Annotated in this window: 48 protein-coding genes (2 of these 48 cut by a window edge); 24 read left to right on the forward strand and 24 right to left on the reverse strand. The window is 35.4% G+C overall.

Going from position 1 to position 57,671, the window contains the following annotated elements; translation table 11 throughout:
- The 4 genes from HJ01_RS03435 to HJ01_RS03455 form a co-directional block, all read left to right on the forward strand.
- Positions 1–473, forward strand: partial view of an MFS transporter gene (locus tag HJ01_RS03435; RefSeq protein ID WP_007136899.1) — the end only. It extends 739 nt beyond the left edge of the window; only the last 473 of its 1,212 coding nucleotides appear in the window; its start codon lies off the left edge, out of view; the stop codon is at positions 471–473.
- Between the two features lie 875 nt (positions 474–1,348).
- Positions 1,349–4,186, forward strand: coding sequence for a carboxypeptidase-like regulatory domain-containing protein (locus HJ01_RS03445; RefSeq protein ID WP_007136903.1), 2,838 nt, complete (start codon positions 1,349–1,351; stop codon positions 4,184–4,186).
- Between the two features lie 13 nt (positions 4,187–4,199).
- Entirely contained in the window at positions 4,200–5,552 is a 1,353-nt protein-coding gene (locus HJ01_RS03450; RefSeq protein ID WP_007136904.1) for a DUF5689 domain-containing protein, read from the forward strand.
- An 83-nt stretch (positions 5,553–5,635) separates the two neighbouring features.
- Positions 5,636–6,106, forward strand: coding sequence for an FKBP-type peptidyl-prolyl cis-trans isomerase (locus tag HJ01_RS03455; RefSeq protein ID WP_007136905.1), 471 nt, complete (start codon positions 5,636–5,638; stop codon positions 6,104–6,106).
- 79 nt (positions 6,107–6,185) lie between these two features.
- Here the strand turns inward: HJ01_RS03455 and HJ01_RS03460 are convergent, their stop codons facing one another.
- The 3 genes from HJ01_RS03460 to HJ01_RS03470 all read right to left on the reverse strand — a co-directional run bounded on the left by HJ01_RS03460 (position 6,186) and on the right by HJ01_RS03470 (position 12,182).
- Positions 6,186–7,961, reverse strand: coding sequence for a glycoside hydrolase family 13 protein (locus tag HJ01_RS03460; protein ID WP_007136906.1), 1,776 nt, complete (start codon positions 7,959–7,961; stop codon positions 6,186–6,188).
- 77 nt (positions 7,962–8,038) lie between these two features.
- Positions 8,039–10,222 (reverse strand): glycoside hydrolase family 97 protein, encoded by a 2,184-nt coding sequence (locus tag HJ01_RS03465; RefSeq protein WP_040473651.1) that lies wholly within the window; start codon positions 10,220–10,222, stop codon positions 8,039–8,041.
- Positions 10,223–10,532: 310 nt separating this feature from the next.
- Positions 10,533–12,182, reverse strand: coding sequence for a DUF6377 domain-containing protein (locus HJ01_RS03470; protein ID WP_007136908.1), 1,650 nt, complete (start codon positions 12,180–12,182; stop codon positions 10,533–10,535).
- 388 nt (positions 12,183–12,570) lie between these two features.
- Between HJ01_RS03470 and hflX the strand changes: the two genes are divergently transcribed.
- Complete coding sequence (gene hflX, locus HJ01_RS03475; RefSeq protein WP_007136910.1) at positions 12,571–13,830, forward strand: GTPase HflX; 1,260 nt, start codon at positions 12,571–12,573, stop codon at positions 13,828–13,830.
- Positions 13,831–14,023: 193 nt separating this feature from the next.
- On the opposite strand, the gene HJ01_RS03480 is transcribed toward hflX, so the two are convergent.
- Positions 14,024–14,350 (reverse strand): winged helix-turn-helix transcriptional regulator, encoded by a 327-nt coding sequence (locus HJ01_RS03480; protein ID WP_007136911.1) that lies wholly within the window; start codon positions 14,348–14,350, stop codon positions 14,024–14,026.
- Between the two features lie 139 nt (positions 14,351–14,489).
- On the opposite strand from HJ01_RS03480, the gene HJ01_RS03485 reads away from it, so the two are divergent.
- Entirely contained in the window at positions 14,490–15,488 is a 999-nt protein-coding gene (locus tag HJ01_RS03485) for a YhdH/YhfP family quinone oxidoreductase (protein WP_007136912.1), read from the forward strand.
- A gap of 144 nt (positions 15,489–15,632) precedes the next feature.
- Here HJ01_RS03485 and HJ01_RS03490 read toward each other — a convergent pair whose 3' ends face one another.
- The 6 genes from HJ01_RS03490 to HJ01_RS03515 form a co-directional block, all read right to left on the reverse strand.
- The gene (locus HJ01_RS03490; protein WP_007136913.1) at positions 15,633–16,481 is read right to left on the reverse strand and encodes a DUF3078 domain-containing protein; all 849 of its coding nucleotides are present in this window, start codon (positions 16,479–16,481) and stop codon (positions 15,633–15,635) included.
- Positions 16,482–16,502: 21 nt separating this feature from the next.
- Positions 16,503–17,009, reverse strand: coding sequence for a DUF2480 family protein (locus HJ01_RS03495; RefSeq protein ID WP_007136914.1), 507 nt, complete (start codon positions 17,007–17,009; stop codon positions 16,503–16,505).
- A gap of 157 nt (positions 17,010–17,166) precedes the next feature.
- Positions 17,167–17,490: an SUF system Fe-S cluster assembly protein gene (locus HJ01_RS03500; RefSeq protein ID WP_007136915.1), complete on the reverse strand. Its 324-nt coding sequence runs from the start codon at positions 17,488–17,490 to the stop codon at positions 17,167–17,169.
- A 79-nt stretch (positions 17,491–17,569) separates the two neighbouring features.
- On the reverse strand, positions 17,570–17,989 hold the full coding sequence (locus tag HJ01_RS03505; protein ID WP_007136916.1) for a SufE family protein: 420 nt from the start codon (positions 17,987–17,989) through the stop codon (positions 17,570–17,572).
- Positions 17,979–18,422, reverse strand: a complete 444-nt coding sequence (locus tag HJ01_RS03510) for a hypothetical protein (RefSeq protein ID WP_007136917.1) — start codon at positions 18,420–18,422, stop codon at positions 17,979–17,981. The genes HJ01_RS03505 and HJ01_RS03510 overlap by 11 nt, the downstream gene beginning before the upstream one ends.
- 10 nt (positions 18,423–18,432) lie before the next feature.
- Entirely contained in the window at positions 18,433–19,647 is a 1,215-nt protein-coding gene (locus tag HJ01_RS03515) for an aminotransferase class V-fold PLP-dependent enzyme (RefSeq protein ID WP_007136918.1), read from the reverse strand.
- A 339-nt stretch (positions 19,648–19,986) separates the two neighbouring features.
- Between HJ01_RS03515 and HJ01_RS03520 the strand changes: the two genes are divergently transcribed.
- On the forward strand, positions 19,987–21,333 hold the full coding sequence (locus tag HJ01_RS03520; protein WP_007136919.1) for a serine hydrolase domain-containing protein: 1,347 nt from the start codon (positions 19,987–19,989) through the stop codon (positions 21,331–21,333).
- Between the two features lie 241 nt (positions 21,334–21,574).
- Here the strand turns inward: HJ01_RS03520 and sufD are convergent, their stop codons facing one another.
- From sufD to HJ01_RS17450, 4 genes are all read right to left on the reverse strand, one after another.
- Complete coding sequence (sufD, locus tag HJ01_RS03525) at positions 21,575–22,891, reverse strand: Fe-S cluster assembly protein SufD (RefSeq protein WP_007136920.1); 1,317 nt, start codon at positions 22,889–22,891, stop codon at positions 21,575–21,577.
- Positions 22,892–22,975: 84 nt separating this feature from the next.
- On the reverse strand, positions 22,976–23,728 hold the full coding sequence (gene sufC, locus HJ01_RS03530; RefSeq protein WP_007136921.1) for a Fe-S cluster assembly ATPase SufC: 753 nt from the start codon (positions 23,726–23,728) through the stop codon (positions 22,976–22,978).
- A 32-nt stretch (positions 23,729–23,760) separates the two neighbouring features.
- A complete protein-coding gene (gene sufB, locus HJ01_RS03535) occupies positions 23,761–25,209 on the reverse strand; it encodes a Fe-S cluster assembly protein SufB (protein ID WP_007136922.1) in 1,449 nt (482 codons plus the stop codon).
- 57 nt (positions 25,210–25,266) lie between these two features.
- Positions 25,267–25,596: a HesB/IscA family protein gene (locus HJ01_RS17450; RefSeq protein ID WP_007136923.1), complete on the reverse strand. Its 330-nt coding sequence runs from the start codon at positions 25,594–25,596 to the stop codon at positions 25,267–25,269.
- Positions 25,597–25,854: 258 nt separating this feature from the next.
- Between HJ01_RS17450 and HJ01_RS03545 the strand changes: the two genes are divergently transcribed.
- The 4 genes from HJ01_RS03545 to HJ01_RS03560 all read left to right on the forward strand — a co-directional run bounded on the left by HJ01_RS03545 (position 25,855) and on the right by HJ01_RS03560 (position 32,132).
- Positions 25,855–26,715, forward strand: a complete 861-nt coding sequence (locus HJ01_RS03545; protein WP_007136924.1) for an MBL fold metallo-hydrolase — start codon at positions 25,855–25,857, stop codon at positions 26,713–26,715.
- Between the two features lie 72 nt (positions 26,716–26,787).
- Positions 26,788–28,410: a S8 family peptidase gene (locus HJ01_RS03550; protein WP_007136925.1), complete on the forward strand. Its 1,623-nt coding sequence runs from the start codon at positions 26,788–26,790 to the stop codon at positions 28,408–28,410.
- A gap of 179 nt (positions 28,411–28,589) precedes the next feature.
- The gene (locus HJ01_RS03555; RefSeq protein WP_007136926.1) at positions 28,590–30,203 is read left to right on the forward strand and encodes a S8 family peptidase; all 1,614 of its coding nucleotides are present in this window, start codon (positions 28,590–28,592) and stop codon (positions 30,201–30,203) included.
- A gap of 54 nt (positions 30,204–30,257) precedes the next feature.
- Positions 30,258–32,132 carry a M1 family metallopeptidase gene (locus tag HJ01_RS03560; protein WP_007136927.1) on the forward strand — a complete coding sequence of 625 codons (1,875 nt, stop codon included), beginning with the start codon at positions 30,258–30,260 and terminating at the stop codon, positions 32,130–32,132.
- Positions 32,133–32,191: 59 nt separating this feature from the next.
- Here the strand turns inward: HJ01_RS03560 and HJ01_RS03565 are convergent, their stop codons facing one another.
- Positions 32,192–33,139, reverse strand: coding sequence for an L-threonine 3-dehydrogenase (locus tag HJ01_RS03565; protein ID WP_007136928.1), 948 nt, complete (start codon positions 33,137–33,139; stop codon positions 32,192–32,194).
- Positions 33,140–33,364: 225 nt separating this feature from the next.
- Here HJ01_RS03565 and HJ01_RS03570 point away from each other — a divergent pair, with 225 nt between their 5' ends.
- Together HJ01_RS03570 and mfd are read left to right on the forward strand one after the other, a co-directional pair.
- Positions 33,365–33,976 (forward strand): hypothetical protein, encoded by a 612-nt coding sequence (locus tag HJ01_RS03570; protein WP_007136929.1) that lies wholly within the window; start codon positions 33,365–33,367, stop codon positions 33,974–33,976.
- On the forward strand, positions 33,969–37,343 hold the full coding sequence (mfd, locus tag HJ01_RS03575) for a transcription-repair coupling factor (RefSeq protein ID WP_040473652.1): 3,375 nt from the start codon (positions 33,969–33,971) through the stop codon (positions 37,341–37,343). Before HJ01_RS03570 ends, mfd begins: the two co-directional genes overlap by 8 nt.
- 75 nt (positions 37,344–37,418) lie before the next feature.
- Here mfd and HJ01_RS03580 read toward each other — a convergent pair whose 3' ends face one another.
- From HJ01_RS03580 to HJ01_RS03590, 3 genes are all read right to left on the reverse strand, one after another.
- On the reverse strand, positions 37,419–38,075 hold the full coding sequence (locus tag HJ01_RS03580; RefSeq protein ID WP_007136931.1) for a hypothetical protein: 657 nt from the start codon (positions 38,073–38,075) through the stop codon (positions 37,419–37,421).
- A 117-nt stretch (positions 38,076–38,192) separates the two neighbouring features.
- Positions 38,193–38,552 carry a YraN family protein gene (locus HJ01_RS03585; protein WP_007136932.1) on the reverse strand — a complete coding sequence of 120 codons (360 nt, stop codon included), beginning with the start codon at positions 38,550–38,552 and terminating at the stop codon, positions 38,193–38,195.
- 88 nt (positions 38,553–38,640) lie between these two features.
- The gene (locus tag HJ01_RS03590) at positions 38,641–39,537 is read right to left on the reverse strand and encodes an LD-carboxypeptidase (RefSeq protein ID WP_040473653.1); all 897 of its coding nucleotides are present in this window, start codon (positions 39,535–39,537) and stop codon (positions 38,641–38,643) included.
- A 278-nt stretch (positions 39,538–39,815) separates the two neighbouring features.
- On the opposite strand from HJ01_RS03590, the gene HJ01_RS03595 reads away from it, so the two are divergent.
- Together HJ01_RS03595 and HJ01_RS03600 are read left to right on the forward strand one after the other, a co-directional pair.
- Positions 39,816–40,925: a hypothetical protein gene (locus HJ01_RS03595; protein ID WP_007136934.1), complete on the forward strand. Its 1,110-nt coding sequence runs from the start codon at positions 39,816–39,818 to the stop codon at positions 40,923–40,925.
- 124 nt (positions 40,926–41,049) lie between these two features.
- Positions 41,050–41,589, forward strand: a complete 540-nt coding sequence (locus tag HJ01_RS03600; protein ID WP_007136935.1) for a 3-hydroxyanthranilate 3,4-dioxygenase — start codon at positions 41,050–41,052, stop codon at positions 41,587–41,589.
- Positions 41,590–41,918: 329 nt separating this feature from the next.
- Here HJ01_RS03600 and HJ01_RS03605 read toward each other — a convergent pair whose 3' ends face one another.
- A complete protein-coding gene (locus tag HJ01_RS03605; protein WP_040473654.1) occupies positions 41,919–42,878 on the reverse strand; it encodes an MBL fold metallo-hydrolase in 960 nt (319 codons plus the stop codon).
- Between the two features lie 205 nt (positions 42,879–43,083).
- Here HJ01_RS03605 and HJ01_RS03610 point away from each other — a divergent pair, with 205 nt between their 5' ends.
- The 3 genes from HJ01_RS03610 (at position 43,084) to HJ01_RS03620 (ending at position 46,455) form a co-directional block, all read left to right on the forward strand.
- Positions 43,084–44,637, forward strand: a complete 1,554-nt coding sequence (locus HJ01_RS03610; protein ID WP_007136937.1) for an aldehyde dehydrogenase family protein — start codon at positions 43,084–43,086, stop codon at positions 44,635–44,637.
- Between the two features lie 85 nt (positions 44,638–44,722).
- Positions 44,723–45,805 carry a hypothetical protein gene (locus HJ01_RS03615; RefSeq protein ID WP_040473655.1) on the forward strand — a complete coding sequence of 361 codons (1,083 nt, stop codon included), beginning with the start codon at positions 44,723–44,725 and terminating at the stop codon, positions 45,803–45,805.
- Entirely contained in the window at positions 45,802–46,455 is a 654-nt protein-coding gene (locus tag HJ01_RS03620; protein ID WP_007136939.1) for an HIRAN domain-containing protein, read from the forward strand. The genes HJ01_RS03615 and HJ01_RS03620 overlap by 4 nt, the downstream gene beginning before the upstream one ends.
- A gap of 181 nt (positions 46,456–46,636) precedes the next feature.
- On the opposite strand, the gene HJ01_RS03625 is transcribed toward HJ01_RS03620, so the two are convergent.
- The 3 genes from HJ01_RS03625 to HJ01_RS03635 form a co-directional block, all read right to left on the reverse strand.
- The gene (locus HJ01_RS03625) at positions 46,637–47,140 is read right to left on the reverse strand and encodes a DUF6646 family protein (protein WP_007136940.1); all 504 of its coding nucleotides are present in this window, start codon (positions 47,138–47,140) and stop codon (positions 46,637–46,639) included.
- Positions 47,141–47,185: 45 nt separating this feature from the next.
- Positions 47,186–47,911: a metallophosphoesterase gene (locus HJ01_RS03630; protein ID WP_007136941.1), complete on the reverse strand. Its 726-nt coding sequence runs from the start codon at positions 47,909–47,911 to the stop codon at positions 47,186–47,188.
- A 597-nt stretch (positions 47,912–48,508) separates the two neighbouring features.
- Positions 48,509–49,648, reverse strand: coding sequence for an ATP-binding protein (locus HJ01_RS03635; protein WP_007136942.1), 1,140 nt, complete (start codon positions 49,646–49,648; stop codon positions 48,509–48,511).
- Positions 49,649–49,772: 124 nt separating this feature from the next.
- Between HJ01_RS03635 and HJ01_RS03640 the strand changes: the two genes are divergently transcribed.
- Positions 49,773–50,588, forward strand: a complete 816-nt coding sequence (locus HJ01_RS03640) for a DUF4382 domain-containing protein (protein ID WP_007136943.1) — start codon at positions 49,773–49,775, stop codon at positions 50,586–50,588.
- A gap of 126 nt (positions 50,589–50,714) precedes the next feature.
- Here HJ01_RS03640 and HJ01_RS03645 read toward each other — a convergent pair whose 3' ends face one another.
- Both HJ01_RS03645 and HJ01_RS03650 read right to left on the reverse strand, forming a co-directional pair.
- Positions 50,715–51,467, reverse strand: coding sequence for an SDR family NAD(P)-dependent oxidoreductase (locus HJ01_RS03645; RefSeq protein WP_007136944.1), 753 nt, complete (start codon positions 51,465–51,467; stop codon positions 50,715–50,717).
- 116 nt (positions 51,468–51,583) lie between these two features.
- Positions 51,584–52,456, reverse strand: coding sequence for an aldo/keto reductase family oxidoreductase (locus HJ01_RS03650; RefSeq protein ID WP_007136945.1), 873 nt, complete (start codon positions 52,454–52,456; stop codon positions 51,584–51,586).
- A gap of 212 nt (positions 52,457–52,668) precedes the next feature.
- Here HJ01_RS03650 and HJ01_RS03655 point away from each other — a divergent pair, with 212 nt between their 5' ends.
- The 5 genes from HJ01_RS03655 to HJ01_RS03675 all read left to right on the forward strand — a co-directional run.
- The gene (locus HJ01_RS03655; protein WP_007136947.1) at positions 52,669–53,673 is read left to right on the forward strand and encodes an AAA family ATPase; all 1,005 of its coding nucleotides are present in this window, start codon (positions 52,669–52,671) and stop codon (positions 53,671–53,673) included.
- A gap of 82 nt (positions 53,674–53,755) precedes the next feature.
- Positions 53,756–54,619, forward strand: coding sequence for a DUF58 domain-containing protein (locus tag HJ01_RS03660; protein WP_007136948.1), 864 nt, complete (start codon positions 53,756–53,758; stop codon positions 54,617–54,619).
- A 130-nt stretch (positions 54,620–54,749) separates the two neighbouring features.
- A complete protein-coding gene (locus HJ01_RS03665) occupies positions 54,750–56,384 on the forward strand; it encodes a hypothetical protein (protein ID WP_040473656.1) in 1,635 nt (544 codons plus the stop codon).
- Positions 56,384–57,385 carry a vWA domain-containing protein gene (locus HJ01_RS03670; RefSeq protein ID WP_007136950.1) on the forward strand — a complete coding sequence of 334 codons (1,002 nt, stop codon included), beginning with the start codon at positions 56,384–56,386 and terminating at the stop codon, positions 57,383–57,385. Before HJ01_RS03665 ends, HJ01_RS03670 begins: the two co-directional genes overlap by 1 nt.
- Before the next feature lie 106 nt (positions 57,386–57,491).
- Positions 57,492–57,671 carry the 5' end (the start) of a VWA domain-containing protein gene (locus HJ01_RS03675; protein WP_007136951.1) on the forward strand. The gene runs 855 nt beyond the window's last position, so the window shows 180 of its 1,035 coding nt (coding positions 1–180); the start codon lies at positions 57,492–57,494; its stop codon lies beyond the right edge, outside the window.

The following is a 57,671-nucleotide window of genomic DNA, read 5'->3' on the forward strand; positions in this document are numbered from 1 at the left end:
GGAGCGGTGTTTATTTTAAGGATGTCATTCAAGCGCCGGGACCTTTAGTGATTTTGGGATATACTTCCTTTATGATTATGATGGCTGGAGGCCGATTCTTTGGTGACGGCCTGATTCTAAAGTTTGGACGAAAATCAGTAATGCAAATCAGCGGACTTCTCATTTCTGCAGGACTTTTTACCTCAGTATTTTTTCCATATATCATTCCTTCCACAATCGCCTTTATGTTCGTCGGTTTAGGAGTTTCTACAATTGTTCCTACACTTTATAGTATCGCTGGAAAAAATCCAAATGTTCCACCAGGCGAAGCCTTAACGATTGTTTCGAGCGTTAGTTTTCTTGGTTTTCTGATGGGTCCGCCAGTTATTGGATACATCGCTGAAATGTCGAGTCTGCGATTTTCTTTCGCTTTTATAGGGCTTTTCGGTATTTTGATTGCCATTATGGTTTCCAGAATCAAAGCGATTCAGTAATTTCTTTTTTAGGAGCACAATATGCTGTTTTCATAATAAAATCAGCCCCAGCTGTACGCAGTATCTTTTTTCCCGCCCCAAAAAAATGGGTCTGGCAATAAAGGATACTTGCTGCCATCGGGGCTATGCATCACTTTTTGTGGATTTCATTTCTTTCGATATGAAGGCGTCCTTAGCTTCCGCAGTCGAGCGTCAAATGTTTGAAGAAGTTGTAAAAACAAAAACTGTTTGAGCGGAGCGAGTTTTTTTGTTTTAGACCCGAGCCGTAGGCGAATAGAGCGAAGCTACTTCGAAAACTAATTTGACCGACGAGGGAGTGTAGACTTGAAATCGAAGATTCATGAATACTAAAAAACAATAACAACCCATGAATAATTTTTTGTTTCTTTTTTGATCAAGCAAAAAAGAAAATTAGTAAAACACAATTTTCACCCTCAACCAAACGTGATTGAGGGTGACTTTCGTTATAAATTTGTTTCTATAACTAGGCAATTTGCAATAACAAAGTTTACTGATATAATTCATTCGATACAAAAAAACCAACCTAAATATATCATCCCAAGAAAGATAATTCCCAACCAGAAATCCCGAAATAAAAAACAGTATTTTATTTTTACTGTAAATCAACAACTTATAGGAATTTTAATTACATTTATTTAATAATTTCAGATAATATAATTGATCGGCATTCTCAATACCACTGTTTTATAGTATTCTTTAAATTTCCCAAAAACAACTTTCCGTTATTTTCCATTATTGCTCCCTTGGGGATGTTTTTATATGGTCTAAAATGAAAATCAGCAAATTTATTTAGAATAAAAATTCTCAAGTCTTAAAGGGGGGAATTGCTTAGCCTATAAAACACAAATACACCTATGAAAAACGTTTTCCCGACTCTTTTCCTACTATTCCAGCTGGGATTGGCTTTTGCACAAAATGAAACGGGGGTTAGGGGAACGGTTCTGGATTCCAAAAGCCAGAAACCACTAGCCTTTGTTGTCGTTTCAATCCAGAATACCACATTAATGCAACTTAGCACAACAGCTGGAGAATTTTTTCTGGAAGACGTTTCCGTAGGCGATCATTTAATCCTTTTTCACAGTCAGGGTTTCAAGGATGCCTTGATTCCCATTACAATAATTGCAGGTCAACAGCTCGACTTGGGAACTATCATTCTAGAAGATGATGTGGTTTCAGAAGTGCAAACAGGTATGATCCGACTTTTCGACACCGATTTAAGCGATGATAATAGTGGTTCCGAAAGTACCTCAGGACTTTTGCAATCCTCTAAAGATGCTTTTCAACTAGCTGCCGCTTTCAATTGGGGGCAGGCACGGTTCAGGATTCGGGGATTGGATAGTGAAAATGCTACAACCATGATTAATGGTATCACCATGAATAAATTATATGACGGTAGGCCGCAATGGGGAAACTGGGGCGGACTAAACGATGCCACCCGCAATCAGGAATTTTCAATAGGAACAGCCCCTTCTGATTATACTTTTGGCGGAATTCTTGGAACACAAGAAATCAATACTCGTGCTTCCATTTACAGAACAGGCACGCGAATCACGGTTTCGGGTACTAATACCAATTATAGTTGGCGTACTATGGGAACTTATGCTTCTGGAATGGGAAGTAACGGTTGGGCTATAGTCGTTTCGGCAGCAAAACGCTTGGCGCAAGAAGGTCATTTTGAAGGCACAACTTATGATGCCAATTCTTTCTTTATGAGTGTCGAAAAGAAATTAAACGAAAGCCACTCCATTAATTTCACTGGATTTTACACGCCAAATACGAGAGGAAAAAACTCTCCAAATACGGATGAGGTTATCCAACTAACGTCTGAAAAGTACAATTCCTATTGGGGTTTTCAAGATGGCAAGAAGAGGAATGCCAGAACGAAGACTATCGAAGAACCGATCTTAATACTGAATCATTTTTTCAAAATAAACGACCATACTAATCTGAATTCGGGATTGATGTATCAATTTGGCAAAATTGGGAATAGTAACATCGACTATCAAAGTGCAAATAGTCCGGATCCTACTTATTTCCGGAAACTGCCATCTTATTTTACCTCACTTTATGCACGGGATAACGGAGAATATTCAGGAAGTTTTACTCCTGATTATGAAAATGCCGAAAAAAGCAAAGTTCAATTTCTAGCCAATCCACAAATCGATTGGCAGGCCATTTATCAGGCCAATCAAATTCCAATTATTGGCGGTAATGGAAATATATCTGGATATGAACCCGCTAAAAGTCATTACGTTTTATATGAAGACCGTACTGATGACAAAACAATGGTGGCGACTTCTATTTTCAACACACAACTTAATGAAAATTTGATTCTGAATGCGGGAGCTTCATTTAGCAATCTAAAATCACACAATTACCAGAAACTGTTGGACTTGTTGGGAGGTGCTTATTTTGAAGATATCGATGGTTTTTATTCTGGAAATCAGGCACAATCAGATTTGAATAATCCAGATAGGCAAGTGGTGGAGGGAGAAGTTTATGGTTACAATTACAATTATGTTGCTACTACTTTGGACGCCTTTAGCCAATTTAAATTTTCATACGATAAAGTCGATTTCTATTTGGCACAATCTTTTACTAGCACCAATTATCAAAGAGAAGGATTGTACAAAAACGGAATTTATGAAACGATTTCTTTCGGCAAAAGCGAGAAGCTGCAATTTGAAAACTTTGGGTTCAAAGGAGGACTGACCTATAAATTATCAGGAAAACAGCTGTTGACTTTTAACGGAGCTCATTTGACCAAAGCGCCAACGGTTAGGAACAGCTTTCCGAATTCACGTTTGAACAACTCCATAGTTGATGGAATGCAAAGTGAAAATATAAATAGTCTTGATGCGACTTATATATTTCGTTCTCCAAAACTCAAATCACGACTAACGGCTTACTATAGTACAATAAAAGAGGCAACTAAAACTTCCTTTTTTTATGCCGAAGGGATTTTTGACAATGGCGCGGGTTATACTAATACCAATGCTTTTGTAAGTCAGACATTAACTCAGTTAGATAAAAAGAATATTGGCGCCGAAATGAGTTTTGAATACCAGTGGAGCCCCACAATCAAAAGCAGTCTTTCTGCAGCTTATGGAAAATACACCTATGACAGCAATCCTAATTTAAGTGTCAACAATGATGCAGTTGCCACTGTAGAAAATACCAATCCGTCATTTGATTTCGGAAAGACTTTGCTGAAGAATTACAAACAAGCCGGAATGCCTCAACAAGCCTATGCATTTGGGATAGAATACCGTGATCCAAAATACTGGTGGATTAGCTCTAACATTAATTATCTGGCAGAAACCTATATTGATGTTTCTCCTATTTCCAGAACAAGTCACTTTTATACAAATCCCGCCAGCGGATTCCCATTCCCCGAAGCAACAGAAGCAAGAGCAGTGGAATTGCTAAAACAAGAAAAATTCGATCCAGTCATGTTGCTCAACTTTACGGGAGGAAAATCATGGCGGATACGAGAAAAGTATTTGGGGCTTTTTGTGAGTGTCAATAATGCCTTAGACAAAAAATATAAAACAGGAGGATATGAGCAAGCGAGAAATGCAAATTTCAGACAACTCAATCAAGATGTTTCCAGTGGTACTCCTTCTTTTGGCAATAAATATTTTTATGGTTACGGCAGAACCTATTTTGTGAATCTGAGTTTCAATTTATAAATAATTAACTATTATGAAAGCTACTTCCTATACCGTTTTTTCATTGTTACTATTGGTTATCGTATTTACATCTTGTGTGAATGATGAGGTTGAAATTCCTAAGCTTAGCTGTAACCAGCCTGATTTGTCAGTAAACAAATCGGTTGCTGATGTTCATACTAATGCAGCGGCAATAGTTTCAAAATATGAATACAATGATATCATTGAAGCCTATGTTGTTTCAACGGATGAATTTGGTAATTTTTTTAAGACGATTTCTTTTCAAACTTTGGCAACAGCTACAAAACCAGCTATAGGTTTTAGCGTTCCGGTGGACGTAAGTAATATTTATGTCGATTATAGGTTTGGAAATAAAGTCTACCTAAAACTGAAAGACCAGTACACTGATATTAATTACGGAAGTTTACGAATAGGAGGGATTTACGTTAATTCCTACAATGAAGGCGGCGTGGGCAGACTTTCCCAAAACGACTACAAATATGTATTACATGCTTCCTGTACGACTCTAACGGACGAGCAATTAGTGCGGAAAACATCAATTTCAGATTTGCTGAACGATTCCAATTTGAATACGCTGGTTGAGTTGTCAGAGGTGCAGTTTACAGAAGCAGCCATTGGTCGTCATTATTTTGAAGAAACGAACAATGTTGGCGGAGCGACAAATTGGAATTTAATTGACGAAAAAGGAAACCAAGTCATTTTTAGAACTAGCAGTTATGCTGATTTTGCTAGTAAATTAGTGCCAACAGGAAACGGAAAAGTAAGGGGAGTATTGACCAAATTTGGTCCCGATTATCAGTTAGTCGCCCGTTCTGAAAGTGATGTTACGATTTCAGGAACAAGAGCCGTTCCCTTTTTTTTGGAAGATTTTAATAGAGTTGTTGACAAGTCGAATTTAAGCCTTCCGGGTTGGGCAAATATCGTTCAGAGCGGCACGCTTTTTTGGAAAGGCACAGTCTATTCTGGAAATGGATATGCCGAGTTTAATATAAGTGGAACAAAAGTCGTGTCTAATATCGCCTGGTTGATTTCTCCAAAAATTGATATGGATACCCATACTAATGAGGTTTTAACTTTTAGAAGTGCCCAGCATCATCTGGATGTCGACTCGCCGCTAAATACAATTGAGGTTTATGTTTCTACTAATTTTGATGGTTTGAATGTGACTAAAGCGACTTGGATTCTAGTTCCAGTTGTTTTGCCAAAGCAAGCTACACCATGGTATCAGTTTGTAGGTAGTGGTGGAGTAGATCTGTCCTCCTATAAAGGAAAAATTAATATTGCATTCAAATATATCGGCTCTGGGAAAAACCTAACCTTGGATGGGGCTTTCCAGGTAGATGATGTTCAGGTTTTTGGAGATTGATATTAGTTATATATAGTAGTAAAAAATATAATTTATATAGGCTGTATTTTATATATTTGCCAGCTTACCAATTAAATTATATTATGAAATCTATTTTATTAGCATTTGTCTCTCTATTATTCGTTTCTTGTTTATCAGATACAAATACAGACGTAGAAACTCAACCGGTTGATTATAAAGTTCAAAATGAAAAAGAAATTGTGGATTATATTGCTGCAAACAAATTGACTGCCACAAGAACCGATTCAGGTTTGTATTATGTAATTAATGAAGCAGGAACAGGTGTTAAACCAACAGCTTCTTCTAATGTGACTGTAGAATACAAAGGGTATTTTACTAATGGATCTGTATTTGACGGAGGTACGCCTGGAGGTCTTACTTTTGGTTTGAATCAAGTTATAAAAGGATGGACAGAAGGGATTCCTTATTTTAAAGAAGGCGGTAACGGTATTCTTTTAATTCCTTCTCATTTAGGTTATGGAAGTAATGGAAGCGGACGAATTCCTGGAGGATCTGTCCTAGTTTTTGATGTTAAACTGATTAAAGTAAATTAGTTTTAAACTCCTATAATATAAAAAAGGCTGTCCGAGAAGACAGCCTTTTTGTTTTTTAGTATTTATAGAAATCATCTATTTAATCTTCTATCTGATATATAACTGCTTCATAAGGTCTTAATTCTCCATTAGTGGATGGTTTACCGTAATTGTCAATTAATACTTTCCCTTTTTTACTATATAATCCTGTGTTTGCCGTAGCATTTTTAGAAGAAAAATTCAATAAAACCAACACCATTTTTCCGTCTAATTCTCTAGTGTAAGCATAAACATCTGGATTGTCTTTGTCTAATAAAGTATATTTTCCATAAACTAAAATAGGATTTGTTTTACGCAAATGAGTCATTTTTCTAAAGTAATTCAAAACAGAATTAGGGTCATTTTCTTGTGCCTCAGCATTTATAGTAACATGATTATCATTTACTTTTAACCAAGGAGTTCCAGATGTAAATCCGCCATTTTCTGAACTGTTCCACTGGAAAGGAGTTCTGCCGTTATCTCTGGCTCCGCCTGTTTTTTGGTCTTCTATGAATTGTTTTAAATCTCCTCCAGCTAATTTTAATCGTTCGTACTCAGCCAACGTTTCGATATCACGATACTCATCGATAGAATCAAATTTAGCATTTACCATCCCAATTTCATCTCCATTATAGTAATAAGGAGTTCCTCTCATCGATAGCAAGAAGGTGGTTAGTAATTTAGATGAAACAGCACGGAATTCAGGTGCGTCATTTCCCCAACGAGAAGTCATTCTTGGTTGGTCATGATTTCCTAAATAGATCGTTCCCCATCCCTTATTTTCATACACTTTGTCCCAATCAGAATAGATTTTTTTGAAATCAACTAAAGAATAAGGCCCCATTTTTTTGAAATAGCCAGGGATATAACCCAAGTTTGTTCCTTCAAAATGATACCCCATATTGAGTTCCTTGCGGTCTTCATCTACAAAATTTAAAGCCGTTGAGGTTAACATTCCTGCTCCCTCCGCCAAGGACATGATATCGTATTTGCTCAACACTTCGCGATTCATTTCCTGAAGATATTCATGCAAATGAGGTCCACTAGCAAAGTATACATCCCAACGACCAAGGTAGTTTTTGTTTAATTCTTCTTGTGTGATTACTGGAAAACTAGTGTCTTTAGAGATAAACGGAATTACATCCATTCTAAACCCATCAATCCCTTTTTTGAACCACCAATTCATCATGCTGTAAATTTCTTCACGTAATTTTGGGTTCTCCCAATTCAAATCGGGTTGCTTGAAGTTAAAATAATGCAAGTAATAGGAATCTGTTTGTTTGTCATAGCGCCATCCACTTCCATCGGCCTCAAATGAGCCTGGGCGGAAAGCAGGCTTTCCTTTTTCGGCAGGCCACCAGTGGTAATAATCTCTGTAGGGATTGTCTCTAGATTTGCGGCTTTCTTGGAACCACTTATGTTCGTCACTGCTATGATTGACTACTAAATCCATTACTAATTTTAATCCTCTTTCATGCATTCCTTTTAATAAAGTATCAAAATCTTCCATCGTACCAAATTCTTTCATGATGGCTTGGTAGTCTGAAATATCGTAGCCATTATCGGCATTTGGCGATCCGTAAATCGGATTCAACCAAACGACATCAACACCCAAACTTTTGATATAATCTAATTTTTGAATAATTCCTTTTAAATCGCCTACACCGTCTCCATTACTGTCTTTGAAACTGCGAGGATAGATCTGGTAAACGACTGCTTCTTTCCACCATTTACGATCAGTGGTAGATTTATTGTCTTGTGCCATAGCTGTATTGGTTAATAACAATCCAAAGTAAAGAATAGTAACGATTAAGTATTTTGAATATTTTAATCTCATTTTTTGGTTATTTAGTTCTTGGTTTTAAATTAGAAAAGGCTGAACAATTAGGCAGCCTTTTCTATTTCTATATTCAATTATTTTTTGATTTCGATTATGCTAACGGCGTAACCTCCACCTGGAGCAGATAACTGCGATAATTTAGATTTGCTTGTTACTGTCATTTTACGAATAGTATACGCTTGTGGATTTGTTTTGTAATGAGCATCTTTTGCATCAGCATAAATAGTGGCCTCATATTTTTTTCCTTTTTCTAAGAAATCAAATGTAATGTTTGAAGTACGCGGCGTTTCTCCGTTTACATTCCCCACAAACCAGTTGTTTGTTGCTTTTGCTTTTCTAGCAACAGTAATGTATTGTCCCGGTTCTGCTTCTATGTATTTACTCACCGTCCAGTCAATAGCTACGTCTTTGATAAACTGAAATGCATCTAAAAAGCGATTGTAGTTTTCTGGTAAGTCAGCTGCCATTTGCAACGGACTATACATAGTTACGTATAAAGCCAATTGATTAGCAATAGTACTGTTTACATGCGAATGATTATCAGGATTCAATTTTGACAAATCCATTTCAAAAATCCCAGGAGTGTAATCCATTGGTCCACCTATCAAACGAGTAAAAGGCAATACTGTTACGTGATTTGGTTTTGAACCTCCAAAAGATTGATATTCCGTTCCTCTAGCTGATTCGTTTCCAATTAAATTGGGATATGTTCTAGAAATTCCTGTTGGGCGAACTGCCTCGTGTGCATTGACCATAACTTTATAATCAGCTGCTTTTTCAATAGCATATTGATAGTGATTGACAGTCCATTGGCTATAATGATTCTCCCCTTTAGGTAAAATATCACCTACATAGCCACTTTTTACGGCATCATATCCATTGTCTTTCATAAACTGATAGGCGTTGTCCATATGACGCTCGTAGTTACGAACAGAACCTGAAGTCTCGTGATGCATAATCATTTTTACCCCTTTTGATTTGGCATACTCATGAATTGCTTTAACATCAAAATCCGGATAAGGTGTTACAAAGTCAAAAACGTAATCTTTGGCATGGCCAAACCAGTCTTCCCAACCTTCATTCCAACCTTCAACCAGAACACCACCAAAACCATTTGCCGCAGCAAAATCAATATATTTTTTTACATTAGCATTGTTTGCCCCATGAGTTCCGTTTGGTTTTGCTTTTGAATAATCTGTAATCCCTAATTGTACTGATGGAAATTCATTGGTATATGACCATGAACTTTTACCAGTAATCATTTCCCACCAAACACCAACATATTTAACGGGTTTGATCCATGAAGTATCTTCAATTTTGCAAGGTTCATTTAAATTTAATGTCATTTTAGAAGCAAGAATGTCCGTGGCATTATCACTTACAATAATTGTACGCCACGGGGAATGGTCTGGAGCTTGCATATTTCCTTTATCGCCATTTGCGCTGGGTGTCAACCAAGATTCAAAAACCATGTTCTTGTCGTCTAGGTTCAGGTGCATGCAGGAATAATTAATTAGTGCCGCCTCATGAAGATTGATATACAAACCATCATTGGTTTTCATCATCAAAGAAGTTTGAACCCCTGTTGGAGAAAAAGAAGTCTGTGAAACGTTGTCCGTTTTGGCTTTTTCTGTTAACCCTCTAATTTCTGATAATTTTGATGTAGTATAATCGTATTCTTGTGTGTCATAATCACCAGGGATCCAAAATGCAGTATGATCGCCTGTCATAGCAAACTGCGTTCTTTCTTCTTTGATTATAAAATAAGTTAGGTTTTTTTGAGTAGGGAATTCGTAGCGAAAACCAAGTCCATCATCAAACAGACGGAAACGAATAACGATTTGTCTGTTTGTTTCGTTTTGGTTCAGAGTAATAGCCAATTCGTTATAATGATTGCGAATTTGATCTTCTTCACCCCAAACAGGTTTCCAAGTTTCATCGAAAGTGCTTGTTTGGGTGTCTTTTATCGTAAAATTATTTAACAATGAATTTTTGTCAAATAGTAATTCTTTTTCAGATGCATTTGTACTAAAGGTCAAATCATACAACATTGTTTTTTTGTCGCTTTTTAGTTCAAGACCTAGTTTACTTGGTTTTATAACTGCTTTACCTTTGTAGTTCAAAGTGTAACTTGGAGTTCCATCAGCTAACAATGAAAATTCCATGGTGAATTTTTGATTGGGTGATTTTAATTGTTGTGCAGAAACGTTACTCAAGAACGTTAAAGTGAATAGTAGTGAAAAAAGATAATGCTTCATGTTTATTGAATATAAATTACTAGTTGATTTTTGGTTTTATGTCGCGATTTTAGTTTTACGAAATCGATTTATTTAAATAGCAGCAAAATCGTATTTGCATTTACAATTTCTGGAAAGTAAAAGTAGGCTCTTTACAGTCGTAATATTTTTTCAGTTTTAAAAAAGTAGATTTAAATCCAATTTTTTTATTGTAAATATAACAAAATCAATGTTTTGAAAAAAAATAAAGACCGAAAAAAGTGGTGGTTTAATAATGTAAAAAAGGAGTTTAGGTAAAAAAAATACTTAAAGTGCTTCTAAAAAAGGACTATCATGATTTTACGTTAGTTCCTATTTGCATGACCTTGGCTTCAAATTCGTCGCGAGGCCCCACTGCTTTATTTTTTAGTTGGGATCTGTAATTATAAATAGTCGAAACAGAATATCGAAGAAAAACGGATATTTTAGCGCTATCCTTAATGCCCAAACGGATTAGTGCAAAGATTCTTAATTCGGTATTTAGTAATTCACCTTCTTTTAATTGAATGGTATCTTCATCGACTAATAAGGCAGCAAATTCTTCGATAAAGTTGGGAAATAGTTGTAAAAAAGTTTGGTCAAAGTTAGTGTAGAATTCTTTTAGTTCGTTTTCAATAAACTGTTTTGACTTAACCGCAGTTACCAAATCGTTCATTTTTCCCGTAGTCACCATAACGTTTAGTTTGCGGCGGTATCCCTCAAGTTTGCCTATGTAATCCGAACATTGATCCATATAACGCCCTATGTATATTTCTTTTAATAGGTTGGCTTCAGTCAGCGTAAAATTGGTTTCATTTAACTTCTCGTTAAAAACAGAAAGTTCTTTGTTCAATTCAGAAAGTTTAATATTTGCTAAATCGATATCCTGTTTCGCTTTATTCAATTTCTTCATTTGTTTGAAAAGCATAAATAATATCACCAATAAAATAAGAGAGAGCAGACTGGCGCTTACAAGAAAAAGCACTAATTGAAAACGGTTTGTTTCGTTTTGTTTCTGATAGGCTTCATTGATGATGGGCATCATCTTCGAGATTTCGTAGGTTCTTAAACGGGCGTTGCAAAAAAGGGCATCTTCAAGAGAGCGTTTCATATACTTATACGCTCGGTCTATATCGCCATCTTCGTACATTATAAAGGCTAGTGATCGCAGCGAAATATATTCTTTTTTGGTCAACTGCAAATCGGATATTGCAGAGATAGTCAACCATTTTTTTTCCTGTTGATGGTCTTTTTTGCCATTATAGGATTGCGAAATCAGATAGGCTACAACCGCTTGCTCTGGATTATCTTTGGCTATATTAGGGTAATAATCCAATAATAAATGAAGTGTTTTGTCATACTTTTGGTTTTCAAGGAGTTCACTTGCTTGGTCAATAAATTTTAAGTTGGATTGGGATGGATACGATTGCATTGTAGAATCCCGATACTGCTTAGTCAATAAATCATATTTCTTTTGCTCCTGTAGTGATGCTGCATAATCAGACATGGAATCATAAGTAGTTGTATTGACGCGGTAAAAATAGTTGTATAGATTAGTTGAAGACTTGATGTCAATTTTATGGAGAACATCAGTGGCTTCTTTATACATTCCTAATGTTCCCATTATGGAAGCCAGATTTAATTTAGCCGAATTAATTTTTGTGATATCTTTTAAAACAGTGGCTATTCGAAGATTCTTTCTAGCATACGCTAAAGCGGAATCAGACTGGTAGAGTTTGTACTCTTCATATAATTTTTGACCAATTTCATATTGCTCAAGATTGCTAGAAGTTAGTTTTAGCAGTTCTTTCAGCTCGTTTATTTTATCCTCTTTTTTATTGGAATACAGTTGGTGATTGTCCACTGTTTTGTCTAGTTCATCTAATAAGGAGCCAAAATCATTTTGCCCAAAAAGAAGAACGGGAAATAGTGTTACAAGAATTAATATCAAAAATCGATTCATTCAAATGGGATTAAATTGTGGTAAAAATAATTAAAATAAACCATTGCATTGGGAGTATTTATTTTTTTACCACATAGACACATAGATAGTGTTGTTTTTGAGAAGGCAGTTCACTTTTTTAAAGAAAATATAGCTTTTGAAAATTAAAAATGATGGCAATTCCTATTTATGAAAACCTTTCAAAAAAAAGATCTCTTTACAACTTTGCTATTTTAAAAGTAAAACTTCTATCTAATTCTTTTTACAGACAATTAATTCTATGTCTCTCTATGTGGTAAAGGATAATCAGTAGTCTAAAAGTGTCAACTTTCACGGCTATTGTTTTTTATGGAGGGATAAATTCCATAAGTCGCTGACAAATGATTAAATTTGTAACTTATTCAAAGTTATGTTAGAAAAAGAAACAATAAATTTCGAAAAAACAGCCATTGTCGGCATAGTAACTCAAAACCAAAGCGAAGAGAAATTAAAAGAATATCTTGACGAATTGGAGTTTTTGACTTACACAGCAGGTGGAGAAGTGGTGAAGCGTTTTTCACAAAAAATGGAACGTCCTAATCCCAAAACTTTCGTTGGAACAGGGAAAATTGAAGAGATTCATCATTTCGTAAAAGAAAATGATATTTCTACCTTGGTTTTTGATGATGAGTTATCGCCTTCCCAACAAAAAAATATCTCTAAAATAATAACAGAATGTAAAATTCTGGATAGAACGCACCTTATCCTTGATATTTTTGCGCAACGTGCCGAAACTTCTTATGCAAGAACGCAGGTAGAACTGGCACAGTGTCAATATTTATTACCTAGACTTTCTGGAATGTGGACACACCTTGAGCGTCAAAAAGGGGGAATTGGAATGCGTGGACCTGGGGAAACCGAGATTGAAACGGACAGACGTATTGTTCGCGATAGAATCGCCTTATTAAAAGAAAAAATTAAAGCCATTGACAAGCAAATGGGAACGCAACGCGGTAATCGTGGCGCTATGGTTCGCGTAGCTTTGGTTGGTTATACTAATGTTGGGAAGTCAACATTGATGAATGCTGTAGGGAAAAGTGACGTGTTTGTCGAAAACAAACTTTTTGCAACTTTGGATACCACCGTTCGAAAAGTAGTGATCAAAAACCTGCCTTTCTTACTTTCTGACACCGTAGGTTTTATCAGGAAACTGCCAACACAATTGGTTGATTCTTTCAAAAGTACGCTTGATGAGGTTCGTGAAGCCGATCTGTTATTGCACGTGGTTGATATTTCGCATCCTGAATTTGAAGATCATATCGCATCCGTAAACCAGACTTTATTGGACATCAAGGCCAATGACAAACCGGTGATTATGGTTTTCAATAAAATTGACGCTTATAAGCCGTTGACTATTGACGACGATGATTTAATGACGGAAAAAACACCACGACATTTTACGCTTGAAGAGTGGAAATCCACTTGGATGAGTAGAGTAGGAGAACAAAACGCTTTGTTTATTTCGGCAACAAACAAAGAGAATTTCGAGGAATTCAGAGAGCGTGTATATGAAGCGGTAAGACACATTCACATTACCCGTTTTCCTTACAATAAGTTTTTATATCCTGACTATAAGGACGCTGTGGAGAAAGAAGACAAAGAAGACAAAGAAGAGGAAGAAACCGAATAGTTTTCCCAAATATAGAATTATATTAATCCCTGTTGAGTTTTCAGCAGGGATTTTTTTTGAGTATGCCCCAGCCTCCAATGCGTTCCGGTTGCATAGCCGTTTTTTAATCGGATTTGCATTTGGTTAACAATACGTCTATCGAGGGGAAAGCGTTTGTGTCATATAAGGGAATATAGTAAAAGGCTATTTGTAATTAATTTTCTAGAAGTTCAATACTATTTTCAAAAATTAATCCTGCTTTGTACATTCCTTTTAAAACGGGATGTATTTCTTGGCCCATTTTTGTTAAGCTATATTCTACTCTAAGCGGAACTTCAGGAAATACAGTCCTATTAATTAAACTATCTTGTTCTAGTTCTTTAAGTTGTTTTGTCATCATACGCTCACTAATATCAGGTATTAGTCTTACCAGTTCGCTATATCTTTTATTCCCTTGAAAAAGATGCAAAATAATGGTGCCTTTTCTTTTTCCTTTTATAGAGTTTATAAATGTATCAATAGGACAATAACTTTTTTTCATCTTTTTTGGTTTGAAAACGCAGTAAACATACAAAACAGTACAAAATGTTCGTAGCAGAATATTTTGTAAGCTATTGTTTATCAGTATATTTTAGTCGAATTTTGATGTAAAAGTAATCAAATCATATAAAAAAGCAACGATGAATAGTCTATCAACATACAAAGCCTTTAGAGTAGAAGAAAAAGACGGGGAATTTATTTCGACAATAAGAGAAATATTATTTGATTCTTTGGCCACAGGCGAATTGTTGATTAAAGTGCAGTATAGTTCATTAAACTACAAAGATGCTTTATCAGCTAGCGGAAATAAAGGGGTAACGAGAAACTATCCGCATACACCAGGTATTGATGCAGTAGGAACTATTGTTTCATCTAAATCAAGTAAATTCAAAGTAGAGGAGGCCGTTATTGTAACCAGTTACGATTTAGGAATGAATACAAATGGAGGTTTTGGTCAATTTATCAAAGTACCCGAAGACTGGGCTGTTAAATTACCGGAAAACCTATCTATGAAAGAGGCCATGATCATTGGAACAGCCGGATTGACAGCTGGTATGTCAGTATTGAGACTGACTGAAACGGTTAAGCCTGAAGATGGAGTAATTGTTGTTTCAGGTGCTACAGGTGGCGTGGGATCTTTAAGTGTCGCTATTTTAAATAAACTTGGATATGAAGTGTCTGCAATAACAGGGAAAGAAACCGAAATTGAGTTTTTAAAGAAACTTGGAGCGGACAACATTATTCTGCGTAAAGACTTTGAAGAAATAGATAAAAAGCCACTTTTAAAGCCAACTTTTGCTGGTGCTATAGACACTGTAGGAGGAGTGATTTTGGATAACATTATTAAATCCATAAGTCCAATGGGAGTTGTTACTTGCTGTGGTAATGTAGCTTCACCAAAACTTGATTTAACGGTATTTCCTTTCATATTAAGAGGAATTAGCCTAATAGGTATAGACTCTCAAAATTACCCAATGAAATACAGAGAGGTAGTCTGGAGTAAATTAGCAAATGAATGGAAAACGGACAGCTTAGCTGAAACATGTACTGAAATAAGCTTAAGTGAATTAGACGAAAAAATAGATTTAATGCTTAAGGGAAAATTGAAAGGAAGAACTGTGGTGAAAATGGAGATTTAAAAACAGAAGGTAGTGGTTTAGAAAAAAGCACTTGCTGCGAGCGTTCTTTTGGAAGTATGATATATTGACTGAATAAAAACGAAAATAAAAGCCCTTTTGATAAATTTCAAAAGGGCTTTTTAGGATGCTTGTTTTTGTTGGTCTCTAGAAACCGTAATTAACGCCAATTCCAAAAACTTCACTTACCTGAACGGCTTGTATAGAGTTGTCATCGTATATTGTTCGTAAAGCCACATTTGCCGAAAGGTATTTGTTGATTTTCATTACCAAATTCATTTGGTAATCGATATCTACATTTTGTGGATTGTCTAAATAATTGGAATATAAATTCAAACGATTTTCAACAGTTACATTAGCCATCACGCTAAACTTATAATTAGCCGAAATACTGGCTCCAAATTCAAAACGAGAATTATCACCTTGCAAAACACCAAATGACGGTCCAAACTCAGTAAAATGTTCGTGAACAAGAATTAGTTTTGCGGTAGCGGGAGAAAAGTTGACACTTAGATTATCGCTTTTTTTCCATAACATACCAGGTCCAAATTGAGTATAGGCTGGTGAGAAAAAATGCGAGATTTTCAGGTCATCTTTATCATAACCCGTATCCATTTGGGTTTTAAAATTAAAAAATAACGAGTAGTACCAATCGCCTTTGGCTTTTTTACCCCAAAGCGAATTTAATTCTAGTCGGTCATCCGTTTTGGCTATTTGATTGTCCCCTTTTATTTTGGTCAATCCGTAAGCTGCGATAAGTTTGTTATCCCAAACAACAGCACCTTTTTTATAATTGAAATCATAATTAAGGTTGAAATTTCCGGCAATGTTTGAGGTTCCCCCACCAAGCCATTGCTTGTTATAAGCAGATTGGTTAAAAAGTAAGGATATGTTTCCTTTCTTAGTCCAAAGTTTTGTGGTGTCTTTTGAAATTTCCTGTGCATTTACGGTTACTAAAGCCAAAAGAAATACGAAAGAAAGTAGTGTTTTTTTCATGTTCTTGTATTTTTAAGGAATCTATTTTTTCGCCTTGTACAAGGGAACTGCAGAGCAAGCTTCGCCATACATAATACTTCTGGCAAAGGGTTGCAAATTACTTGCTGCTAAAACATAAGCACGCATAGGAACTGGTTTTCTAGAACAACCTTTTATAATAATCGCTTTATTGGCATAGACAGAATAGTCAATTTTGGCTAATAGCTCTTCGTAGAGAGAGGCATCTAGATCTTCGATGTTTCCGTCAACCACTTTCTTCGCAAATGGAGCTACTTGAATGGTTACCAAAATGCTTGCCCAGGCTGGAACTATCGCATCTGTACTGCAATTGATTGCCACAAATTGATCTTGGTATTGCGTCCAGTTATGATTTTTAAGGTGTTCTCTAAAATCCTTTTCTTTCAATAAAAATCCTTCTAATAGCCATTGCGAAATATCTATCTGCGTGCGCACACCCTTTGGATAGTAATCTTCAAGATCAAATACCTCCAGAGCGCTACTAGCTACTTTATTTATAATTTCTTCCATGATAAAGTCTTAAAGTCTTAAAGTCTAATGTCGAAAGTTCTCGTTTTAGTCTTCAAGATTCAGTTATGATTTACTCAAAATTTAATTAACCACTACTAATTGTTCAAAAGTCATAAAGTAATGCATTCAACTTTATGACTTTTGACATTATGACTTATTAAAGCATTCCCAATTCTAGCTTCGCTTCCTCGCTCATTAGGTCTTTGCTCCATGGTGGATCAAAAGTGATTTCTACTTCTGCATCTTTTACATGTTCAATTGATTTTACTTTTTCTTCAACTTCTCTAGGTAAACTTTCGGCTACCGGACAGTTAGGAGAGGTTAAAGTCATCAGTATTTTTACCTCGTAATCTGTGTTGACCATGACGTCATATATCAATCCTAATTCGTAAATATCAACAGGAATTTCAGGATCGTAAATCGTTTTTAATTTTTTTACAATTGCTTCCCCTAAATCATTAGTGTCTATTTCTTGTGTCATTTTTATTTTTGTTTAATTCTGTTATTGTATTTTTCAACATAGGAGTCATTTAAGTTTTGAATTGACTTATATGTTGAAATTAATTCTTCGCATTGAATGCCAAAGCATACATTTTAATATTTTTTATCATCGATACCAAACCGTTTGCACGTGTTGGTGATAAATGTTCTTTGAGTCCTATTTCGTCAATAAAATTCATGTCAGCTTCAAGAATATCAGTAGCACTTTGATTAGAAAAAGTCCGGATTAAAATGGCGATAATACCTTTGGTTAATATCGCATCGCTATCCGCGGTAAAGACTATTTTGTCTTCGTTTTGTTCGCCCTGCAACCAGACTTTTGATTGACAACCTTTGATCAGATTGTCTTCTGTTTTGTATTCTTCTTCTATCAAAGGTAGTTTCTTTCCTAATTCGATGATGTATTCATAACGTTCCATCCAGTCATCAAACATGGAGAATTCGTCTACGATTTCTTCTTGTATATCTTTAATTTTCATTGTTTTGTTTTGCAAATGAAGTTATTATGTTTACGAATTTCTTAATTTCTTTTGGTGGAAAACCATTGTCAAAACTGCTGCTTTCGTAGTTTTTGTCTTTATATGTGATTTTCAAATTGGCAATTGCGGCACCGTCATAAAATCGTTTTTCTGTAGGCGCTTTTAATTTTGCTAAACTATCCAATTCTACGGACTGGAAACAATTTACCAATTCTTTCCAGTCGGCATCTGAAATTTTTGTGGGAATCGTTTTCTCTTTTCCACTGCGGTCTGAAGAAATCGCAACCATTTGTTTCTCTATGGTGATCTTTTGGTAAAACCCCCTTGTGTTTGCCACATATTCAATTACAGCCGTGTCGATTTCCTGTTTTTGGTGATCGGAACAACCTTTTCCCAGAAAAAGGGTCAGTAACAATAAGGATAGTATTTTCATATGTTGAGTATTAGGATAACATTGTTTTTGCTCTCTTAATGGCTTCTACCATAACGTCAATTTCCTCTTTGGTATTGTAAAAGGAGAATGAGGCTCTGATGGTTCCCGGAATTTTAAAATAATTCATTATCGGTTGTGCACAGTGGTGCCCGGTTCGCACCGCTATTCCTAATTTGTCAATAATAGTGCCAATATCGTAAGGGTGAATTCCTTCAATATTAAACGAAATTACAGAAGTTTTTGTTGCGGCCGTACCATATATTTTCAAACCTTCAATTTCTAGTAGTCGTTTTGTTCCGTATTCCAACAATTCTAATTCTTGTTCTTGAATATTTTCAAAACCAACAGAATTCATATAGTCAACGGCTGTTCCTAGAACGATGCCGCCTGCAATATTAGGAGTTCCGGCTTCAAATTTATGGGGCAATTCAGCATAAGTAGTTTTTTCAAAAGTCACATCTTTGATCATTTCACCACCGCCTTGATAAGGAGGTAATTTATTTAACCAAGCTTCTTTTCCGTATAAAATGCCAACTCCTGTTGGGCCGCAGATTTTGTGTCCTGAGAAAACGTAAAAATCACAATCCAAAGCCTGAACATCTGGTATAAGGTGTGGAACAGCTTGCGCACCATCAATCAAAACTGCAGCGCCAAACTCATGGGCTTTGTCAATCATGTATTTAATAGGGTTGACTGTTCCAAGTGCATTTGATATATGGTTTACGGTTACGACCTTAGTTTTATCCGACAATAATTTGTCATATTCTGCCATAATCAACTCACCATTGTCATTCATAGGAATCACTTTTAGCGTAGCTCCTGTTTTTTCACACAACATTTGCCAAGGCACGATATTGCTGTGGTGCTCCATTGCAGAAACTAAAACTTCATCGCCGGGTTTTAAAATAGAAGCAAAGCCATTTGCGACTAAATTAATTCCGAAAGTGGTTCCTGAAGTAAAAAGTACTTCATGGGCAAACTCAGCGTTAATATGCTGCTGAATTTTTCCGCGAGACGATTCGTAGGCATCGGTAGCTAATTGACTCAAAGTGTGTACGCCACGATGGATATTAGCATTAATTTCTTGGTAATATTTTGAAATCGCATCAATCACCACTTGTGGCTTTTGGGAAGTGGCTCCGTTATCGAAATAAACCAATGGTTTTCCGTTTACTTTCTGAGAAAGAATCGGAAAATCGGCTCTAATTTTATTTATGTCTAACATTTTATCTGTTTGTTTTTATGGTTTTTTTATTGGTCAGATACAATGCCAGTAATTAACATTTTTTAGATAAACCAATATGATATTTTTGCTTTATTATTTAGAATTTTTCTAAATACAAAAGTAAGAAAAACTAAATTGTTTTAGGCATTATTTCCCCAATTAACTTATGTTAAATTCGGATTTTTTATGAAATAATAGCAATGTAATTATAAGATAAAATTAATTATATTGCATTGTTTTACAAATAACTACTATGAAATAAGCATAGTGAAAACTCAACATTGAAACCGAGGAATAGATGCGAATTCATATTCCGATAAAAACAAATTTTAACTACGTATGAAAAAAACATTTAAACTTCTGGGATTAGTTGTATTTATCTTTATTTTTTATTTAGGATACACCAGCTATCCAAAACTTGATCTGATTTCTGGATTTTCTGCTAAAAGTGTCGCTTCTGGACATTTTATTGATAATCGTCCACAAGAAATGATTGAGAACGGAGATAATGATATTGATATGATAGATTTAGCGACAAATCATATTGTAGAAAGTGAAAAATATGCAACGGCTTCAGTATATGGGTTGCAGGAAAGAAAAGCCATTTATCGGGAGGGTTTAGGAGTAACCTTAGTTGATAGCGATTTTGACGAGACAAAACCATATGAGGTGCCTAACAGGACTTTTATAAAAAATAAGTCGCCTTTTCCATATGGGAATAATGAACCCAAAGACACGGTATTTAGTGACGTTGATTATGATAAGTTAAATTTGGCTGTAGCCAATGCTTTTGATGTCGAGGATAAAAAGGATAAAAGAACACGCTCATTATTAGTGATCTATAAAGATAAAATCATTGCCGAAAAATACGATACGGGTTTCAATAAAGAGAGTAAAATTTTAGGTTGGTCAATGACCAAAAGTATTACAAGTGCTATTTTTGGCGTTTTGCAAAAACAGAGGAAATATGATATTTACCAAGCAGCACCAGTTCAGGAGTGGCAAAATGACAGCCGAAAGTTAATTACAACAAATGATTTGCTTCATATGAACTCCGGTCTGGAATGGGAAGAAAACTACAGCACAATTTGTGATGCGACGAAAATGCTTTTTATGTCTCAAGACATGTCACGTGCGCAATTAGAAAAACCAGCGGCATTCAAGCCTAATTCGAATTGGAATTATTCGTCAGGAACGACCAATTTATTGTCTGGGATTTTGCGCCAACAGTTCAAAACGCATCAGGAGTATTTAGATTTTTGGTATTCTGCCCTGATTGATAAAATAGGGATGAATTCTATGGTTATAGAAACGGATATGGTAGGTAATTATGTTGGTTCTTCTTATGGATGGGCAACAACCAGGGATTGGGCAAAATTTGGCTTGTTGTATTTGCACAAAGGTAATTGGAATGGAGATCAGATTCTAGAGGAAAGCTGGGTAAAATACACTGCAAAACCTACCAATACATCTGATGGGAAATATGGGGCGCAGTTTTGGTTGAATGCTGGAGGAAAATTTCCTGATGTCCCAAGAGAAATGTATTACTGTAGCGGTTTTCAAGGACAGATGGTGGCTATTATCCCGTCACATGACTTGGTGATTGTTCGGATGGGGCTGAAGGAAGATCCTGAATTTGATTTTAATGGAATGTTGAAAGGAATAATTGGAAGTTTTAAGAAATAAGTTTTAACCGCAAAAGCACTTAGAAAAGAAGTTATAATAATGCAAAGCTTTGTTTCTTTTAGCCCCGATAGCAATAAAAATCCTTTTCTTGTTTTTCTTTAAAACAATAAAAGATTGAAATGGGAAGCGGGAATAGCTTCTAGAAAAACATAAAAATAAAAAGGGCGCAAAGTTTAGTAAAACTCTGCGCCCCTTGTGTATTCCTTGGCGTCCCGATAGCTATCGGGATTGCCTTTTATAATTACAAATCAAAACCAATTTTCACGCCTAATTTGTTAGCGATGATTTTAGTAATTCTTTGTTTTAATTCAGGTATTTTGATATTTTCTATAACTGCATTCGAGAATGCATACATCAATAACGCTTTTGCTTCTTTTTTAGGGATTCCACGTGCTTGCATATAGAACATTGCCGTTTCGTCTAATTGTCCGATGGTACAACCATGAGAACATTTTACGTCATCAGCAAAAATTTCCAATTGCGGTTTAGCATTTATTGTAGCTTTGTCGCTCAATAAAATGTTGTTACTTTTTTGAAATGCATTCGTTTTTTGCGCTTCTCTTTCTACATATACTTTTCCGTTGAAAACGCCTGTTGAGCGATCAGAATAGATTCCTTTATAATCTTGGAAGCTTTCGCAGTTTGGAGTAGAATGTTTCACTAATGTATAATGATCTACATGTTGCTTTTCACCAATAATAGTGATTCCGTTTAATGTACTTGTCAATCTTTCGCCAAAGTGATAGAAATTCAAATTATTTCTAGTTATGTTTCCTCCAAAAGAGAAGGTATGAACCGAAACATGACTTTCCTGTTTTTGGGAAACATAGGTGTTATCTATAAGATTAGCAGTCAGATTGTCATTTTGAATTTTGTAGAAATCTACAATCGCACGTTTTTGTGCAAAAATCTCTGTAACCGAATTGGTTAAAACAGGATTGTCATTCAAGCTCTGGTGACGCTCAATAATTTGGACATGAGAATTCTCACCTACAATCACCAAGTTTCTTGGCTGTGTCATCAAGGCAGCTTCGCTTCCAGTAGAGAAATACATGATTTCAATAGGTTTGTCAGCCACTTTACTTTTTGGGATGTTGATATAAGCTCCTTCAATGGCGAAAGCCGTATTCAACGAAGTTAAACTATCGTCTTTATTGGCAATCTGGTTGAAGTAAGTGTCAATAACCATTTTGTACTTTGGTTTCGTCAATGCCGATGCCATTAAGCAAACATCAATTCCTTCATGAGTTGTTGATGATAAATGAGAACTGAATACACCGTCAATAAACACTACTTTGTAGGTGTCTACTTCGTGTAAAAAGTATTTCTGTACATCAGAATATTGAATGTTGCTTTCTGTTTTTGGAAAAACGGTAAAGTCATTTTTTAAGATGGCGTTTAGCGATGTGTATTTCCAAGCTTCGTCTTTTTTGGTTGGGAAACCTTTATTTTCAAAGTTTTTTATGGCTGAAGTTCTCACATCATGAAGTTCAGAATGAACATCGATGCGCTCTTCAAAAGCCATAAAAGACGATACTAATTTTTCTTTTAAATCCATTTTTATAGTTTTTGTTTAAAGTTTAAGGTTTAAAAGTTTAAAGTTATTTTGAGGTAACTTTAAACTTTAGACTTTAAACAAATTTTATGCTTCTTGTTCTTGTTTGATCCAGTCGTATCCTCTTTCTTCAAGCTCTAAAGCTAAAGAAGCGTCTCCAGATTTTACTATTTTGCCGTTAAGTAAAACATGAACGAAATCAGGAACGATATAATCTAATAAACGTTGGTAGTGCGTAATTACTACAATTGCGTTTTTGTCGCTTTTTAATTTATTAACTCCGTTAGCTACGATACGTAATGCATCAATATCTAATCCAGAATCAGTTTCATCAAGAATAGCCAATTTTGGTTCCAACATCGCCATTTGGAAAATTTCATTACGTTTTTTCTCTCCACCAGAAAAACCTTCGTTTAATGAACGAGAAAGAAACTTTCTGTCGATTTCCAATAATTCTGATTTCTCACGAATCACTTTTAGCATTTCGTTAGCAGGCATTTCTTCCTTACCGTTTGCTTTACGAGTTTCGTTAATAGCTGTTCTAATAAAATTAGTTACAGAAACTCCTGGAATCTCCACTGGATATTGAAACGACAAGAAAACACCTTTATGAGCTCTCTCTTCTGGAGCCAAATCAGAAAGGTCTTCTCCTTCTAAAGAGATTTCTCCTTCAGTCACTTCGTAAGTTTCGTTTCCTGCAATGATCGAAGCAAGTGTGCTTTTTCCGGCACCGTTAGGTCCCATTATGGCGTGAATTTCTCCTGCTTTTACTTCAAGGTTGATTCCTTTTAATATTTCTTTATCCCCAATTGAGGCATGTAAATTTTTTATTGATAACATAAATATCTTGTTTTTATAATGTCTTAAAAAGTTTATCCTACCGAACCTTCTAAGGAAATTTCTAATAATTTTTGTGCTTCTACTGCGAATTCCATTGGCAACTTGTTTAAAACTTCTTTACTGAAACCGTTAACGATTAAAGCAATGGCTTTTTCAGTTGGAATTCCACGTTGGTTACAATAGAAAACTTGGTCTTCACCAATTTTGCTTGTAGTAGCCTCATGTTCCACTTTAGCTGTTGGATTTTTACTTTCGATATATGGGAAAGTATGCGCGCCACAATTGTTTCCCATTAATAAGGAATCGCATTGCGAAAAATTGCGGGCATTTTCAGCAGTTGGTCCAATTTTAACCAAACCACGGTAGCTGTTTTGTGATTTTCCAGCAGAAATACCTTTAGAAATAATGGTCGACTTGGAGTTTTTACCAATGTGGATCATTTTCGTTCCTGTATCTGCTTGTTGGAAATTATTAGTTACAGCAATAGAATAAAATTCCCCTACTGAATTATCTCCTTTTAAAATAACAGATGGATATTTCCAAGTTACTGCGGAACCAGTTTCTACTTGTGTCCAAGAAATTTTAGCATTTTTCTCGCAGATTCCTCTTTTGGTTACAAAATTGAAAACTCCACCTTTACCTTCTTTATTTCCAGGGTACCAGTTTTGAACAGTTGAGTATTTGATTTCAGCATCGTCTAGTGCGATTAGTTCAACTACAGCTGCGTGCAATTGGTTTTCGTCACGACTTGGCGCCGTACAGCCTTCTAGATAGGATACGTAACTACCTTCGTCTGCAATTAGTAATGTTCTTTCGAACTGTCCTGTTCCTGCTTGATTTATTCTAAAGTAAGTTGAAAGCTCCATTGGGCAACGAACGCCTTTTGGAATATAGCAAAATGATCCGTCAGAGAAAACAGCTGAATTTAATGCAGCGTAAAAATTGTCTTTTTGTGGAACTACTGTTCCTAAATGTTTACGAACTAATTCTGGATGCTCTTTAATAGCTTCAGAAATACTCATAAAGATAATTCCTTTTTCTCCTAATGTTTTCTTGAATGTTGTCGCTACTGAAACGGAGTCAACTACAATATCCATAGCCACATTATTCATCATCTTTTGCTCATCAACAGAGATGCCTAACTTTTTGTACATTTCTAAAAGTTCAGGATCTACGTCATCTAATGTCTTATTAGGGTCTACTGCTTTTGGAGCTGAGTAATAAGAAATAGCCTGAAAGTCTGGTTTTTCATAATGCACATTAGCCCATTCTGGCTCGGTCATTTCTTGCCAAGCACGAAATGCCTCAATACGCCAGTCGGTCATCCATTGTGGCTCTTCTTTTCTATGGGAAATGGCACGAACAATATCTTCGTTTAGTCCAATAGGAAAGGTGTCCGATTCTAACTCGGTATAAAATCCGTACTCGTATTCTTTAGTTTCGAGTTCGATTTTTAAATCGTCTTCTGTATATTTACTCATGTTTTTTGTCTTAAAGGTTTAAAGTCATTGTAAGTCTTTCGACTTTATGATTTTTGACTACAAAGAGAAACTCTCTCCACAACCACAGGTTCTACTTGCATTTGGATTGTTAAAAACAAATCCTTTGCCATTGATCCCTCCTGAAAATTCTAGGATGGTTCCGGCTAAATAGAGAAAAGATTTTTTCTCTACTGCAATTGTTATATCGTTGTCTATGAAAATTTTATCGTCTTCACCCTTAGTTTTATCGAACTTTAAATCATAAGACAAGCCCGAACATCCACCGCTTTTTACGCCAACTCTAACATAGTCGACTGCAGCATCAAAGCCATCTTCTTTCATCAAGTCGATGATTTTCTTTTTGGCAGTATCAGAAACTTTTATCATTGTTATATTGATTTTGTCTAAATTAACCACAAAGGTACTATATAAAAATCTCTTTCCATAACTGATAACATTTTTATAACAAATGATAAAATAGAAAAAGTCTATATGATTTGTTTTAAAGCAAATCAATTTTCATAAATTGCAATCTATTATGGAGGAAGTAAAAGCTTCAAAGCGTTTCCTTTTCCCTATATAAGGTTAAGATGATCTAAATCGAATCCTTTATTCCTTAATTTTTTAATCTTTCAAATCAAAAAAATGAAACTATATCCTATTGAAACTGGTAATTTTAAACTTGATGGTGGCGCAATGTTTGGCGTGGTGCCAAAAACAATTTGGAACAGAACCAATCCGGCAGATGATAATAATTTAATTGATATTGCGGCAAGATGCTTGCTAATAGAAGATGGCGACCGATTGATTTTGGTAGATACTGGAATGGGGAACAAGCAATCGGAAAAGTTTTTTGGTTATTATTCACTTTGGGGAACCCATTCTATGGATAAGTCTTTGGCTAAATACGGTTTTCATCGTGATGATGTTACTGATGTTTTTATGACGCATTTGCATTTCGACCATTGCGGTGGAAGTGTACAATGGAATGCAGACAAAACGGGATATGAACCTGCTTTTAAAAATGCTAAATTTTGGAGTAATGAAAATCATTGGGAATGGGCTACAAAACCTAACCCAAGAGAGAAAGCGTCGTTCCTGTCAGAAAATATTTTGCCTATGCAGGAAAGCGGGCAATTGAACTTTGTAAAAAGACCAGAAGGGGATTTCTTGGAAACTTCAGAACTTGGTTTTGGCATCTTTTTTGCAGATGGGCATACCGAAAAGCAGATGATTCCACATATTAAGTATAAAGATAAGACAATCGTTTTTTGTGCGGATTTATTGGCTACTGCCGGACATATACCAATTCCTTATGTAATGGGATATGATACACGACCATTATTGACCATGCCTGAAAAAACAAAATTCCTTACTTCAGCAGCGGATAATGATTACTATTTATTCTTGGAACATGATGCCCACAATGAGATTGTTACAGTGCAGCACACCGAGAAAGGTGTTCGATTGAAAGATGTTTTTACTGCTGAAGAAATCTTAACGTAGTGTTAAGGCTGCTTTTTTTTGTAACAAAATAAATTATTTTCGACAAATATTTAAAACATAAATTAAATTTCCATGAATATCATTAAACCCATTTGCCTTTCTACTTTTGCTGTTTTGGTTTTAGCAGGATGTGGTGCTCAAAAGCAAGTTTCAACTACTGCTTCACTAGCTCAAATTAGCGCTCCTTTAAACATAAAAAAAGTTGCCCCTTTAAAAGAAAATGAATTAAAACGTTGGAGTCATTTAGACATCGTAAATGACACAATTCCCGGAATGAGTGTTGACAGGGCTTACGCTGAATTATTAAAAAATAAGATTGGAGTAAGAGTTATTGTCGGAATTGTAGATTCTGGTGTTGATATTGAACATGAGGATTTAAAGGATGTTGTTTGGACTAATGCTAAAGAAATTCCTGGAAACGGAATTGATGATGATAAAAATGGTTATGTAGATGATATTCACGGTTGGAATTTTCTTGGAGACATCACTAAAGAGAATTTGGAGTATGAAAGAATCATCAAAAATAAAGACCTAGTTGATGAAGTTACGTATCAAGCTGCAAAAGCAGTAAATGATAAAAAAATTGCTGATGCTACAACTGGAAAGGCTCGCACAGAGCAAATGATTGCGGATTTAAACGAAAGTGATGCCGCTTTAGCAAAATATTTTGGGAAACCGGTTTACACAATTGACGAAGTAAAAGCCATCGTTTCAGAGGAACCAGCAATGCAAAAAAGTAAAGCTTCAATGCAAAGAATGCTTTCTTTTAACTTGCCAATTGCAGATTTGAAACTGGCTATTCAAAAGCAATTAGATGGTATGGATGCGATTTTAAAAGGAGACAATCTAACAACTGATTATAGAAAGGTTGTGGGAGATAATCCAAATGATATCACTGATACAAAGTACGGGAATAACAATGTGATGGGGCCAGACAAGAATGAAATTCTTCATGGAACTCACGTTGCCGGTATCGTTGCTCAAGTGAGAAATAACAATATAGGAGGTGACGGAGTTGCTAACAATGTTCAAATATTGACAGTTCGTGCAGTGCCAGACGGTGATGAGTACGATAAAGATATTGCGCTAGGAATTCGTTATGCAGTTGACAATGGTGCAAAAGTGATCAACGGAAGTTTTGGAAAAAGCTTTTCTCCTCACAAACAATGGGTTTATGACGCTATTAAATATGCTGAAAAGAAAGATGTATTAATTGTTCATGCTGCAGGAAATAGCGCTGAAGATATTGATAGTTATGATAATTTCCCGAATGATTCTGATGACAAAAAAACTGAATTCGCAGACAATATGATTACTATTGGAGCTTTGAATTTTGAATATGGCGATAAAGTAGTGGCTCGTTTCTCAAATATTGGGAAAGTGAATGTTGATGTTTTTGCTCCTGGAGTAAAGATTTATGCTACAACACCAAATGATACTTACAAGTATTTACAAGGAACTTCAATGGCTTCACCAAATGTTGCAGGTGTTGCTGCTTTAATCCGTTCTTATTATCCAAAATTATCTGCATCTCAGGTAAAGCACATCTTGATGGATTCAGGAGTAGCGATTTCTACTGATGTAGTTGTTGGAGGAAATCCAAAAGACATTCGTTCTTTTACTACGCTATCTCAATCAGGAAAAATAGTGAATGCTTACAATGCTTTACTGATGGCTGAAAAAATTTCAAAATAATATTTATCAAATATTTAAAAATGGAAGGGCAATATGTCCTTCCATTTTTTATTTTAAGCAATTTGAAAACCTTCATTTATTTTTTTACTTTCGTCAAACCTTAACAGAGAGTTAATTTATTAATAGTCTGTTGTAAAAAGACATAATTTAGGCCCGCATTTAATTTTAAAAACATATAAATGAACACGATTAAACCTATCTATTATTCTGCCTTCGCTTTATTTACATTAGTAGGGTGTAGCGCTCAAAAACAAGTAACTAAGACTAGTGCGCCTATAACGGTAAGTTCGCCTTTGATTATTAAAAAAGTAGCGCCCATTACTGATGCCGATTTAAAACGTTGGAGTCATTTAGATTTAGTTAACGATACAATCCCTGGAATGAGTGTTGATAAAGCCTATTCGGAATTGTTGAAAAACAGAAAAGGAGTAAAAGTTATCGTAGGAGTTGTAGATTCAGGAGTTGATATTGAGCACGAAGATTTAAAATCTGTGATTTGGACGAATGCAAAAGAAATTGCAGGTAACGGAATTGATGATGATAAGAATGGGTTTATTGATGATATTCACGGTTGGAATTTTCTTGGTAATTCAGGATTCGAAAACTTGGAGATGACCCGTATTCTGAAAAAATCAGATGATGGATCAGTGACCTATAAAAATGCTAAAGCAGACTATGAAAAAAAGTACAATGAGGCATTGGAAGGAAAACAACAAGTAGATTTTCTTTTAAATACTAATAAAACGATTCAAACGTATTTAAAGAAAGACGATTATACGCTCGAGGAATTGAATGCAATCGTGACTACTAATGAAGATTTGAGTAAAAGTAAAATGATTATGACTAGCGTTATTGGGCAGTCAGGTCCTACATTCAACGCTGATATCGAAGAATATAGAAAATATGTTTATGACGAATTAAATTATAATTTAAATAAGGATTTTAATGGTAGGGAATCAGTTGGGGATAATCCGGATGATATAGATGACAACAAATACGGTAACAATATAGTTTACGGGCCCGATAAGGAAGAGGCACTGCACGGAACTCATGTTGCGGGAATTATTGCCCAAGTTAGAGGTAACAGTATTGGTGGTGATGGAATTGCAAATAATGTTGAAATTATGGCAATAAGAGCCGTTCCTAATGGTGACGAATACGACAAAGATATTGCTTTGGCGATTCGTTATGCTGTTGATAATGGCGCGAAAGTAATTAATGGAAGTTTTGGAAAAAGCTATTCTCCACATAAACAATGGGTTTTTGATGCCATTAAATATGCTGAAGCAAAAGATGTCTTGTTTGTACATGCAGCTGGAAACGACGGAAACAATATTGATTTAGAAAAAAACATTAATTTCCCAAATGATTCTGAAGACAACAAAAAAGAGTTTACTAGTAATGTTCTTACTGTTGGGGCGATAAATAATGTTTACGGACCAACTGTTGTGGCGCCATTTTCTAATTATGGTACTATTAATGTAGATGTATATGCGCCAGGAATGGAGATTTATGCTTCAGTTCCAAACAACAAATATAAATACGAACAGGGAACGTCTATGGCTTCGCCAAATGCAGCCGGAGTTGCAGCGTTAGTGCGCTCGTATTACCCTAAATTATCTGCTAAGCAGGTTAAACAAATTCTAATGGATTCTGGAACACCACTTCCAGCTTCAGTAGAATTAGGCGAAAAAAATGATAAAAAATCAGCAGCTGATACGTCAAAATCAGGAAAAATGATTAATGCGTATAATGCACTTATCCTTGCGGATGCATTGTCTAAAAACAGTTAAAAATAAATTTACTAATCCAAGGATATTTGTCCTTCCATTTTTCAATTAAATACCATGAAAAAACTTATTTTACTTTCAATTATCACGCTCAGTTTTGGGTCTGTTTATGCACAAAGTGCCACCTACTGGCAACAACATGTTGATTACAAAATGGATGTTACCATGGACGTAAAAAACTATCAATATAAAGGAAAGCAGGAATTGGTTTATACCAATAATTCTTCTGACACATTAAGAAAAGTATATTATCATTTGTTCAATAACGCGTTCCAGCCAGGAAGTGAGATGGATGCAAGACTCCATAGCATCAAAGATCCTGACGGAAGAATGGTGAACAAAATAAAAGTCGACGGAAAAGAGGTCAAAGTAAGCCGAATCGAGAGCTTGAAACCTAACGAAATTGGCTACTTAAAAATTACTAATTTCAAGCAAGATGGAATTGACGCTGTTGCAAAGACTGTAGGGACAATACTTATTGTTGATTTAGTAAAACCAATTTTACCTAACTCTAAAACTACTTTTACCCTAGATTTTGACGGTCAAGTGCCAGTTCAAATTCGCCGTTCTGGTAGAAACAATTCTGAAGGAGTTGAATTGTCTATGGCACAATGGTACCCAAAAATGGCCGAATTTGATTTCGAAGGTTGGCATGCTGATCCTTATATCGCTAGAGAATTTCACGGTGTTTGGGGAAATTTTGACGTAAATATTACCATTGATAAAGACTATACATTAGGAGGTTCAGGGTATTTGCAAAATCAAAACGAAATAGGACATGGCTACCAAGACGAAGGTGTTAACGTCAACTACCCAAAGAAACTGAAAACATTGACTTGGCATTTTGTTGCGCCAATGGTGCACGATTTCACTTGGGCTGCTGATAAAAATTACATTCATGATGTGGTAAAAGGACCTAATGATGTTGCGATTCACTTTTTATACAAAAACTATCCAAAGACAGTAGAGAACTGGAAAAAACTACAACCAATGATGGTGAATGTGATGGATTTTTACAATAAAAACATTGGAGACTATCCTTACAAACAATACTCTTTCATACAAGGTGGTGATGGAGGAATGGAGTATGCGATGTGTACTTTAATGTTAGGAAATGGAACTCTTGAAGGAATTTACGGTACGGCAACACATGAGTTAGGACACTCATGGTTCCAACATATTTTAGCGTCAAATGAGTCTAAGCACCCTTGGATGGATGAAGGATTTACGACTTATGCTGAAGATTTAGCAATAAACGAACTATCTGGGGAAAAAGTAGAAAACCCTTTCAAAGGGAATTATAATGCTTACTATAAGTTAGTAGAATCTGGGAAAGAACAAGCACAAACGACACATGGTGATCGTTATGATGAAAACAGACCGTACAGTATTTCATCTTATGTAAAAGGAAGCATCTTCTTATCTCAATTAGGTTATGTAATAGGACAAGACAATCTTGCTAAAACAGTAAAAAGATATTTTCATGATTTCAAGTTTAAGCATCCTACGCCAAATGATATTAAAAGATCTGCAGAGCGTGTTTCAGGAGCTAACTTAGACTGGTATTTAGTTGATTGGGCAGAAACTGCTAATACAATTGATTATGGAATCAAAGAAGTGAAAGAAAACGGAGAGTCAACTACAGTTAGCCTAGAGAGAATTGGAAGAATGCCAATGCCTATTGACTTAACAGTAGAATATGCTGATGGGACGACAGAGAGTTTCTATGTTCCTTTGCGCATGATGAGTTTTCAAAAAGAAAACCCGAATCCATCTGTAAAAAGAACGGTTTTAAGCGACTGGACCTGGGCAGCATCAAACTATGATTTTATTATTGCTAAAGCAAAAAGCAGTATTAAGAAAATCACTATTGACTCAAGCGGATTAATGGCTGATGTGAAACAAGCGAATAACGTTTATGAAGTGAAGTAATATTTTTATAAAGCAAAAAAAAGTCTAGTTGTGAAACTAGACTTTTTTTTGCTTTATATTTATTCTGATTTACTTAGATTTTCTAACATGTCTTTAGTCATGGTTTCTAAATCATATTTATGATTCCAGCCCCAATCTTCTCTCGCTTGGTGATCATCGATACTTGCTGGCCAACTGTCAGCAATTTTTTGGCGGAAGTCTGGTTCGTATGTAATCGTGAATTCTGGAATGTGTTTCTTAATTTCTGCAGCAATTTCGGTGGGTGTAAAACTCATTGCAGCTAGGTTGTACGAAGAATGAATTTTGATTTCTTCTAGTGGTGCTTGCATAATATTTATGGTCGCCGCAATTGCGTCATCCATATACATCATTGGCATTTTAGTTTCTGATGAAAGGAAACATTCGTAAGTTTTATCAGAAAGTGCTTTATGAAAAATATCAACTGCATAATCTGTAGTTCCACCACCAGGAGGAGAAGAATAGCTGATTAAACCAGGATAACGAATGCTGCGCACATCAACGCCAAAAATATTATGGTAGTATTCGCACCATCTTTCACCAGATTGTTTACTGATTCCATAAACCGTAGAAGGCTCCATAATGGTATATTGTGGAGTATTTTCTTTAGGTGTTGTAGGTCCAAATACAGCAATACTAGAAGGCCAGAATAATTTTTTTATTTTTCCAGCTTTCGCCAAATTCAAAACGTGAAATAGTGAATTCATGTTGAGATCCCAAGCAAAAGCAGGGTTTTTTTCGGCTGTTGCCGATAGTAATGCTGCCATAAGATAGATTTCGTCAATCTTATGCACTTCTACAAGATGCTCAATCTGATTAAAATCTAGGGCGTTAATAACTTCAAATGGACCTGAGTTAACAACGTCATTGTTCAGTTTGCGAATGTCAGAAGCGATAACATTATCAGTTCCGTATATTTTTCTCAATGAATGGGTTAGCTCGGTTCCAATTTGACCACAAGCGCCAATAATCAATATTTTTGTACTCATTTTGATAGGTTTTGAATCGCAAAGGTAACGTTTTCGTAAATAATTTTGCGCTAGTGAATCAAGATTACAAATACCATACAAAAAGGCGTAAAACTGTAATTTTATTTCTGTTTTTTTGGCATATTTAATGCTGAAAATGCAGAGTTTAGCCTGTACTTGTAATTCGTGTTTTGGAAACTATAATTATAAATTTACTTTGTAACTTTGTGCTTCAATGCAATTACAATGAAATACAAATTATCCTATTTTCTTTTTCTGATTATTTTGCTTTCCTCGTGTAAAAATGATGATCAAAAACGGATTGCCGAAAATGAAAAAGATGCCCAAAAAAAGGAAGTCATTTTCACAAACATAGACAAAGGCTGGGTCTTTTATGACACTCCTATTAACAACACTTCAGAGGCCAGCATGGCCACTTGGAATGAATTGCGATTTTTTTTGGCTGAACTAGCTATAAAGCCTAAAAAAACTATTGGTGCTTTTCAACAAAAATCAACAGCTATTTCTAAAAAAGCAATGGCGTTGAATGAGAATATACCATCTCAGTTTAACAATCCTCAGATTAAAAGCAGAATTGCGACTTTGATTACCAAGGTGCGATTGTTGGATTTATATATTCATATCGACAACATTCCAGATAAAAAGGTGGTTCGTATGATTACAGAGATTAATAATGAATTGTCCTCCTTGCAGAGACAAATGGATAAGATTTCAGAAAAAAGTAAAATTCCTGTTGAAGCGGGCGAGTCTGAATTAATGAAGATGATGGATGCCTCAAGAGCAATCCCTAATACACCTACTACAGTTATTGATTCAAATACCCCTCAAATTGAGTAAGACAGCCTTATATAATACATACGATAATTCCCCAAAAGTTAAGCAGATTGTAGAGCAGTTGGGCGGATTAAACCCAATAAAAATACAACTCGACGGTTTGTTGGGCTCTTCTGTTTCATTCATTATTCGCGCCTTATTTAAAAAAGCGGAGCGTCCTTTCTTAGTAGTTTTAAACAACAAGGAAGAGGCAGCTTATTATTTAAATGATTTGGAGCAAATGATTGGTGAGCAAGATGTGCTGTTTTATCCGGGTTCCTATCGGCGTCCGTACCAAATTGAAGATACCGATAATGCGAATGTTTTGCTTCGTGCCGAAGTGCTCAACAGAATAAATTCGCGAAAAAAACCAGCGGTTATCGTTAGTTATCCGGAGGCGCTATTTGAAAAAGTAGTGACACGTAAGGATTTGGAAAAAAACACTTTAAAAGTATCTGTTGGAGACAAAATTTCTATTGATTTTATTAATGAAGTTTTATTCGAATATGAATTTAAAAGAGTTGATTTTATAACTGAACCAGGTGAGTTTTCTGTTCGTGGAGGTATCGTCGATGTTTTTTCTTTTTCAAATGATAACCCATATCGTATCGAGTTTTTTGGAAACGAAGTGGACAGTATTCGGAGTTTTGACGTAGGTACACAATTGTCTATTGCGATCCAAAAGAAGATTACCATAATCCCAAATGTAGAAAACAAGGTTTTTCAGGAGAACAGAGAAAGTTTCTTGGATTATATCTCGGAGAAAACGGTAATTTTTATTCAAAACACAGAGGATTTATTTTCGCAATTAGACAAGCAATTTACCAGAGCAGAAGAGGCTTTCGAAAAACTGTCTAAAGACATAAAACATGCTACTCCTGAGCAATTGTTTCTAAATCAATCTGCTTTTATCAAAGGAGCATTGGACTTCTCGATCGTAGAATTGAGTTCTCGACCAATATTTAAAATAGCTAAAAAATTCGAATTCTATATTCAACCGCAGCCGTCGTTCAATAAGCAGTTTGACCTTCTGTTGAATAATCTGAGCGAGAATCATTTCAACGGATATAAAAATTATTTGTTTTGTTCGAATGAAAATCAGGCCAAACGTTTTCATGATATTTTTGAAACCCTTGACGAAGCTAATTCGGAGAATATTCGAAAACAGTACAACACTATTGTTTTTCCTTTGTATCAAGGTTTTATCGATGAGGAGAATCAAATTACTTGTTATACTGACCACCAGATTTTTGAGCGCTATCATAAATTTAGCATCAAGAATGGTTATTCGAAAAAGCAAAATATAACTTTAAAAGAGCTCACCACTTTATCTGTTGGGGATTATGTAACACACATCGATCACGGAATAGGGCGTTTTGGAGGACTACAAAAAATACAAGTAGAGAATAGAACACAAGAAGCGATCAAGTTAGTATATGCGGACAATGATATTGTTTACGTAAGTATTCATTCGCTGCACAAGATTTCGAAATACGCAGGCAAAGACGGAGCGCCTCCCAAAATTTATAAATTAGGCTCGAATGCCTGGAAAGTTTTAAAGCAAAAAACCAAGGCAAGAGTTAAGCATGTTGCGTTTAACTTGATCCAGTTGTATGCTAAAAGAAGATTGGACAAAGGATTCCAGTTTGCGCCCGATAGTTATTTACAGAACGAATTGGAAAGTTCGTTTATATATGAAGATACGCCAGACCAAACCAAATCGACTCAGGAAGTAAAGGCAGATATGGAAAGTGACCGTCCTATGGATCGCTTGGTGTGTGGTGATGTGGGTTTTGGTAAAACGGAGGTGGCTATTCGTGCGGCTTTTAAAGCCGTTGATAACAGCAAGCAGGTTGCCATTCTGGTGCCAACAACCATATTAGCATACCAACATTACCGTACTTTCACGGAAAGATTGAAGGATATGCCAGTTTCTATTGGCTATTTAAACCGATTCAGATCGGCGAAACAAAAATCAGAAACGCTGAAATTATTAGCGGAAGGAAAACTCGATATTGTTATCGGGACACACCAGTTGGTTAATAAAAATGTAGTTTTTAAAGATTTAGGTTTGTTAATTGTCGATGAGGAACAAAAGTTTGGGGTCAACGTAAAAGACAAATTAAAAACAATAGCAGCCAATGTCGATACACTGACTTTAACTGCAACGCCAATTCCGAGAACCTTGCAGTTTTCGTTAATGGCAGCAAGAGATTTATCCGTAATTACGACGCCACCGCCCAATCGATATCCTATCGAAACGAATGTAGTCGGTTTCAGCGAGGAACTGATTCGGGATGCGATTTCCTATGAGATTCAGCGTAACGGTCAGGTTTTCTTTATCAATAACCGCATTGAGAATATTAAGGAAGTTGCTGGAATGATTCAGAGACTGGTGCCAAATGCCAGAGTTGGAATTGGTCACGGACAGATGGAAGGAAAAAAACTCGAAGAGTTAATGCTTGCTTTCATGAACGGCGAATTTGATGTTTTGGTAGCAACTACCATTATCGAAAGTGGATTGGACGTTCCTAACGCCAATACGATTTTCATTAATAATGCCAATAATTTTGGTTTGTCTGATTTGCATCAAATGCGAGGACGTGTGGGGCGAAGCAATAAAAAAGCATTTTGTTATTTTATTTGTCCACCGTATTCGGCCATGACAGATGATGCTAGGAAGCGAATTCAAGCTTTGGAACAGTTCAGTGAACTGGGAAGCGGATTTAATATTGCCATGAAAGATTTAGAGATTCGTGGTGCTGGAGATTTATTGGGAGGAGAACAAAGCGGCTTTATCAATGAAATTGGTTTTGATACGTACCAAAAAATACTGAACGAAGCTATCGATGAATTGAAAGAAAATGAATTTAAAGATTTGTATCCAGTCGAGAATGATTTAGAAACCAAAGAATACGTAAAAGACCTTCAGATCGATACTGATTTTGAGTTGTTGTTTTCTGACGAATATATCAATAATGTTAGCGAGCGATTGAGTTTATACAACGAATTAGGCGCTGTGAAAAATGAAGATGAACTACAACTTTTCCAGAAAAAATTAATTGATAGATTTGGTCCAATGCCACCACGCGCAATTGCCTTAATGAACAGTATCCGAATTAAATGGGTTGCCAGTCGTGTAGGAATCGAAAAATTAGTCATGAAGCAAGGAAAAATGGTAGGCTATTTTGTATCCGATCAACAATCGGATTATTATCAGTCCAATCGTTTTACGGATGTCATGCGTTTTGTCCAAAAACACAGTTCCATTTGCAAAATAAAAGAAAAAGAAACTAAGAATGGCTTGCGCTTGTTGTTGACTTTTGAAAATGTAAAATCAACTAGAAGAGCTTTGGAATTAATGGAAATGTTAGGTGGAGTAGACAAATAATCTTTCTGTTTAGAAAAACTACCGGAAACGAAAAGCTTCCAGCCTGTTAAAGGCTGGGAGCTTTAATTCATATATCTACATTTTTAAATCTTTAATTACTTTAAAAGCAACATCTACCTGATCTTCGCTTACCAAAATAGTAAATTCATTTGAAGTTGAAATCACTTCATTAATAATAATCCCTTCCCAAGCTAAACGTTGAAAAATGAAATAGTAAATACCAGGAATAACAATATTTTCTTTAGGTAGCTTAACAGTGATTGACGCTAAGTCATCCAGTTTTTGGATTAATTTTTCATTGCTAAGATGCTTATCAACCAATTGATTTACACTTTTGCTTACTACAATATTGATTTCATTTACACCTCTGGATGATGTATAAAAAACATCTGGTAATGCATTGATGTCTGATATTAATTCAGCTTGTTTGTTTAAAACAGTATCTGAAACCGCAAAAGTATAATCAGTCAAGGCAGACCGAACAGTGATTTCGCCTATGTTTTTTATTACTTTATTTATTTTGTGGTTTAATCTAAAATCAAGCTCTTCAGTTAGCCTTTTCAATGCCATTACAACCGCACCTTGTTTCACTTCTTTGCCAAACTCACTTTCCAATTCGGACATGATGTTTCTTGATAGTGAAGTCAAGTTGATAATCCCAAGTGATAATGCGTTTAATAAAAATGGCTTTGTTTTGATGTAATTTTCTACAATTGAAGAGACAGTTTTCATGATTTTGATGTGTTTGTGTTTGGTAAGAACAGCAAGGTTGTTTAGTTTGTGTGTTAAAAGTCTCTGCAAATATAAATAAAAAACAATTTGTTACAAATATAACATCAAAAAATATACTTAAAAATGATAAAATGCATCTATAAGGTGCTCAATGGCAAAAGATTTGCCTTCTTTATGGATGGCTATTATGTCAAAACGGACATTGATGTCCAAATCTTTTTCGATTACATATGCATCTACCGCCTTTACCAGAAGTTGAATTTTTTTAGGTTTCACAAAATCCTGGGGTAAACCAAAATCTAAAGAAGAGCGAGTTTTGACTTCGACAATGGCAAGTATGTTTTCTTTCTTTGCAATAATATCTATTTCCGCTTTTTGAAAAGTCCAGTTGGTTTCTAAAATAGCATAGCCATTTTTCTGTAGATATTCTACAGCCAACTCTTCTCCCAGTTTTCCTAAATCATTATGTTCGGCCATGAAAATTGTGTTCAGCGTTTAGCCGCAGTAAGTATAGATCTGCGTTCAGAAATTGGTATTCATTACTCAAAATCGGTAATCAATTTTATTATTCAAAAACAACACTTGAACTATTTTCAGCTACATTTAGAGTTACTTTACTACCTAGTATCAAGGCTCTGTTGTCACGAATATGTCCCGCGGGGAAACTATATAGGACTGGGATATTATATGTTTTAGTCACATCTTCTATGATTTGAACAGCGTTTTTTCCCCAAGGAATATCATTATCTTTCATGTCAGACATTGAGCCCACTATAATTCCTTTTATGCTCTCTAGACAGCCGTTGCGTTTCAAATTTATCATCATACGATCGATATGATACAGATATTCATCTAGATCTTCTATAAACAAGATTTTATCTGTACAGTCAATAGCTGATTGAGATCCCAACAAACTATAAAGAATGGATAAGTTTCCACCTACTAATTCGCCCGTTGCAGTTCCCATTCGATTCATTGGATCAGGAGCGATTTGATAAGACAATTGGTTTCCAAATAATGCAATTTTTAAACTTTCAACTGCCTCTTTGGAGGCGCGCGCTGTCGTGACAGGCATGATTCCATGGATGGATTTATAACCCAAAGTATTCAAATGATTGTGCAGCACAGTAACGTCACTAAATCCAATAATCCATTTTGGACTTTGTTTAAATTTGGTAAAATCTAATAAGTCAACCATTCTTACTGTACCATAACCCCCTTTTACGCACCAAATTCCTTTGATGTTAGGATTGTCTAATTGCTTCTGAAAATCAGCGGCTCTTTGCTCATCAGTTCCCGCAAGTTGGTTTTCATCTAAACCGATGGTATTCCCAATAACGACTTCCAGTCCCCAACTGTGTAATAAATCAATTGCTGGTTTAAGATTGTCGTCAAGGTTTTTTCGGGCTGTAGCCAAAATGGCGATGGTGTCTCCTTTTTGTAAAATGGGTGGTGTTGTCATTAGTGTGCTAGCTTGGCTGTTGTAGGATTGTAAAATAAAAAGTAAAAACAGGAATTTATATAAACCAAACGTACTGTTTATAAACGAAGATCGAGTAGTGTGCATATTTTTGTTTTCCTTATTTATTAATATCAGTGTAGTCTAAAAGAATAGACATAAACAAAGATAAGCAAATTGAAAATAAATCGGAGTTTGTTATTCAAATGAAGTATTTTTACTAGGAGTTAACATAAGTTTTGTGGTATTTCCTGTTGAAAGCTATTTTTAATATGTCAGATATGAGAGTTTTGCGATTGTTTTTCTTGTTCATCTTACTGTTTTCAATAACTAAGACTTTTGCTCAGCAGAAAAATTACGCTATACATACAATGGCATTTTATAATTTTGAAAATCTTTTCGATACTATCAATGATCCCAATACGAATGATGATGAGTGGACGCCAAAAGGGGCCCAGCGTTGGACATCTAAAAAGTACCAGCAAAAGTTGCTAAATCTTTCCAGGGTTTTGCTCGAAATTGGTTCTTCTGAAAATACAAATTCACCCACTTTTATAGGCTGTTCTGAAATTGAAAACAGAGGCGTGTTAGAAGATTTGATTAAAGAACCTAAACTTATCAATAAGGAATATGGAATCATTCATTTTGATTCGCCTGATAAGCGGGGTATTGATGTAGCCTTGTTGTATCAAAAGAAATATTTCCGTCCTACCACCTATACTAATATTCCTTTAATTGTATATCGGAAGGAGGCGGCGAGTAAAGGACTGATAAAAGCAGAGGCCAGTGATAGAACCGATGACAGCTTGGTTGTGAGTGACCAAAACAATCGTGTATTTACTAGAGACCAGCTTCTGGTTACTGGATTTCTGGACGGTGAGGAAATCAATATCATTGTCAATCACTGGCCTTCTCGTTCTGGTGGCGAGAAAAAATCTAGCCCATTTAGAGAAGCGGCAGGAGCATTAAACCGAAAGATAATTGATTCACTTCAACAAGTCAATCCTGATGCAAAAGTGATTACATTAGGAGATTTAAATGATGGTCCTTTTAACAAAAGCGTGAAGCTAGCTTTAGGCGCCAAGGCCAATAAGGTAGATGTTCTCCCTTTAGGAGTATTCAATCCATTTGAAGACATGGCTAAAAAAGGATTGGGAACCATTGCTTACCGAGATTCATGGGATATTTTTGACCAAATCATGGTATCTCAATCTTTAATTCAAAATGACTTCAGTTCTTTTCGATACTGGAAAGCGGGGATTTACAATAAATCTTTTTTGATACAAACAAGCGGCCAATATAAAGGTTATCCGAAACGGCATTCCGCAACCGAAGTTGGTTTTAGTGACCACTTTCCTGTTTATATCTATCTCATTAAAGAGATGAAGTAGAAATTAAGTCAAGGACAGAAGTAGAGAAAATCGAAAGCCTCGGGAATAATTTATGAATTTATAAAATTTAAGCCATCCGACTTTTTAGTAACTTAGCAACTCATAAATTTAACACACAATCAAGATGTCCATAGCAAAACCGTTTAACCTAAATAAATGGATTGATGAAAACCGTCATTTATTAAAACCGCCAGTTGGTAATCGTAATTTATATAGAGAATCAGGAGATTACATTGTCATGATTGTTGCGGGACCTAATGCCCGTAAGGATTATCATTACAATGAAACCGAAGAGCTATTCTATCAACTAGAAGGTTCCATAAAAGTATTCATTCAAGAGGATGGGGAGCGCAAAGAAATGGAGCTCCATGCGGGTGATATGTACTTGCACCCTGCTAACGTTCCGCATTCGCCGGTACGGTCAGAAGGCTCAATAGGTTTAGTAATTGAACGCAAAAGAGTAGGGAAGGGATTCACTGACGGACTGCAATGGTATTGCGACAATTGCAATCATAAATTGCATGAAGTACGTTTTGAACTTCATAATATCGAGAAAGATTTCTTACCCCATTTTGAACATTTTTATGCTTCAGAAGAATTAAGAACTTGTGATAAATGCGGTACAGTTATGGAAGTTGATCCACGATTTGTTGCTAAAAAATAGTTTTTTTAGGAGCTATTTCCCGTCATCCGCTGTATTCCCGATTTAGAAAAACTACGGCTTGAAAAAAGCCTTGTTTTTCTAAATCGGGAGATGCCGCTTCTACCTGGGCTAGGGTTTAGTTATAACGATTAGAACCAGTATATAAATTGAAGGTTTAGCGGTTAAGAAGCATAAATCTTTACGCTATAGTAAAGTGGAAAAGAGAGAAAGTAAGTAACCAGTTTTACTTGCACAAAACTATGTGTTGCTTTTTAAAAAGTGTAACGCTTTTTTGTTCAAATACTATCTATGTCTCTATGTGGTAAAAAACATTAAATCTAAGGTAGTGATTACAGTTCAAATCGTTTACCCTGTTCAGGAAAAATAAACTGCACTTCTAAATCATTTTGCTTTTTTAACTGCGCTTTAATTTTAGCAAAATTCTCAGTTGGTGGCTTCATATGGGTAATGATAATTTTAAAACCTTTCAAAGCATCTTTTCCTGTAAGTTCACTTAAGGAATGAAGCTCGTTCATGAGATATTTTGGAGTTAAATGCCCAAATAATTGCGAGTCGGCCTGTTCGTTATGAAATGAAACCTCAATAAAAATTCCTTTTAATTGTTTGCTTTTAATTAAAGGAGCTATTTCCGTCCATAGCAAACTCAACTTATTACTTTTCTCAATTTGATCCGCACCGGTATCGCCTAAATACAAAGCGTAGGTATTCTCATTTTTAATTAAAAAAGCGGTGCTTTCAAAAGGGTTGACATGACTTAGCGGAAACGCTTTTACAGTCATTGTAGTATTTGCAATTGGAGTTTGTTCTTCGGGCTGTAATGTTTGAAAATGGTATTTTTTTATTAGGTATCCATTTCCTTCATCTCCAAAATTAGCCCAAGTGTCCCCATTAAAATAATGTTTTTGTATCATTTCCATACAGCTATGGGTGGCGTATATAGTTTTTGATGAATCGGCAGGCGAATTGATAATCAAACCCGCAACATGATCTAAATGGGCATGGGATATTAAATAGCCTTTGATATATTTTTTTAAAACGGCTTCAGATGAAATTTTGAAAACGTTGTTCTCAATCGCTTTTTCAATTCCAGCATGTATTGTCCCTGCATCAAGACAAATAAAATCAGTAGTGTTTAAAGGTGCTAATAAATAGGCCGAAAGATTTTTTTCATCAATTCCGCCTTTTACTCCTAAAGGGACAATCTGAAAAGATGGTTTTTGTACCTTTTGAGCAATGCCGTTCATCGATATTAGAATCAAACAAATCCAAAATTTTTTAAAAAGTATCATGATTTATAGTGTGTAATTAGGAATTAATTTTCAGTCCATAAAATTAGGTTCTTCTTTTGAAATTGAAGCTTTTTTTGCTAAATCAATTTTAACTGCTCAAATTGGCCTAATTTTACTTAGATTTTAACAATTTAATTCGAGATAAATTCAACTCGAAATAATATCTTTACGGAATAATATAACAATTTTAACTAAAAAAGTTACAATGACAACAATAGCAAATCAATTCGGAATGAAAGAAGCTTTGGCACAATTGGGCATAAAGGACATAAATGAAGGTACTTCAACAGGTTTAAATCATTTTTCAAATGGAGAAATCCTGGAAAGTTATTCTCCTGTCGACGGACAATTGATAGCAAAAGTGAAAATGTCAACTGCTGCTGATTACGAAAAGGTAATGCAAACAGCAACAGAAGCTTTCAAAACATTCAAAACGATGCCAGCGCCACAACGTGGTGAAATTGTGCGTCAGTTTGGAGAGAAATTACGTAAAAACAAAGAAGCTTTAGGAAAATTGGTTTCTTATGAAATGGGGAAATCATTACAAGAAGGATATGGCGAAGTTCAGGAAATGATTGACATCTGTGATTTTGCAGTGGGACTTTCTCGCCAATTGCACGGATTAACGATGCATTCTGAACGTCCAGGACATAGAATGTACGAACAATACCACCCAATGGGAACTGTTGGGATTATTTCAGCTTTCAATTTTCCAGTAGCGGTTTGGGCTTGGAATACAGCTTTAGCTTGGATTTGTGGTGATGTTTGCGTTTGGAAACCATCAGAAAAAACACCTTTATGTGGAATTGCCTGTCAGAACATTATTGCTGAGGTAATAAAAGAAAACAACCTTCCAGAAGGAATTTCTTGTTTAATTAACGGAGATTATAAAGTGGGAGAAATGATGACTAGCGACAAACGTATTCCTTTAATTTCTGCAACGGGTTCTACTCGCATGGGAAAAATTGTGGCGCAAACCGTTGCTGGCCGTTTAGGTAAGTCATTATTAGAACTAGGTGGAAACAATGCAATCATTGTGACGCCAGATGCTGATATAAAAATGACGGTTATTGGTTCAGTTTTTGGAGCGGTAGGAACAGCGGGACAACGTTGTACTTCAACTCGTCGTTTAATTATTCACGAAAGTATTTATGATAAAGTAAAAGAGGCGATCGTTTCAGCCTATAAACAATTACGCATAGGAAATCCATTGGATGAAAATAACCATGTTGGTCCGCTTATCGACAAGCACGCAGTGGAGATGTACAGCAAAGCTTTAGAAAAAGTAGTTGCCGAAGGAGGAAAAATCCTTGTTGAAGGTGGTGTTCTTTCTGGTGAAGGGTATGAAAGTGGTTGTTATGTTAAACCAGCAATTGCTGAAGCAGATAATTCATTTGAAATCGTGCAACATGAAACTTTTGCACCGGTATTGTATTTATTGAAATATTCAGGTACGGTAGAAGATGCTATCGCAATCCAAAACGGAGTGGCGCAAGGGTTGTCTTCTGCAATCATGACTAATAATTTGCGTGAAGCAGAATTGTTCTTGTCAGTTGTTGGCTCAGATTGTGGGATAGCCAATGTAAACATCGGTACATCTGGTGCTGAAATTGGTGGTGCATTTGGAGGAGAAAAAGAAACAGGTGGTGGACGTGAGTCTGGATCTGATGCTTGGAAAGTGTATATGAGAAGACAAACTAATACAATTAATTACACAACAAGTTTACCTTTGTCACAAGGGATAAAATTTGATTTGTAAGTTTTAGATTAAAATAAATTTTATAAAAAACGCTTTGTCTTATTTAGATAAAGCGTTTTTTTATAAATTAGACAAAAAAAGAATAATGACCAATTTAGAAGGAACATTTACAGATATTTCAGGTTGGCATAAAAATGTTCATTATAGCACTGGTGGTACGCGAAGTAAATATATTGCTTTGCATCCTGATACAAATGAAGAATATTTTTTTAAAGGATCGAAGGAGACACCTTTAAGAGAAATTCGTTATCCAACTGAATTTTGGTCTGAAATTGTTTCTTCTAAAATCGGGCAATTTTTAGGTTTTCCAATGTTAGATTATAATATTGCTTATGATAGTAAACACAAACAAAAAATAGGTTGTTTGTCCAAATCGATGGTTTTTGGTGCTAAAAATAAATTGACCGAAGGGAAAACTTATTTGACAGGATTTAACGCCCAATATAATCCGGATATAGATAAAAAGGACTATACCTTTCAATTTATTTGTAATGCTTTAAAAAGTTTTTCTTTAGATGAATATATCAAAAACATTATAGAAATTATAGTTTTCGATAGTATCATTGGAAATTCAGATAGACACCAAGAGAATTGGGGTATAATAACAAAACATAAAATAATACATCAAGTAAAACCTGAAAAAGAGATTGTTTCTAAAGTAGAAGAGCGAAGTTTCTACAGAAAAATAAGAAGATTAACTAGAAAGTTTTTCACTGACGAAAACATCAAATCTGAAAGTATAATAGACAACCAAAATTCTACAGTAAAATTTGAAATTAAGCATCAAATAGCCCCAATTTATGATAGTGGTTGTTGTCTAGGGAGAGAGCATTTAGATGATAGAATTGTAAAAATGCTAGGTGATTCACAGATGATAGAAGCTTATGTAAGAAAAGGTAAATCAGAGATTCACTGGGAGGGGAACGACAAAAAAAGGAGTCATTTTGAACTTATAGAATTATTGTTGGGTCAATATCCAATTGAAACGATAAGGGTCGTAAATAGAGTTAAGGAGAAATACAACTCCGATGTAATAAAGCAGATAATTGATAATATTGACATCAATATTCCAAATGATTTAATTAAATTTAAATTATCGGTAACAAGAAAACAATTGATGTTAAAATTGGTAACTTTGCGCATTCAAACATTAATCCAATATTTATGAAAGCAATAGGACACATACACCTTATCTGGAGAGCAGGTAAAGGCAGTAGAAGAATTTCTGTTGGCACTATAAAAAAAAGTGCCTCAGAAGGAATCCGCTTTCAATATAATCAAGAAGGTGTTGAACAAGCCAAGAAGTTAGGATTTGTACATTATGAAGGTTTTCCGGATACAGATAAAATTTATAATGAAAATGTTATTGAAATTTTTGGTCAACGATTAATGCGTAGTGAAAGACCAGATTTGCAAGATTTTTATGATTTTTGGAATATTGATTTAAGTAAAAAAGAAGATAAATATTATATGTTGGCTTTTACTCAAGGGCTCTTACCAACAGATAATTTTGAGTTTTTGGCTCATTTTAATCCTGTGAAAAATTTATCTTTTGTTACTGAGATAACCAATTTATTAAAAAGTCAAATACCTTCAGACAAGGTTGCCGATGGAGATGTTTTAAGATATGAATTAGAGCCAAATAATCAATATGATAATAATGCTGTAAAAGTATTCAAAGAAGATTTATATCTTGGACATATTAAACTAATTCACTGTAGTGTATTCCACAAAACAAATAAGCAGTTTAATTTAACCGTTCAAGGAACTGAAAAAAATGGCGTTTTAAAACGAATTTTCGTTAAAGCGAGTCTTTAATTTATATTCGAAGATTAATTACACAACAAGTTTACCTTTGTCACAAGGGATAAAATTTGATTTGTAAATAGTAATCATAATAACTAAAAAAGGCAATTTGAGTTTTCAAATTGCCTTTTTTAGTTTAGATTCTTTTGTAATCTTCAAAAGAATCGTTCTGCTTTTTTGATTTTAATTTGATCTATAAATTAAAAGAAGCGCCAATGTTTAATGTAAACTGGTTGTTTAAGTTGTGACCAAAATCAGTACTGTTTTTGTCATATTTGGCAATAGGAACTCCAGCTTCTCCAAACAATCCAAAACCGTCAGTAAAGAAATAGCGGAAACCCAAATGGGCACCAAAATTTTTCAATCCTAAGTCTAATCCAGGATAGATATCCATGTTAGGCTCAAGTTGCATTACATTTCCTAGGTTGGCATTAAATCTGGCTTTTAGATCAACACGATCTCCAAAAGAAGGGTTTTCGTCAGTCAAAGGGTTTGTACGTACTGATAATAAATAATTAGCAGTAAGTCCCAATGACATGTTTTCTCCAATCCCAAAATCAGATGATACAAAAACACCGGTTCCACCGTCTTGTAAATTAAGACCAACTTGTCCCTTGACATCACCATTTCCTTTGAAGGCTTGAGCGCTAATTAGACCAAAAGACAATAGTAACGATAATGTAATAATTTTTCTCATAATTTAGGGGGCTATAAATTGAGTGGCAAAATTAGTTAATAAATACTAATTCCTCCCTTTTTCGTCAAAATACAGTACATTCAAAGGCTCGCTTTGCCAGAATTCTTTAGTGTTGATATCCATAATGGTCAAAGGTCCTTTGAAAGCGGCTCCTGTATCTACATTCCAGATGCAAGCCATTTGCAAGGGCTCTGTTTTTCCAATTCTAGTAACAGGAGTGTGGCCAATATAAATTTCATCATATAATGTCAAGCGTTTTGGATATAATAAATCATTGGGTTTGATGCTTCGGTCTAACGAAAGTGCAGTTTCCCATAAAGTTCTATCCCAATAAAATAACTTTGGGTAGAATTCGTAAGCTACGCCATTCATATTTGTAAACCCGGCATGAACAAAAAGACGGTTCTTGTCGTCAAGATGATAATCTTGCAGGGAATCCAAAAAATCAATATGTAGCTGCTTCCTTGTAGAGTCTACGTTACCATATGCCATAACTGTCGCTTCTCCGCCGTGTTTGTACCACAATGGGTTGTCCTTGCTGTCTTTAAGCCAATGTAGCAGCAGTTCGTCATGATTTCCACGAATAAAAATGCAGTTGTTCGTGCTGTTCAATTCGATTAAGAAATCGATAACTTGTGGCGATTGGCTCCAGCCATCTACATAATCTCCCAAAAAAATTAAGCTGTCGTGTGGAGTTACCTTGGCTCTTTCCATAATTTGGTGAAGTGCACGCAAGCCACCGTGTATATCACCTATAACTAATGTTCTCATTTGATGTGTTCTCAGAAGGGTTTTCTAAAACAGCCTGAAAGCTGCTTTGTTTTAATTGATAAAAATAGGCAAAAGAGTTAGTACATAAGAATTTTAAATGCTTTTTTTCGATGTAAAAGGGCGTAAAGCAGGTCGATTTGAATTGTAATTACTGATTAGCGGTCAAAAAACAGGTTTGATTCCAATTGCCAGAATTGTTCATTTTATAAAAGTAACTAAATTAGCTTAAATCACAAAATATAAGGGTAGAAACCACTGTTCCAGCGGCACCTAAATATACCCAGATTTAGTGATTGATTAGATTAAAAATTAAGGTTAACTTTATAAAAAATTAAAACGCCAGAAAATGAATGCAATTATCGCTTTTTCCCTTTTAATTATCCAAATGTTATGCAGTTTTGTTAATGAAATCTTATTTGGCTAAAAAGAACAGTTCAGATGTAAAGATTACACAATGCCTATTGTAGGTCTAAATAGGAGATTGGCTTAATCGCTTCACTGCTTAATTAGATCCTTTGTTTTAATGGTATAGAAAATGTAGCTCATTAAAATAGTCATCATCATTTTCTAAAATTGTGTTAGCCACTTATTGGCAGTCTACTGTATGTCGTACTTCATCTTTCTCAAAATTCGCATAGCCTCCTTAAAGGATAAATATACTTGCGGATAGAGTTTTAATAGTGGCTTGGCTTCAATCAGCTTTTCTTTGGCATCATCAAAACCGTTGAGGTAACAAATCATGAAAGTCGAAGGTAAATTCCCTAAATCTTTATGTTCCCGCTCTGCCAATACCTGTCCTTTCTTTAATTTTTTTAATAAAGCGAGATTTGAGTTGTAAATGTGGTAAAGCATTTTACGATTGAATTCTGGCGGCTGAAAAAGCATTTCACTTTCAATCTTATAGTAACCATTCTCATAAAAATAAATGGTTTGTTTTTCCAATGGATAATAACTGGTTTTGTCATTCAAACCTAAGGGGACAAATTCCATAATCGTAAAAGAATGCTCGTCATAGGTTATCGTGACAACGTCTTGTGCCGAATAGAATAGCTTTACTTGTTCATTGATAAGCTCAATGTCAACACGGGATAAAAAGATTTTACCACGGACCCTTTTAGGAATCCCAGCCCAACAGATAATAAATAATTCCTTGAATACTTTGTATTGTGGTGCCATGTCCCTGTGGCGAAAGTTCATGAAATCAAAAACCCCGTCTAGAGTGTATTCAATATTGTTTCTGGAACCGTTTTCAATACCTATTACCGTTTCGGCATTTTGATAGTTTCTTTCAATTTTACCTACTATTGGTGTCGTGTTGCTTCCTACTCTTATGAATACACTGCCAGTAGGTATGGTGTGAATTCCCTTTTTGAAAAAAGAACTATTTTTTTTTGGTTTTACAGTTACAAGTCCCACTACCTTGTCCTTCGGCAAATTCGGAAATGGGACATTCTCGTACTGGATTTTTGGTGGATTTTCGAGATAGGCATTTACTAAGTTCTGGATGTGACTGTCGTCGAAAAAATCATCGCCTACAATTTCGTTATCCTGATCCTCAACCCCCACAACAATATAGGAATTATTTGTGGGATTAGAATTAGATAGTGCGCAAATGTGTTTCAAAAATTTTGCTTTTCCTTCCCGAGTGTGTAAGTTCAACTGACGTTTTTTATCATAAAAACTACACTCATCATTGTAGGCGAGCAGGTTTTTGATTAAAAGGCGCTTGTTGATCATTTGGTAAATACGGAGGTTGAAAAATAGTTAAAAGTCGAGTTAACGAGCTAAAGTAAAATTTATTCCCTAAATTTATGTATTGATTTTACGTTGTTAATATACTAATTTTTAATAATTTAAAGATATGAAAAGGATAAAATTTTGCCTCAAAGGCTTTTTTGCAATAACCTTAATGGGTTTATTTTTTTTGGGATGTGATAGTAATAACGATACACCAGAAAATTCAAGGCTTACTGTTCGAATGGCAGATGCGCCAGGGAATTATGATGCTGTATTTGTGGAATTGGTTGATGTAATGATTAAAAACGCTGATGATGCTGATGGTAGCAAAGGATGGGTAAGTATAGGGAATGTAACTCCAGGAATACACGATTTGTTGAAGTTAACCGGAGGAGTAAATGTGGTATTGGCAGATAATACAGTTCCTTCTGGATATTTGGGACAAATCAGGTTGCTTTTGGGGGACAAAAACACAGTGGTTAAAAACGGAGTGAGATACGATCTGAAAACTCCAAGTGCCCAACAGTCTGGATTAAAATTAAAAATTAACCAAACCTTGGTTGCGGGTGCGACCTATGAGTTTATGTTAGATTTTGACGTGAAGAGTTCTGTAGTTGTTCAGGCGGGGAATTCAGGAAATTATAACCTTCATCCGGTGATCAGAGTGTCAACGACGGCAACATCAGGAGTGATAAAAGGGACTGTTAGTCCAATTCCTACTGATGCAAAAGCACTGGGAGCTTCCGTTAAAGTGGGTGACGTTACAATTTCAGCATTTGCAAATGACTTGGGGATGTTTCAACTAAACGGAATTCCTGCAGGAACTTATGATGTAAAAATAACATATGAATTGGCAGCTGTAGAGCAAACTAAAATAGTTTATGGTGTAATTGTAATGGATGGTAAAGTCACTGATATGGGTAGTACCTCCTTGCCGTAACATGGAATAATAAATGTTTTAATAAAAAAGCAGCTGTATGACAGCTGCTTTTTAGTTTTTTTTTAATTTGATTGGGGTTTCGATATTTTTAGGCTTCGTTACCACGCTTACTAATTTGCTTTAAAATTAATTTTTATTCACAATTGTCGATGATGCTTGGGCTGTACTCATTACCACTAAATCGGCAATGTTAATATGATACGGTCTAGAAACTACAAAATGAATTATATCAGCAATATCCTCTGGTTGCAAGGGGTCAAAACCTTTATACACGTTTGATGCCCTTTCAGTATCTCCTTTGAAACGCACCTCGCTGAATTCGGTTTGCACCATTCCGGGATGAATAGCTCCGACCCTGATTCCAAAAGGGTTTAGGTCCATACGCATTCCTTGATTCAAGGCGTCAACGGCATGTTTTGTAGCACAATAAACATTTCCATTCGGATACACTTCTTTTGCTGCAGTGGAACCAATATTGATAATATGACCTGATTTTCTTGCAATCATCTGGGGAATTATTGCCTTAGAAACATATAAAAGTCCTTTTATATTGATATCAATCATCGCGTCCCAATCGTCTACATCTCCAGTTTGAATTGGGTCTAAACCATGCGCATTACCAGCGTTGTTAATCAGAATGTCGATTTTGGAAAAAGCTTCGGGTAGAGAATTGATTTGTTCTGAAACAGCTTTCTTGTCCCGAACATCAAACTGTAAAGTGTGAACTTTGGTCAATTTAGAAAGTGCAGTTTCAAGTTCAAGCAGTCGATCTTCCCGTCTTCCGCAAAGTATGATTTTGTACTTGTTTTGTGCTAATATTTCGGCTGTTGCTTTACCAATTCCGCTGGTAGCTCCAGTTATGAGGACTGTTTTATTCATGGTTTGTATTTTTGTTTCGTTCGTTTCTAATCATATAAACTAGGTTAATATGGACAACAACAGAAAATAATTAGAGATCTGCTATTACATATTGAAACCCAAAATCAGACCGTTATTTAAGGCACATCTTTTCCCATACTTTCTGACCAAATGGCAAACCAATCTTCTTTGTCAAGATCTAACTCGACCGCTTTCATCAGAGATTGTATACGTGCTACATTAACAGTTCCCGCAATAGGCATTACTTTTGCCGGATGTTTCAAAACCCACGAAAGCAAAATGGTATCTGAGCCTAAATGGTATTTGGAGACTAGTGTCGCAAGTAATTTTTTCAATCGATGCGTTTGTGGAATGTCTTTCCTGAATACGCAACCTAATGGATTCCAAGACATGGGACGAATTTCGTGCATTTGCATATAATCAAAGCTTCCATCGAGCATCGGTTCAAAATTGGTTGCTGAAAACTGGACCTGATTATAGCTGATTTCCGTTTTTTGACGAATCAGTTCCGTTTGTGAGGAAGTGAAATTCGAAAGTCCAAAATCGATTATTTTCCCCTCAGATTTTAGTTTTTCAACTGCTTCAGCAATTTCGTCAGCCTGCATTAACGGACTCGGTCTGTGCAGTAAAAATACGTCTAAATAATCAGTTTGCAGATTCTTTAACGATTGTTCAACCGACTTGATAATGTGCGGTTTGGAATAGTCATAATGCTTTACAGTATTGTCTCTGTTTTCTGACAACATCTTAATTCCACATTTAGATATTAATTGCATTTTTTCTCTTGCTATTTTGCTCGAGGAAAATGCTTTTCCAAAATCAGCTTCTGTGGTATATGAACCATAAATATCGGCATGATCAAAGGTCGTAATTTTGTTTTCAAGACAAACGTGGATCATGTTTTCCATTTCCTTTGAAGTGAGGTTTTTATCCCAAACTCCCCAATTCATAGTTCCTGCTATTATAGGTGATAAAGTTGTTTTATTCATGGTTTTTATTTTTTAGTAAAATCGGTAATTATGCGATTCCGAAGTATATTTTTCAAAGTTCTTAAAAATATAAAAATTGTATCATAATTCGACCTTAAAATTAGGGCATTTGCCGAAGTTTTAACCATTTTTTAACATCTTACCTCTAAAAAATAATTCAATTTGCACTCTCAAAAGTAAGGCATTAAATTCAAGGTTTTAAAAATATCAATATGGAAGAAAATACATCGACTTTAGACATAAGAGCAATCAATGAAAAAATAGAAAGAGAGAGCGCTTTTATCGACCTTCTGACTATGGAAATGAATAAAGTGATTGTGGGTCAAAAGCACATGATCGAACGATTGTTAATTGGACTTTTGGGTCAGGGACATATTTTATTAGAAGGTGTTCCGGGATTAGCAAAAACTCTGGCCATAAATACGCTGTCACAAGCGGTGCATGGATCGTTCAGCAGAATCCAGTTTACACCGGATTTATTACCTGCGGATGTTGTAGGAACCATGATATACAACATTAAACAAAATGAATTCTCTATTAAAAAGGGGCCTATTTTTGCCAATTTTGTATTAGCTGATGAGATTAACCGTGCGCCAGCCAAAGTGCAATCAGCATTATTAGAGGCGATGCAGGAAAAGCAAGTAACTATTGGTGATACTACTTTCAAGTTAGAGAGACCTTTCTTAGTTTTGGCTACTCAAAATCCAATTGAACAAGAAGGAACATACCAACTTCCGGAAGCGCAGGTCGATCGTTTTATGTTGAAAACAGTTATCGATTATCCTAAAATGGATGAAGAGCGCCTAGTTATTCGTCAAAATCTAAAAGGAAGCTATGAGAAAGTAAATCAAGTGGTTTCTGTTGAACAGATTTTACGTGCACAGGAAGCAGTTCGTGAAGTGTACATGGACGAAAAAATAGAAAAATACATTCTTGATATCGTGTTTGCTACTCGTTTTCCAGAGAAATATAAACTGGCTGATTTGAAACCATTAATCAGTTTTGGAGCATCGCCACGTGGAAGTATCAATTTAGCGAATGCAGCCAAATGTTATGCTTTCATAAAACGTCGTGGTTATGTTATTCCTGAGGATGTTCGTGCCGTTGTACATGATGTATTGCGTCACAGAATTGGGATTACTTACGAGGCGGAGGCTGAAAATATTACTTCTGTTGATATCATTAATAAAATCATCAACGAAGTAGAAGTGCCTTAAAGTTTGTTTAATGTTTAAAGTTTCAGGTTCTTGAATGTCAAGCTTGAAACGTTAAAATTTTAAACTTTAAACAAATTAAAGAATGGATACAAAAGAGCTTTTAAAGAAAGTACGTAAAATAGAAATTAAAACCAGAAGGTTGAGCGATCATATCTTTTCTGGGGAATACCATACTTCGTTTAAGGGGCGCGGAATGACGTTCAGCGAAGTGCGACAATATCAATATGGAGACGATATTCGTGCTATTGACTGGAACGTAACAGCGCGTTATAACGAAGCGCACGTTAAAGTTTTTGAAGAAGAGCGGGAATTGACGATGATGTTGATGGTTGATATTTCAGGCTCGGAGAGTTTTGGTTCTCAAAAACAATTCAAAAAAGATATTGTTACTGAAATTGCGGCGACGATGGCTTTTTCGGCAACCCAAAATAATGATAAAATTGGTTTGATATTATTTTCAGACCAAATTGAATTATATATTCCGCCTAAAAAAGGGCGATCACATGTGCTACGTATCATTCGGGAATTGATAGAGTTTGAACCTAAAAGCCTTAAAACTGATCTTGCTCAAGCATTGAAGTTTTTATCAAGCACCCAAAAGAAGAAAGCCATCGTATTTATGATTTCTGATTTCATGTGTGGAGATTATGAGCAAACCCTAAAAATAGCATCTAAGAAACACGACATTACAGGTATTCGAGTATTTGATATTCGCGAAGAAAAAATGCCAAATATTGGTATGGTTTCAATGCTAGATGCTGAAACGGGTGAAACGCAGTTAATTGACACCAGTTCGAAAACAGTACGTCTCAATTACGAGAAATATTACAGGGATAAAGTAAATTATTTCAAGGAAACTTTCAGCAAATCAGGTTCAGGAGTTGTTAATACTAGAGTTGATGAAAGCTATGTGACCAAATTGTTGGGGTATTTTAAATCGAGATAGAGATTTTTGATTAAGTATGAAACAGCCAAAACAAATCTGAAATAATTTATGTTTTTGATATCAAACGAATAATGAATTTGTAAGAAATCTAAAATCGTTAATCAAAAATCTAAAATTTCAAGAATTAAATATGAAAAAAAACATATACCTACTAATCTTGCTTCTTTCCACTGCAATTTTTGCTCAGCAAAAAAGGTTGGAAACAAGTATCGATACAACGAAAAATAAAATTGGTGCCGAGTTTAAGTTAACCATAAAAACTTCGGTGGATACCTTGTCTAAAGTTATTTTTCCAAACCTTAAAAATATTGGAGCCCTTGAGGTGATTCGGTCTTATCCAATTGACACGGTAAAAAAAGAGGACCGTTATGAATTAATCAAGGAATACGGACTGACTCAATTTGATTCTGGAAAGTATTCCATTCCAAGTATCAAGATTTTTATCAATAGTAAGCCGTACATGTCGGATTCTCTTTTGGTAGAAGTTGCAAATGTTCAAGTCGACACATTGAAACAAAAAATGTACGACATTAAGGATATTACGCCAGTAAAGAGTTCATTGGGCAACTGGTGGAAATACCTTTTGATAGTAGCTTTATTTCTGGGTATTGGTGTATTGGTATATTGGTTGGTGAAAAAACAACAAAAGAAAAAGATCGAGGAAGAGGTCTATAAAACTCCTATTGAAAAAGCGACCAGTCTACTGAATAGCTTAGAGAAGAAAGAGCTTTGGCAAAAAGGGGAGGTTAAAGAATATTATAGCGAGTTAACTGATATTGCTCGAAATTACATTGAGGAAGCGATAGAAATTCCTGCTATGGAAAGTACTACTTCAGAATTGATTTTGGGACTTAGAGCTGCTTCAGTCAGAAAAAAGATGACGGTTTCGAAGGAAACTATTGAAAATCTGGAACGAGTTTTGAAACAAGCCGATTTAGTAAAATTTGCGAAGTCAAAACCATTGGACTACGAAATAGCAGAGGATAAAAATAAAATACAAAAAGCAATTCTAACACTAGACAGTTCTATTCCTGTTGAGGTTGAAATTGAAGAAGATGCGATTCTGAATGAAGCACAAAAACAAAAACAGATTCAAATTCAATTAAAACAAAAGAGAAAAAGAAGAATTCTAATTGCAGCCGCTTCCGTTCTTTTCTTACTGTTGGCTACGACGAGTTATTTTATCGTGACCAAAGGCTTTACTTATGTTAAGGATACAGTCACTGGAAACTCAAGTAAAGAACTATTGGAACGAGAATGGATAAAAAGTACCTACGGGAATCCAGGGGTTGTTATAGAGACTCCTGAAGTACTGAGAAGGATAGACTTGACAAAATCATTGCCTAAAAACGGATTGGCACTTATTAAAGAAATGAATTCTTTCGCCATTGGCGGAGTTGCTGATGAGTTTTACCTGATGGTTTCTACTTATAAATACAAACAAGACTCGACAGCAGTTGATTTAAAAAAATCATTAGAGGTTACTTTGCAGACATTAGAATCTCAAGGAGCACAAAATATGATTGTGAAACAAGAAGATTTTGAGACTAAAGAGGGCGTAACCGGGATTAAAGGATACGGTACTTTTATGAGAGTGAATGATAAGTCGATAGGAAGCGAAAAATTATATTATGAGATCGTATTATTCAGCCAACAAGGGGGATTACAACAAATTATGATTTTCCATAAAGACGGTGATTCTTATGCAAATGAAATAGCTGACAGAGTGATGAGCTCAGTCGAATTAATACAACTAAGTAAATAATGACGAATATAACTTTTCTAAATCCTGAGTTTTTCTGGTTGTTTCTTTTGATTCCAATTGCCATTATCTGGTTGGTTTTTAAAAGGAATGAGCAATCAGTCGCTTTAAAAATCAGTTCAATTCAAGGGTTCAAGGGATCGACATCTTTATTGGCAAGGCTAAAGCCCTTTTTAAGCGTATTTCGATTATTGGCGTTAAGCTCTTTAATTGTGGCCATGGCAAGACCAAGAACGGTTGACATAAGCAACAAAACAAAAACGACAAAGGGAATTGATATTGTTATGGCAGTAGACGTTTCCGGGAGTATGTTGGCCAAGGATTTGAAACCAAATAGGATGGAAGCGCTAAAAAGAGTGGCGGCCGATTTTGTAGACGAAAGACCTAACGATAGAATAGGACTAGTGGTTTATGCCTCTGAAGCGTATACAAAAACACCGGTAACCAGCGATAAAGCTGTTATTCTTGAGGCTATTAAGAGCATAAAATACGATAATGTTTTACAAGATGGAACGGGAATAGGGATGGGATTAGCCACTGCCGTAAACAGATTGAAAGACAGTAAGGCCAAAAGTAAAGTGATTATTCTTTTGACGGATGGAGTTAATAATGCGGGTTTTATTGAGCCAGAAACGGCAGCAGATATTGCTAAACAATATGGAATAAAAGTATACACCATAGGGATAGGAACAAATGGTATGGCGGAATTCCCATATGCTGTTGCTCCAAACGGTCAGTTTTTGTTCCAAATGATGAAAGTGGAAATTGATGAAAGATTGATGAAAAGTATCGCCAAAAAAACTGACGGACGGTATTTTAGAGCAACAAGTAATAATAAGCTGGCTGAAATTTATGGTGAAATCAACAAATTAGAAACCACCGAAATCGAAGAGCTTAAGTTTTATGATTACGATGAGAAATATAGATCTTTTGTGTGGCTTGCAGGATTTTTATTGTTAGCTGAAATTGGTTTAAGAAATACAGTATACAAAAGCTTCATTTAGGTTGTTAAAGAATGGAGTAAAGAGAGTCATAAATGGCACTCTATGATTTAAAATAATTTGGTGTACTTTGTGCTAAAACATGGTGCCCTTTGTGTTTAAGAAAAATATGGAATTAGACGAAAAAAAATATTTATACCTGCTATTCATACTGCCGTTAGTAGTGTTGTTGTTTCTATACAATTTATATTGGAAACGAAAAAAGCAGCGTGAATTTGGAGATTTGGACGCGATAAAAAGATTAAGTCCAGAGAAGTCTACTTTTAAGCCCACTTTCAAACTGGTAATT

The sequence above is a fragment of the Flavobacterium frigoris PS1 genome (assembly GCF_000252125.1).
Taxonomy (GTDB): Bacteria; Bacteroidota; Bacteroidia; order Flavobacteriales; family Flavobacteriaceae; genus Flavobacterium; species Flavobacterium frigoris_A.

What these genes read in the sequence shown, in the direction of transcription:
- HJ01_RS03445 (WP_007136903.1), top strand. Translation starts at nt 1,349, where the DNA reads ATGAAAAACGTTTTCCCGACTCTTTTCCTACTATTCCAGCTGGGATTG.
- HJ01_RS03450 (WP_007136904.1), top strand. Translation starts at nt 4,200, where the DNA reads ATGAAAGCTACTTCCTATACCGTTTTTTCATTGTTACTATTGGTTATC.
- HJ01_RS03455 (WP_007136905.1), top strand. Translation starts at nt 5,636, where the DNA reads ATGAAATCTATTTTATTAGCATTTGTCTCTCTATTATTCGTTTCTTGT.
- HJ01_RS03460 (WP_007136906.1), bottom strand. Translation starts at nt 7,961, where the DNA reads ATGAGATTAAAATATTCAAAATACTTAATCGTTACTATTCTTTACTTT.
- HJ01_RS03465 (WP_040473651.1), bottom strand. Translation starts at nt 10,222, where the DNA reads ATGAAGCATTATCTTTTTTCACTACTATTCACTTTAACGTTCTTGAGT.
- HJ01_RS03470 (WP_007136908.1), bottom strand. Translation starts at nt 12,182, where the DNA reads ATGAATCGATTTTTGATATTAATTCTTGTAACACTATTTCCCGTTCTT.
- hflX (WP_007136910.1), top strand. Translation starts at nt 12,571, where the DNA reads ATGTTAGAAAAAGAAACAATAAATTTCGAAAAAACAGCCATTGTCGGC.
- HJ01_RS03480 (WP_007136911.1), bottom strand. Translation starts at nt 14,350, where the DNA reads ATGAAAAAAAGTTATTGTCCTATTGATACATTTATAAACTCTATAAAA.
- HJ01_RS03485 (WP_007136912.1), top strand. Translation starts at nt 14,490, where the DNA reads ATGAATAGTCTATCAACATACAAAGCCTTTAGAGTAGAAGAAAAAGAC.
- HJ01_RS03490 (WP_007136913.1), bottom strand. Translation starts at nt 16,481, where the DNA reads ATGAAAAAAACACTACTTTCTTTCGTATTTCTTTTGGCTTTAGTAACC.
- HJ01_RS03495 (WP_007136914.1), bottom strand. Translation starts at nt 17,009, where the DNA reads ATGGAAGAAATTATAAATAAAGTAGCTAGTAGCGCTCTGGAGGTATTT.
- HJ01_RS03500 (WP_007136915.1), bottom strand. Translation starts at nt 17,490, where the DNA reads ATGACACAAGAAATAGACACTAATGATTTAGGGGAAGCAATTGTAAAA.
- HJ01_RS03505 (WP_007136916.1), bottom strand. Translation starts at nt 17,989, where the DNA reads ATGAAAATTAAAGATATACAAGAAGAAATCGTAGACGAATTCTCCATG.
- HJ01_RS03510 (WP_007136917.1), bottom strand. Translation starts at nt 18,422, where the DNA reads ATGAAAATACTATCCTTATTGTTACTGACCCTTTTTCTGGGAAAAGGT.
- HJ01_RS03515 (WP_007136918.1), bottom strand. Translation starts at nt 19,647, where the DNA reads ATGTTAGACATAAATAAAATTAGAGCCGATTTTCCGATTCTTTCTCAG.
- HJ01_RS03520 (WP_007136919.1), top strand. Translation starts at nt 19,987, where the DNA reads ATGAAAAAAACATTTAAACTTCTGGGATTAGTTGTATTTATCTTTATT.
- sufD (WP_007136920.1), bottom strand. Translation starts at nt 22,891, where the DNA reads ATGGATTTAAAAGAAAAATTAGTATCGTCTTTTATGGCTTTTGAAGAG.
- sufC (WP_007136921.1), bottom strand. Translation starts at nt 23,728, where the DNA reads ATGTTATCAATAAAAAATTTACATGCCTCAATTGGGGATAAAGAAATA.
- sufB (WP_007136922.1), bottom strand. Translation starts at nt 25,209, where the DNA reads ATGAGTAAATATACAGAAGACGATTTAAAAATCGAACTCGAAACTAAA.
- HJ01_RS17450 (WP_007136923.1), bottom strand. Translation starts at nt 25,596, where the DNA reads ATGATAAAAGTTTCTGATACTGCCAAAAAGAAAATCATCGACTTGATG.
- HJ01_RS03545 (WP_007136924.1), top strand. Translation starts at nt 25,855, where the DNA reads ATGAAACTATATCCTATTGAAACTGGTAATTTTAAACTTGATGGTGGC.
- HJ01_RS03550 (WP_007136925.1), top strand. Translation starts at nt 26,788, where the DNA reads ATGAATATCATTAAACCCATTTGCCTTTCTACTTTTGCTGTTTTGGTT.
- HJ01_RS03555 (WP_007136926.1), top strand. Translation starts at nt 28,590, where the DNA reads ATGAACACGATTAAACCTATCTATTATTCTGCCTTCGCTTTATTTACA.
- HJ01_RS03560 (WP_007136927.1), top strand. Translation starts at nt 30,258, where the DNA reads ATGAAAAAACTTATTTTACTTTCAATTATCACGCTCAGTTTTGGGTCT.
- HJ01_RS03565 (WP_007136928.1), bottom strand. Translation starts at nt 33,139, where the DNA reads ATGAGTACAAAAATATTGATTATTGGCGCTTGTGGTCAAATTGGAACC.
- HJ01_RS03570 (WP_007136929.1), top strand. Translation starts at nt 33,365, where the DNA reads ATGAAATACAAATTATCCTATTTTCTTTTTCTGATTATTTTGCTTTCC.
- HJ01_RS03580 (WP_007136931.1), bottom strand. Translation starts at nt 38,075, where the DNA reads ATGAAAACTGTCTCTTCAATTGTAGAAAATTACATCAAAACAAAGCCA.
- HJ01_RS03585 (WP_007136932.1), bottom strand. Translation starts at nt 38,552, where the DNA reads ATGGCCGAACATAATGATTTAGGAAAACTGGGAGAAGAGTTGGCTGTA.
- HJ01_RS03590 (WP_040473653.1), bottom strand. Translation starts at nt 39,537, where the DNA reads ATGACAACACCACCCATTTTACAAAAAGGAGACACCATCGCCATTTTG.
- HJ01_RS03595 (WP_007136934.1), top strand. Translation starts at nt 39,816, where the DNA reads ATGAGAGTTTTGCGATTGTTTTTCTTGTTCATCTTACTGTTTTCAATA.
- HJ01_RS03600 (WP_007136935.1), top strand. Translation starts at nt 41,050, where the DNA reads ATGTCCATAGCAAAACCGTTTAACCTAAATAAATGGATTGATGAAAAC.
- HJ01_RS03605 (WP_040473654.1), bottom strand. Translation starts at nt 42,878, where the DNA reads ATGATACTTTTTAAAAAATTTTGGATTTGTTTGATTCTAATATCGATG.
- HJ01_RS03610 (WP_007136937.1), top strand. Translation starts at nt 43,084, where the DNA reads ATGACAACAATAGCAAATCAATTCGGAATGAAAGAAGCTTTGGCACAA.
- HJ01_RS03615 (WP_040473655.1), top strand. Translation starts at nt 44,723, where the DNA reads ATGACCAATTTAGAAGGAACATTTACAGATATTTCAGGTTGGCATAAA.
- HJ01_RS03620 (WP_007136939.1), top strand. Translation starts at nt 45,802, where the DNA reads ATGAAAGCAATAGGACACATACACCTTATCTGGAGAGCAGGTAAAGGC.
- HJ01_RS03625 (WP_007136940.1), bottom strand. Translation starts at nt 47,140, where the DNA reads ATGAGAAAAATTATTACATTATCGTTACTATTGTCTTTTGGTCTAATT.
- HJ01_RS03630 (WP_007136941.1), bottom strand. Translation starts at nt 47,911, where the DNA reads ATGAGAACATTAGTTATAGGTGATATACACGGTGGCTTGCGTGCACTT.
- HJ01_RS03635 (WP_007136942.1), bottom strand. Translation starts at nt 49,648, where the DNA reads ATGATCAACAAGCGCCTTTTAATCAAAAACCTGCTCGCCTACAATGAT.
- HJ01_RS03640 (WP_007136943.1), top strand. Translation starts at nt 49,773, where the DNA reads ATGAAAAGGATAAAATTTTGCCTCAAAGGCTTTTTTGCAATAACCTTA.
- HJ01_RS03645 (WP_007136944.1), bottom strand. Translation starts at nt 51,467, where the DNA reads ATGAATAAAACAGTCCTCATAACTGGAGCTACCAGCGGAATTGGTAAA.
- HJ01_RS03650 (WP_007136945.1), bottom strand. Translation starts at nt 52,456, where the DNA reads ATGAATAAAACAACTTTATCACCTATAATAGCAGGAACTATGAATTGG.
- HJ01_RS03655 (WP_007136947.1), top strand. Translation starts at nt 52,669, where the DNA reads ATGGAAGAAAATACATCGACTTTAGACATAAGAGCAATCAATGAAAAA.
- HJ01_RS03660 (WP_007136948.1), top strand. Translation starts at nt 53,756, where the DNA reads ATGGATACAAAAGAGCTTTTAAAGAAAGTACGTAAAATAGAAATTAAA.
- HJ01_RS03665 (WP_040473656.1), top strand. Translation starts at nt 54,750, where the DNA reads ATGAAAAAAAACATATACCTACTAATCTTGCTTCTTTCCACTGCAATT.
- HJ01_RS03670 (WP_007136950.1), top strand. Translation starts at nt 56,384, where the DNA reads ATGACGAATATAACTTTTCTAAATCCTGAGTTTTTCTGGTTGTTTCTT.